The organism is Roseibium aestuarii (assembly GCF_008477545.1).
Lineage (GTDB): Bacteria > Pseudomonadota > Alphaproteobacteria > Rhizobiales > Stappiaceae > Roseibium > Roseibium aestuarii.
The window spans coordinates 1-55,216 of sequence record NZ_VORA01000009.1; the positions used below are offsets into that span (position 1 = coordinate 1).

The 55,216-nt window shown below is 64.1% G+C and carries 55 protein-coding genes (1 of these 55 cut by a window edge); 34 read left to right on the forward strand and 21 right to left on the reverse strand.

Annotated elements, in window-relative coordinates:
• Positions 1-145 precede the first annotated feature (145 nt).
• The 3 genes from FR728_RS18530 to FR728_RS19390 form a co-directional block, all read right to left on the reverse strand.
• The gene (locus tag FR728_RS18530) at positions 146-646 is read right to left on the reverse strand and encodes a YHS domain-containing (seleno)protein (RefSeq protein WP_149894259.1); all 501 of its coding nucleotides are present in this window, start codon (positions 644-646) and stop codon (positions 146-148) included.
• 146 nt (positions 647-792) lie between these two features.
• Positions 793-1,410, reverse strand: coding sequence for a TetR/AcrR family transcriptional regulator (locus FR728_RS18535; RefSeq protein WP_188318960.1), 618 nt, complete (start codon positions 1,408-1,410; stop codon positions 793-795).
• Positions 1,407-1,826, reverse strand: a complete 420-nt coding sequence (locus FR728_RS19390) for a darcynin family protein (RefSeq protein WP_188318961.1) — start codon at positions 1,824-1,826, stop codon at positions 1,407-1,409. The genes FR728_RS18535 and FR728_RS19390 overlap by 4 nt, the downstream gene beginning before the upstream one ends.
• Before the next feature lie 198 nt (positions 1,827-2,024).
• Here FR728_RS19390 and gatC point away from each other — a divergent pair, with 198 nt between their 5' ends.
• The 8 genes from gatC to mdoH all read left to right on the forward strand — a co-directional run bounded on the left by gatC (position 2,025) and on the right by mdoH (position 10,562).
• On the forward strand, positions 2,025-2,312 hold the full coding sequence (gene gatC, locus FR728_RS18540) for an Asp-tRNA(Asn)/Glu-tRNA(Gln) amidotransferase subunit GatC (protein WP_149894261.1): 288 nt from the start codon (positions 2,025-2,027) through the stop codon (positions 2,310-2,312).
• Between the two features lie 3 nt (positions 2,313-2,315).
• Positions 2,316-2,828 (forward strand): hypothetical protein, encoded by a 513-nt coding sequence (locus FR728_RS18545; RefSeq protein WP_149894262.1) that lies wholly within the window; start codon positions 2,316-2,318, stop codon positions 2,826-2,828.
• Positions 2,825-3,292 (forward strand): GNAT family N-acetyltransferase, encoded by a 468-nt coding sequence (locus tag FR728_RS18550; RefSeq protein WP_149894263.1) that lies wholly within the window; start codon positions 2,825-2,827, stop codon positions 3,290-3,292. The genes FR728_RS18545 and FR728_RS18550 overlap by 4 nt, the downstream gene beginning before the upstream one ends.
• Before the next feature lie 24 nt (positions 3,293-3,316).
• The gene (gene gatA, locus FR728_RS18555) at positions 3,317-4,801 is read left to right on the forward strand and encodes an Asp-tRNA(Asn)/Glu-tRNA(Gln) amidotransferase subunit GatA (RefSeq protein ID WP_149894264.1); all 1,485 of its coding nucleotides are present in this window, start codon (positions 3,317-3,319) and stop codon (positions 4,799-4,801) included.
• A gap of 239 nt (positions 4,802-5,040) precedes the next feature.
• Complete coding sequence (locus FR728_RS18560) at positions 5,041-6,162, forward strand: NAD(P)/FAD-dependent oxidoreductase (RefSeq protein ID WP_149894265.1); 1,122 nt, start codon at positions 5,041-5,043, stop codon at positions 6,160-6,162.
• Between the two features lie 495 nt (positions 6,163-6,657).
• Positions 6,658-8,250, forward strand: coding sequence for an OpgD/OpgG family glucan biosynthesis protein (locus FR728_RS18565; RefSeq protein ID WP_149894266.1), 1,593 nt, complete (start codon positions 6,658-6,660; stop codon positions 8,248-8,250).
• Positions 8,250-8,492 (forward strand): hypothetical protein, encoded by a 243-nt coding sequence (locus FR728_RS18570; RefSeq protein ID WP_149894267.1) that lies wholly within the window; start codon positions 8,250-8,252, stop codon positions 8,490-8,492. The genes FR728_RS18565 and FR728_RS18570 overlap by 1 nt, the downstream gene beginning before the upstream one ends.
• A gap of 123 nt (positions 8,493-8,615) precedes the next feature.
• Positions 8,616-10,562, forward strand: a complete 1,947-nt coding sequence (gene mdoH, locus FR728_RS18575) for a glucans biosynthesis glucosyltransferase MdoH (RefSeq protein ID WP_149894268.1) — start codon at positions 8,616-8,618, stop codon at positions 10,560-10,562.
• Between the two features lie 28 nt (positions 10,563-10,590).
• Here mdoH and FR728_RS18580 read toward each other — a convergent pair whose 3' ends face one another.
• Complete coding sequence (locus FR728_RS18580) at positions 10,591-10,824, reverse strand: hypothetical protein (RefSeq protein ID WP_149894269.1); 234 nt, start codon at positions 10,822-10,824, stop codon at positions 10,591-10,593.
• Between the two features lie 160 nt (positions 10,825-10,984).
• Here FR728_RS18580 and FR728_RS18585 point away from each other — a divergent pair, with 160 nt between their 5' ends.
• Positions 10,985-11,296 (forward strand): phosphatidylglycerophosphatase, encoded by a 312-nt coding sequence (locus FR728_RS18585; RefSeq protein ID WP_149894270.1) that lies wholly within the window; start codon positions 10,985-10,987, stop codon positions 11,294-11,296.
• Positions 11,297-11,475: 179 nt separating this feature from the next.
• Here the strand turns inward: FR728_RS18585 and FR728_RS18590 are convergent, their stop codons facing one another.
• Complete coding sequence (locus tag FR728_RS18590; protein WP_208998927.1) at positions 11,476-11,709, reverse strand: DUF6455 family protein; 234 nt, start codon at positions 11,707-11,709, stop codon at positions 11,476-11,478.
• Between the two features lie 247 nt (positions 11,710-11,956).
• On the opposite strand from FR728_RS18590, the gene fliK reads away from it, so the two are divergent.
• The 3 genes from fliK (at position 11,957) to gatB (ending at position 16,618) form a co-directional block, all read left to right on the forward strand.
• Positions 11,957-14,608, forward strand: a complete 2,652-nt coding sequence (gene fliK / locus FR728_RS18595) for a flagellar hook-length control protein FliK (protein WP_149894272.1) — start codon at positions 11,957-11,959, stop codon at positions 14,606-14,608.
• 37 nt (positions 14,609-14,645) lie between these two features.
• Positions 14,646-14,936 carry an EscU/YscU/HrcU family type III secretion system export apparatus switch protein gene (locus tag FR728_RS18600; RefSeq protein WP_149894273.1) on the forward strand — a complete coding sequence of 97 codons (291 nt, stop codon included), beginning with the start codon at positions 14,646-14,648 and terminating at the stop codon, positions 14,934-14,936.
• 200 nt (positions 14,937-15,136) lie between these two features.
• On the forward strand, positions 15,137-16,618 hold the full coding sequence (gene gatB, locus FR728_RS18605) for an Asp-tRNA(Asn)/Glu-tRNA(Gln) amidotransferase subunit GatB (protein WP_149894274.1): 1,482 nt from the start codon (positions 15,137-15,139) through the stop codon (positions 16,616-16,618).
• A gap of 163 nt (positions 16,619-16,781) precedes the next feature.
• On the opposite strand, the gene FR728_RS18610 is transcribed toward gatB, so the two are convergent.
• Positions 16,782-17,117 (reverse strand): MazG-like family protein, encoded by a 336-nt coding sequence (locus FR728_RS18610; RefSeq protein ID WP_149894275.1) that lies wholly within the window; start codon positions 17,115-17,117, stop codon positions 16,782-16,784.
• A 95-nt stretch (positions 17,118-17,212) separates the two neighbouring features.
• On the opposite strand from FR728_RS18610, the gene FR728_RS18615 reads away from it, so the two are divergent.
• Positions 17,213-18,853, forward strand: a complete 1,641-nt coding sequence (locus tag FR728_RS18615) for a glycosyltransferase family 39 protein (protein WP_208998928.1) — start codon at positions 17,213-17,215, stop codon at positions 18,851-18,853.
• Between the two features lie 45 nt (positions 18,854-18,898).
• Here the strand turns inward: FR728_RS18615 and FR728_RS18620 are convergent, their stop codons facing one another.
• A complete protein-coding gene (locus FR728_RS18620) occupies positions 18,899-20,803 on the reverse strand; it encodes an ATP-binding protein (protein ID WP_149894277.1) in 1,905 nt (634 codons plus the stop codon).
• Between the two features lie 336 nt (positions 20,804-21,139).
• Here FR728_RS18620 and FR728_RS18625 point away from each other — a divergent pair, with 336 nt between their 5' ends.
• Positions 21,140-21,616, forward strand: coding sequence for a GNAT family N-acetyltransferase (locus tag FR728_RS18625; protein WP_149894278.1), 477 nt, complete (start codon positions 21,140-21,142; stop codon positions 21,614-21,616).
• Positions 21,617-21,734: 118 nt separating this feature from the next.
• Here the strand turns inward: FR728_RS18625 and FR728_RS18630 are convergent, their stop codons facing one another.
• Positions 21,735-22,160: a DUF2147 domain-containing protein gene (locus tag FR728_RS18630; RefSeq protein ID WP_149894279.1), complete on the reverse strand. Its 426-nt coding sequence runs from the start codon at positions 22,158-22,160 to the stop codon at positions 21,735-21,737.
• A 482-nt stretch (positions 22,161-22,642) separates the two neighbouring features.
• On the opposite strand from FR728_RS18630, the gene FR728_RS18635 reads away from it, so the two are divergent.
• Positions 22,643-22,912, forward strand: coding sequence for a hypothetical protein (locus tag FR728_RS18635; RefSeq protein ID WP_188318963.1), 270 nt, complete (start codon positions 22,643-22,645; stop codon positions 22,910-22,912).
• 60 nt (positions 22,913-22,972) lie between these two features.
• Here FR728_RS18635 and FR728_RS18640 read toward each other — a convergent pair whose 3' ends face one another.
• A complete protein-coding gene (locus FR728_RS18640) occupies positions 22,973-24,625 on the reverse strand; it encodes a sulfatase-like hydrolase/transferase (RefSeq protein ID WP_188318964.1) in 1,653 nt (550 codons plus the stop codon).
• A 68-nt stretch (positions 24,626-24,693) separates the two neighbouring features.
• A complete protein-coding gene (locus FR728_RS18645) occupies positions 24,694-25,512 on the reverse strand; it encodes a CDP-alcohol phosphatidyltransferase family protein (RefSeq protein WP_149894281.1) in 819 nt (272 codons plus the stop codon).
• Between the two features lie 232 nt (positions 25,513-25,744).
• Between FR728_RS18645 and FR728_RS18650 the strand changes: the two genes are divergently transcribed.
• From FR728_RS18650 to FR728_RS18665, 4 genes are read left to right on the forward strand one after another with little or no spacing between them, the layout of a single operon-like run.
• Positions 25,745-26,764 (forward strand): zinc-dependent alcohol dehydrogenase, encoded by a 1,020-nt coding sequence (locus FR728_RS18650; protein WP_244304754.1) that lies wholly within the window; start codon positions 25,745-25,747, stop codon positions 26,762-26,764.
• Positions 26,765-26,794: 30 nt separating this feature from the next.
• On the forward strand, positions 26,795-27,193 hold the full coding sequence (locus FR728_RS18655) for a 6-pyruvoyl trahydropterin synthase family protein (protein ID WP_149894282.1): 399 nt from the start codon (positions 26,795-26,797) through the stop codon (positions 27,191-27,193).
• Positions 27,190-28,320, forward strand: a complete 1,131-nt coding sequence (locus FR728_RS18660; protein WP_149894283.1) for a glycosyltransferase family 4 protein — start codon at positions 27,190-27,192, stop codon at positions 28,318-28,320. Before FR728_RS18655 ends, FR728_RS18660 begins: the two co-directional genes overlap by 4 nt.
• Positions 28,317-29,138 (forward strand): class I SAM-dependent methyltransferase, encoded by an 822-nt coding sequence (locus FR728_RS18665; protein WP_149894284.1) that lies wholly within the window; start codon positions 28,317-28,319, stop codon positions 29,136-29,138. Before FR728_RS18660 ends, FR728_RS18665 begins: the two co-directional genes overlap by 4 nt.
• Here FR728_RS18665 and FR728_RS18670 read toward each other — a convergent pair.
• From FR728_RS18670 to mtnK, 5 genes are all read right to left on the reverse strand, one after another.
• Complete coding sequence (locus FR728_RS18670; protein WP_149894285.1) at positions 29,135-29,701, reverse strand: cytochrome b; 567 nt, start codon at positions 29,699-29,701, stop codon at positions 29,135-29,137. The genes FR728_RS18665 and FR728_RS18670 overlap by 4 nt on opposite strands.
• 109 nt (positions 29,702-29,810) lie before the next feature.
• On the reverse strand, positions 29,811-30,476 hold the full coding sequence (locus tag FR728_RS18675; protein ID WP_149894286.1) for a class II aldolase/adducin family protein: 666 nt from the start codon (positions 30,474-30,476) through the stop codon (positions 29,811-29,813).
• Positions 30,470-31,474 carry a sugar-binding transcriptional regulator gene (locus FR728_RS18680; protein WP_149894287.1) on the reverse strand — a complete coding sequence of 335 codons (1,005 nt, stop codon included), beginning with the start codon at positions 31,472-31,474 and terminating at the stop codon, positions 30,470-30,472. The genes FR728_RS18675 and FR728_RS18680 overlap by 7 nt, the downstream gene beginning before the upstream one ends.
• A complete protein-coding gene (mtnA, locus tag FR728_RS18685) occupies positions 31,471-32,580 on the reverse strand; it encodes an S-methyl-5-thioribose-1-phosphate isomerase (protein ID WP_149894288.1) in 1,110 nt (369 codons plus the stop codon). The genes FR728_RS18680 and mtnA overlap by 4 nt, the downstream gene beginning before the upstream one ends.
• Positions 32,577-33,851, reverse strand: a complete 1,275-nt coding sequence (gene mtnK / locus FR728_RS18690; protein WP_149894289.1) for an S-methyl-5-thioribose kinase — start codon at positions 33,849-33,851, stop codon at positions 32,577-32,579. Before mtnK ends, mtnA begins: the two co-directional genes overlap by 4 nt.
• Before the next feature lie 122 nt (positions 33,852-33,973).
• Here mtnK and FR728_RS18695 point away from each other — a divergent pair, with 122 nt between their 5' ends.
• The 5 genes from FR728_RS18695 to FR728_RS18715 all read left to right on the forward strand — a co-directional run bounded on the left by FR728_RS18695 (position 33,974) and on the right by FR728_RS18715 (position 41,308).
• Entirely contained in the window at positions 33,974-35,551 is a 1,578-nt protein-coding gene (locus FR728_RS18695) for a sugar ABC transporter ATP-binding protein (protein ID WP_149894290.1), read from the forward strand.
• Positions 35,552-35,562: 11 nt separating this feature from the next.
• A complete protein-coding gene (locus tag FR728_RS18700; protein WP_149894291.1) occupies positions 35,563-36,576 on the forward strand; it encodes an ABC transporter permease in 1,014 nt (337 codons plus the stop codon).
• 56 nt (positions 36,577-36,632) lie between these two features.
• Positions 36,633-37,658, forward strand: coding sequence for a substrate-binding domain-containing protein (locus FR728_RS18705; protein WP_244304766.1), 1,026 nt, complete (start codon positions 36,633-36,635; stop codon positions 37,656-37,658).
• Between the two features lie 464 nt (positions 37,659-38,122).
• Positions 38,123-38,932, forward strand: coding sequence for a tyrosine-type recombinase/integrase (locus FR728_RS18710; protein ID WP_244304756.1), 810 nt, complete (start codon positions 38,123-38,125; stop codon positions 38,930-38,932).
• A 1,833-nt stretch (positions 38,933-40,765) separates the two neighbouring features.
• Positions 40,766-41,308, forward strand: a complete 543-nt coding sequence (locus FR728_RS18715; RefSeq protein WP_149894294.1) for a hypothetical protein — start codon at positions 40,766-40,768, stop codon at positions 41,306-41,308.
• Between the two features lie 1,316 nt (positions 41,309-42,624).
• On the opposite strand, the gene FR728_RS19730 is transcribed toward FR728_RS18715, so the two are convergent.
• The 3 genes from FR728_RS19730 to FR728_RS18725 form a co-directional block, all read right to left on the reverse strand.
• The gene (locus tag FR728_RS19730) at positions 42,625-42,756 is read right to left on the reverse strand and encodes a hypothetical protein (protein WP_280115359.1); all 132 of its coding nucleotides are present in this window, start codon (positions 42,754-42,756) and stop codon (positions 42,625-42,627) included.
• Positions 42,757-43,199: 443 nt separating this feature from the next.
• Positions 43,200-43,541, reverse strand: coding sequence for a YnfA family protein (locus FR728_RS18720; protein WP_244304760.1), 342 nt, complete (start codon positions 43,539-43,541; stop codon positions 43,200-43,202).
• Entirely contained in the window at positions 43,538-43,978 is a 441-nt protein-coding gene (locus FR728_RS18725; RefSeq protein ID WP_045681275.1) for a MerR family transcriptional regulator, read from the reverse strand. The genes FR728_RS18720 and FR728_RS18725 overlap by 4 nt, the downstream gene beginning before the upstream one ends.
• 92 nt (positions 43,979-44,070) lie before the next feature.
• On the opposite strand from FR728_RS18725, the gene FR728_RS18730 reads away from it, so the two are divergent.
• A complete protein-coding gene (locus FR728_RS18730; protein WP_208997431.1) occupies positions 44,071-46,302 on the forward strand; it encodes a heavy metal translocating P-type ATPase in 2,232 nt (743 codons plus the stop codon).
• 316 nt (positions 46,303-46,618) lie between these two features.
• Positions 46,619-46,798: an ion channel gene (locus FR728_RS18735; RefSeq protein ID WP_208998929.1), complete on the forward strand. Its 180-nt coding sequence runs from the start codon at positions 46,619-46,621 to the stop codon at positions 46,796-46,798.
• 53 nt (positions 46,799-46,851) lie between these two features.
• Here FR728_RS18735 and FR728_RS18740 read toward each other — a convergent pair whose 3' ends face one another.
• Positions 46,852-47,313 (reverse strand): c-type cytochrome, encoded by a 462-nt coding sequence (locus FR728_RS18740; RefSeq protein WP_082724933.1) that lies wholly within the window; start codon positions 47,311-47,313, stop codon positions 46,852-46,854.
• Between the two features lie 81 nt (positions 47,314-47,394).
• Here FR728_RS18740 and FR728_RS18745 point away from each other — a divergent pair, with 81 nt between their 5' ends.
• From FR728_RS18745 to FR728_RS18775, 8 genes are all read left to right on the forward strand, one after another.
• Positions 47,395-47,793 carry a hypothetical protein gene (locus FR728_RS18745; RefSeq protein ID WP_045681279.1) on the forward strand — a complete coding sequence of 133 codons (399 nt, stop codon included), beginning with the start codon at positions 47,395-47,397 and terminating at the stop codon, positions 47,791-47,793.
• Positions 47,794-47,865: 72 nt separating this feature from the next.
• Positions 47,866-49,419, forward strand: a complete 1,554-nt coding sequence (locus FR728_RS18750; protein ID WP_149894296.1) for a multicopper oxidase family protein — start codon at positions 47,866-47,868, stop codon at positions 49,417-49,419.
• 120 nt (positions 49,420-49,539) lie between these two features.
• Entirely contained in the window at positions 49,540-49,668 is a 129-nt protein-coding gene (locus FR728_RS19735) for a hypothetical protein (RefSeq protein ID WP_264224588.1), read from the forward strand.
• A 16-nt stretch (positions 49,669-49,684) separates the two neighbouring features.
• A complete protein-coding gene (locus tag FR728_RS18755; protein WP_045681285.1) occupies positions 49,685-50,071 on the forward strand; it encodes a DUF302 domain-containing protein in 387 nt (128 codons plus the stop codon).
• 1 nt (position 50,072) lies between these two features.
• Complete coding sequence (locus FR728_RS18760; protein WP_149894297.1) at positions 50,073-50,747, forward strand: TVP38/TMEM64 family protein; 675 nt, start codon at positions 50,073-50,075, stop codon at positions 50,745-50,747.
• A complete protein-coding gene (locus FR728_RS18765) occupies positions 50,744-52,054 on the forward strand; it encodes an APC family permease (RefSeq protein ID WP_045681289.1) in 1,311 nt (436 codons plus the stop codon). The genes FR728_RS18760 and FR728_RS18765 overlap by 4 nt, the downstream gene beginning before the upstream one ends.
• A 67-nt stretch (positions 52,055-52,121) precedes the next feature.
• Positions 52,122-54,455: a heavy metal translocating P-type ATPase gene (locus tag FR728_RS18770; protein WP_062563565.1), complete on the forward strand. Its 2,334-nt coding sequence runs from the start codon at positions 52,122-52,124 to the stop codon at positions 54,453-54,455.
• Positions 54,456-54,494: 39 nt separating this feature from the next.
• Complete coding sequence (locus tag FR728_RS18775; protein WP_045685040.1) at positions 54,495-54,974, forward strand: DUF411 domain-containing protein; 480 nt, start codon at positions 54,495-54,497, stop codon at positions 54,972-54,974.
• Between the two features lie 26 nt (positions 54,975-55,000).
• Here the strand turns inward: FR728_RS18775 and FR728_RS19475 are convergent, their stop codons facing one another.
• Entirely contained in the window at positions 55,001-55,138 is a 138-nt protein-coding gene (locus tag FR728_RS19475; RefSeq protein ID WP_208998930.1) for a hypothetical protein, read from the reverse strand.
• A 28-nt stretch (positions 55,139-55,166) separates the two neighbouring features.
• Positions 55,167-55,216 carry the 3' portion of a hypothetical protein gene (locus FR728_RS18785; protein WP_203561091.1) on the reverse strand. 205 nt of this gene lie beyond the right edge of the window, so 50 of the gene's 255 nt are visible here — the last part of the coding sequence; its start codon lies off the right edge, out of view — the gene reads right to left on this strand; it ends in the stop codon at positions 55,167-55,169.

A 55,216-nucleotide genomic window follows, 5' to 3' on the forward strand; every position in this document is an offset into this window, starting at 1 on the left:
GTCATCCTCAACGCAAGGATCAGGGACGACCTCGCTAAACAGAGTTGATGACGGCGGTGAGGTTCAAGACAACACAAGACAAAAAAGGCGCGCCGGATATCCGGCGCGCCTTGCGTGTGTTCGGGGGCTGGGGAGCCGTCGTGCCTCAGCGGACGATGGGGTCCTTCAGGTCTTCCGGCTTCTTGTCGCGGATGATGTCCCAGTTGAGATCCGCGTTGCGGATGTGACCCGGGACGTCCTCGTTGAAGCGCTCCTGAACCTTCAGGGAGTTGTTCAGGTAGAGCTTGCCGTCGACGATCTTCCAGGCTTCCGGGACCACCGGAACCTTGAAGCCCATGGCGGCGCCGAAGGCGCAGTAACCACCGTATTGCGGCGCGTATTTGGCCGGGTTGGCGGTGAAGAGGTCCCGGTTCTCGGCAGACGCGAACTTCCAGGTCACGCCGTCATGCTGGGCGGTATAGGCATCCGAACCCGCCACCGGCTTGCCTTCGGTGAAATAGGCCACCGGATCGGTGCCGCCGATTGCAGCGCCGTGGCTCACATAGGTGGTGATCTCGTCGGCGAGAGCAACGTTCGGGGACAGGGTGACGGGCAGGGCCGTCAGACCCAGCAGGGCGGCGGCGAGAACGGGCTTGAGAAACGACATGATGCAATCCTCTCGTGAGTTGGGCGGGCGCCGGAGACCAGATGGCTGGCGCCGCGCTGCGGAATGAGGGCAGCATCTCTCCGGCCCGGCAGTTTTGCCAATCAAGCCTCTTCACAGGCACGGCACGGCTGCGCGAGGGGCGCTGCTCAGGAGCGATGGGCCGGGTCGCGGGGGGCGGTCAGACCGAGGACGAGCTGGATGGCTGCGTCGATGTCCCTTTCGGTGACGGTGAGACCACGCATGTGCAGGCGGAAGTAGATGTGACCCAGAAGCAGGTCGATGCGGGTTTCCATCTCCGCCTCGAAGGGGGTGGCGATGAAGATCTGGCGCAACAGCAGGCGCCGGGCATCTTCCGCCTCGTCAAGCACGGGTTTGAGCTCCGGAGACTGGCGCAGGGGGACGAGCGCCCGGATGGCCGCGCCAAGGGCCGTTTCCTGGAGTGCGCGCACCGTGTTGCTCAGGCAGACCTTCAGATCCTGCGCCACACTGCCGCGCTGGGGCGGGGCGGGATTGGCCTGTGCCAGGGCATCGCGCAGGGCGTCGGCCACCAGATGGGCCTTGTCGGGCCAGCGCCGGTAGATCGCCTGCTTGCTGGTTCTGGCCCGCTCAGCGATGGCGGCAATCGTCGTTTTCTCGTAACCCTTTGCGGCAATTTCCTGCAAGGTTGAATCAAGCAGGGCGCGTGTGACCCTTGCCGCCTGAGGGCGGCCGGAGGAACCACCGCCGGACCGTTCCGCTGCCGGGATCATGGCGTCATTCTTCATGCGGATGCCACCGCCTCCTCGTAATCCTGGAAGCCGTTCTCGATGCCCAGGGTTACGCGCCTGATGCGCGCATAGGGGTGTGAGAAGATCTCGGTGTCGCGCAGTTCCTCCCACAGGTGGTGATAGGCACGCATCTCGTTGAAATGGCAGATGGCAAAGTCGCTGTGATCGCCCGACAGGGCATCCGCGTCGAACCATGAGAAGCGGACAGCTGGATGGCGGAGGAGGATCGCGCCGATCCGCTCCGCGTGAGCCCTGCGCTCCGGTCGGGTCAGAGACAGCCAAGCGGGTTCGAAGGTCAGATAGACGATCGCCACCATGGGGAAGGGGCGGGGCCGAGGAGGCGACCCGGCCGGCTGCTGGGGCAAGTCCCGTGTTATTGCCTTGGTCATGATCTGCGAGTTGGGCTCCGGCATGGTCTGCTCCCCTTTGATGGATCGCGTTGGAATGCGGTTCTGATCAAGATACGGTTCTCAATGGTACCGTAATATCGCAAATCGCATGGGGCGGGGCAAGCTCGCCTCTTGTCTCTGGCCCGAAAATCGCGAAAACAGGGGGCAGCTCCCGGCGTTCCGCGCCGGGTCGAAGCAAGATCACGAAAGATTGGAAGTGACATGTCCGTCGATACGGCAACCGTGAAGCGCGTGGCCCGTCTGGCCCGCATCAAGGTGGATGATGCGCAGGCCGAGCGCATGACCTCCGAACTCAATGGCATCCTGGGCTTTGTCGAGCAGCTCGACGAAGTCGACATCTCCGGCGTCGAGCCGCTGACCTCCGTTGTGGAACAGACCATGCGCAAGCGTCCGGACGGGGTGACCGACGGCAACAAGGCCGACGACATTACTGCCAACGCGCCGATGTCCGAAGACAACTTCTTCATGGTGCCGAAGGTCGTCGAGTAAGCAATGCGTCTGGTTTCCGCCCTTGCCCTTGCGCTGCTGACCGACCTCGCCCGCCCGGCGATGGCCGGGGAGGCCGCCGTGCCGGAGTTCTTCCGGGACGGTCAGCGCTATGTGGCGCGTGCGGACCAATGCGCCGAGCCGGCCAGCTCCGACCGGGAAGACCTGCGCAGCATCACCGCGCTGGGCATCTCCGCCTATGAATATGGCTGCGGCTTTCTCGCCTTTCTGCCGTCGAAGGATGCGCTGAGTGGCGAGATCCACGGCTGGGTGGCTCAGGCCTCCTGCGGGGATGACAGCGGCATCGAACGGCCCGACAGCTTCTATCTGGCGCTGCAGCCGGACGGGAAGCGCCTTCAGGTCCAGTCGCAGAATGAATATGCGACCGGCGAAGCCCTTCTGCTTCTGGAACTGCGGCATCCGGAACTCTCCGCGATGTCTTCAGGCGAAGGACAGGACCCTTATGAGGCCGCGTCCTTCATCAGCGGCGAGTATGTCGCCTGCGAGGGGGCGCAATGACCAGGGTGAACGGCCTGACGATCGCTGTCGAAACGCCGCTGTCCGATGACATGCGGCAGATGGTGAGCGAGCTCAATGCGCTGCTGCTGTCCATGACGTCGGAAGACGCCTGTCATCACCTCAGCGTCGAGGAGATGGCCGATGCCCGGACCACGGTGTTCGTGGCGCGGGTGGATGGCAGGATCGCCGCTTGCGGTGCGCTCCATCGGCATGAGCGCGGCGTCGGTGAGGTCAAGCGCATGTACACCCGTTCGGGCTTTCAGGGGCGGGGCCTCGGCCGCGCCATTCTCGACAAGATCATCACCGCGGCCAAGGCCGACGGTCTGCGCCAGCTGGTGCTGGAGACCGGCGTCATCTACGTGGCGGCACGACAGCTTTACGAGCGCGCGGGCTTTGAAGTCTGCGGGCCCGTTCTCGATTATCCGGACCATCCGGAATCCGTTTTCTACTCCCGGTCCCTTTGAGACCGAGCCAGAGAGATCGAAACCATGACCGACCTGACGAAACTGACCATCGCGGATGCCCGCGAAAAGCTGAAGGCGAAGGAATTCACCTCCGTCGAGCTGACCGAGGCCTTCATCGCCAACATCGAAGCGGCCAACCCGGCCATCAACGCCTATGTGGCTGTCACCGCCGACAAGGCGCGCGACATGGCCAAGGCGTCTGACGCGAAGCTCGCCAAGGGCGAGGGCGGGGCGCTGGAAGGCATTCCGCTGGGCATCAAGGACCTGTTCGCCACCGAGGGCGTCCACACCCAGGCCTGCTCCCACATTCTCGACGGCTTCAAGCCGAAATACGAGAGCACCGTCACGTCCAACCTGTGGGCAGACGGGGCGGTCATGCTGGGCAAGCTCAACATGGACGAGTTCGCCATGGGCTCCTCCAACGAGACCTCTTATTACGGCAACGTGATCAACCCCTGGCGCAAGGCCGGGTCGAATGAGGACCTGGTGCCGGGCGGCTCGTCCGGCGGCTCGGCCGCAGCGGTTGCCGCACGCCTTTGCATGGGCGCGACGGCCACCGACACCGGCGGCTCCATCCGTCAGCCGGCCGCACTCACCGGCACCGTCGGCATCAAGCCGACCTACGGCCGCTGCTCGCGCTGGGGCGTGGTGGCCTTCGCCTCGTCGCTGGACCAGGCCGGCCCGATTGCCCACACGGTGCGCGACAGCGCCATCCTGCTGAAGTCGATGGCCTCGGTCGATCCGAAGGACACGACTTCCGTCGACATCGCCGTGCCGGATTATGAAGCGGCCATCGGCAAGTCGGTGAAAGGCCTGAAGATCGGCATTCCGGCGGAATACCGCGTGGAGGGCATGTCGGAGGAAATCGACGCCCTGTGGCAGAAGGGGATCCAGTGGCTGAAGGATGCCGGCGCCGAGATCGTCGACATCTCCCTGCCCAACACGAAATATGCCCTGCCGGCCTATTATATCGTCGCTCCGGCTGAAGCCTCGTCCAACCTTGCCCGCTATGACGGCGTGCGCTACGGCCTGCGCGTTCCGGGCAACGACATCGTCGACATGTACGAGAACACCCGTGCAGCCGGCTTTGGCGAAGAGGTGAAGCGCCGCATCCTGATCGGCACCTATGTGCTCTCCGCCGGCTATTACGACGCCTATTACCTCAAGGCCCAGAAGGTGCGCTCGCTCATCAAGCGCGACTTCGACCTGGCCTGGGCCAATGGCGTGGATGCGATCCTGACGCCGGCGACCCCGTCGGCAGCCTTTGCCATCGGCGACAAGGAAATGCATGCGGATCCGGTGAAGATGTACCTGCAGGACGTGTTCACGGTGACGGTCAATATGGCCGGTCTGCCGGGCCTGTCCGTTCCGGCGGGTCTCAGCTCGGAAGGTCTGCCGCTGGGTCTCCAGCTTATCGGCAAGCCCTTCGACGAAAGCACCCTGTTCCAGCTGGGTTCCGTGATCGAAGAGGCCGCAGGCTCCTTCGAGCCGACCCAGTGGTGGGGCTGATTTCCATCTGATCAGGGCCGCGGCACGTGCTGCGGCCCTTTTTTCCGACCGCTTGCCCCTGCCTTTCGATCGTCATCTCGATTTGACCTCTCAGGTCAAGCCCGGGCTCTGGTCTTCACAGGCGATTCTGAGGGGAATACCGGATTGCTTCCGGTTACTGGATCCCTGCCTTCGCAGGGATGACGAGAGGCGGCGGCGGGCATCTTCGCAGTTACCGTTGCAGGTTCAGGGTTTCCTCCATGCATGACATTCAGACCATCGTGATCGGCGCCGGCGCCGTGGGGCTTGCCATTGGCCGGGAGCTTGCGCTCAAGGGGCGCGAGGTGATGGTTCTGGAGCGGCACGACCTGATCGGATCGGAAACCTCGGCCCGCAATTCGGAAGTGATCCATGCCGGGATCTACTATCCCAGGGGCTCGCTGAAGGCTCGGACCTGTGTGGAAGGCAAGCAGATGCTCTACGACTTCTGCGCTGCCAACAGGGTCGGGGTCGAGCGGATCGGCAAGCTGATCGTCGCGACCAGCGCGGATCAGGTCGGCGAGCTGGAGGTCATCCGCGCCAAGGCGCGCGCCAACGGGGTTGAGGATCTGGTGCTGCTGTCCGCTGCCGAAGCACAAGCGCTCGAACCTGCGCTGGCGTGCGAGGCGGCCCTCCTGTCGCCGTCGACCGGGATCGTCGACAGCCACGGCTTCATGCTGGCCTTGCAGGGCGAGCTGGAGGCCCATGGCGGGCAAGTGGTTCTCAACACGCCTGTGGAGGCAGTCGAGGCGTTGGGGGGCGGGGGCTTCCGGCTGACGACGGGCGGGGCGGAAGGCATGGAGATCACCTGCGCGGAGCTGGTGATCGCGGCCGGTCATGGGGCGCCGGGGCTTGCTGCGGGGCTGGTGGCCAGTCTGCCGGATCTTGCGCCGCCGAAGGCCCATTTCGCCAAGGGCAGCTATTTCAAGCTCACGGGGCGGGCGCCTTTCGCCCGTCTGATCTATCCGATGCCTGAGCCGGGCGGACTCGGGGTGCATCTCACGCTGGATCTCCAGCATCAGGCCCGTTTCGGCCCGGATGTGGAGTGGGTGGACGCCCGAACTCTCGAGGAGATCGACATGCGGGTCGATCCGGCGCGCGGCGATGGGTTCTACGGGGCCATCCGCCGCTACTGGCCGGATCTGGCGGACGGGGCGCTGACGCCCGACTACGCGGGCGTGCGGCCGAAGATCTCCGGTTCGGGCGAGGCGGCCGCGGATTTTCGCATCGACGGCGCGCAGAGCCATGGTCGCGACGGGCTCGTCCTGCTCTATGGCATCGAATCCCCCGGCCTGACCGCCTCTCTGGCGCTGGCACGGATCGTTTCCGATCATTTCTGCTGAAAATCTGCCGCCCTTCGAGCCTTCAGGAATGGGGCAGGGCGGGTGACCTCTCGTCAACGCCTGTGACAGGCGGCTGTCCGGATCATGGCGAAACTCTGCTGCGCTGCGAAGACGGCGCGGCAAGGTCTGACGCGGCGTTGTGCAAGCCGTTGGGTCGCCGGCAGAAATCGGGACTCGTGCCGAAATGCGCGGCGTGAATGATGCTTGTGCAAAAAGTTTCGGGAAACCGCTTGCGCCATCATTTCGCCCCATCTTCTCCGTTTGACGGAAGCAACGGCTCTGCTAAAATGGTGCAATACGGTAAGTCGTCGGGAACCAAAGTGTTTCCTCCCACGTTCCCGATCCTGACAGGCCGTTAAACAACTTGTGTTCTTCGACATTGCAAACGTGGTTTGACCCCGGCGCCTGGCCTCAGGATCCTGTGGGTCGGTTGATGCGTGTGTCGTGTCGTACTTGGCTAGAAGAGCCCGCTTTCCAGGGACCTGACCGATAGTGATGAATCGCCGTACCTTTCTTCTCAGCTCTGCCTCTGCCCTGACTGTGGCGGGCTTTGGCAGCAGTGGCCTGGTGTCGGTTGCGCGCGCTGCTGGCGAGACCGCTCCGGTCGCCGCCGCGAGCGACCTTCCGCCCTTTACCTTCGACAGTCTCGTGCAAGGCATGCAGGCTCTGGCCGGCACGCCCTACAAGGAGCCGGCAAGCACCCTGCCGGAAGCCTGGGCGGCGCTTGACTATGACCAGCACCGCAACATCCGCTTCCGCACGGACCACGCCCTGTGGAGCGACACGCCGAGTGAATACCAGCTGCAGGCCTTCCCTCCGGGCTGGCTCTTCAAGCAGCCGGTCGAAATGTTCGAAGTGGTGGATGGCCATGCGCGTCCGGTGTCCTTCACCGGTGCCGACTTCAGCTATGGCGAAGGTCTCGAAGGCAAGGGCCTCGACAACCAGACCCTTCCGGGCATTGCCGGTTTCCGCCTGCACTATCCGCTGAACACGCCGGACTATCTGGACGAGTTGATCGTCTTCCTGGGCGCCAGCTATTTCCGCGCTCTGGGCAAGGGCAATTCCTATGGCCTGTCGGCCCGCGGTCTGGCGATCAACACCGCCGCCGGCGAGGCGGAGGAATTCCCGCGCTTCTCCCGCTTCTACCTGCGCCGTCCGCAGGAAGGCGAGCAGGAGATGCTGCTGTGGGCCGAGCTCGACAGCCCGAGCGTCACCGGGGCCTTCCAGTTCCGCATCCTGCCGGATGTGAACACCCAGGTCGAAGTGGATGCCCGCCTGTTTCTGCGCAAGGACGTGACCCGTCTGGGTGTCGCGCCGCTCACCTCCATGTATCTCTTCGGGGAGAACGACCGCACCGGCTTCGACGACTACCGTCCGGAAGTGCATGACAGCGATGGTCTCCTGATCCTGCGCGAGGATGGAGAGCGTTTGTGGCGCCCCTTGCGCAATCCGAAGTCCCTCGGCCTGTCCTTCCTGCAGGAGAAGAACCTGCAGGGCTTCGGCCTGATGCAGCGCGACCGCCGGTTCTCCGAGTATCAGGACACCGAGGCCGTCTATCACAAGCGGCCGTCGCTCTGGATCGAGCCGATGAGCGAATGGGGCGAGGGCAGCGTCATGCTGGCCGAGATCCCCTCCGAGCTCGAGGTGCATGACAATATCGTGGCCTTCTGGGTTCCCGCCCAGAAAGCTGCGGCCGGATCCTCCTTCCGCTTCGCCTATCGCATGATCTGGGGCATGGACCCGGATCCGGGCACGGAAAAGGCTCTGGTAACCGCGACCCGTACCGGGCATGGCGGCGCCGCCGGCGTCGAAGGCCAGGACGAGAGCGTGCGCAAGTTTGTCGTCGAGTTCTCCGGCGACATGCTGGCCAAGGTCGGGGCGGACGAACCGGTGGAACCGGTGCTGACCCTGACCAACGGAACCGTAACAACCGATCATTTGCAGAAACTCGAGAGGGGGGATTGGCGTTACATCTTTGACGTGAAGCGCACCGACCTGGAACAGCCGGTCGAAATGCATCTCGTCCTGAAGATGAAAGACACCCCTCTGACCGAACGTTGGATGTATCAATGGACCACGAACGCCTGATGCCACTTTCCTCTGTACCGGCGATCAGCGACCTGTCGAACGAGCCGACCGTAACCTTCGGTCTGCCCGATCATCCCATGGACATGCCGGACCACGATCTGTCCCCGCTGCCACTGGCAGCCAGCGCCCCGGCCCAGTGGCTACGCGGCCTGATCGGCGCCGTGACCGGCGCCTATGGCGCGCGCCGCATGCAGCTGGACATCGTGCCGGTCGACCGGCCGCACGGACCGGCCGAAAGCTGAGCGCCTTGCGGGGCCTCCGCCGGTGATCCGGCGGGCGCCACCCACACCTGAAATTCCGGATGCGGGCGGAGCGATCTGCCCGCATTGTTGTATCCCCGATCTGCCGGACCTGAAGACGTCGCCATGCCCCTGCGTTTCCTGAAAGACCTGTTCCGCCGCGAAGCTGGCGCCCAAACCGGGGGCGGAGAGCCGGAGACCGGGCCGTCCCTGACGGGTGGCGGATCGGAAGCAGGCCCCGGCGTGGTGATCCGGCGGGCAGGGGCGCTGGTGCTGACCACCATCCTGACCGTGGCTGCCGCCTCTCTCTTCGGCACCATTGTCCAGTCCGACGGTTATGACTGGCTCGACGTGCCGCGGGTGGCGCTGATTGCCATTGCCGGATTCTGGCTGGCCTGGGGCACCTGCACCGCCGTGCTCGGCGTGCTGTTCGATCCCGAACCCCGCCGCCGCTCGGCCAATATCGTCGGCTGGCGCACCGCCATCCTCATGCCCGTCTATAACGAGAGCCCGGAGCCGGTGATGGCCCGGCTGGAGACGATGATGCGGGAGGTGGAGCCCCTGCGGGAGGGAACCACCGTCGAGATCTTCCTCCTGTCCGATTCCACCCGTGCGGATGCCATCGAGGCGGAGCAGAAGGCCTATGCCCGCCTGCAGCTGCGCGCCGGGCACCTGCTGCCGCTGCATTACCGGCACCGGGAAAAGAACATCGGCCGCAAGGCCGGCAACATCGCCGATTTCGTCCGCCGCTCGGGCGGGGGCTATGACTTTATGCTGGTGCTGGATGCCGACAGCCTCATGCGCGGCGACACGATCATCGAGATGATCCGCCGCATGAGCGCCGAGCCGCGTCTCGGCCTGCTGCAGAGCCTGCCCCAGACCATCGGCATGAAGACGCTCTTCGGCCGGCTGCTGCAATTCTCCTCCTTCCTCTATGGTCCGAGCTTCTCGCGCGGGGTGGCCGCACTCCAGGGCAATGCCGGTCCGTTCTGGGGGCACAATGCCCTGATCCGGGTGGAGGCCTTTGCCCGGTCCTGCGGCATGGCCCCGCTCAAGGGGGCCGCGCCCTTCGGCGGTCCGGTTCTCTCCCATGACACGGTGGAGGCGGCACTGCTTGCCCGCGACGGCTGGCAGGTGCGGCTCGACCCGGATCTGATCGGCTCCTACGAGGAAGCGCCCGCGAACCTGATCGACTATGCCAAGCGCGACCGGCGCTGGTGCCAGGGCAACCTGCAGCATTCCAAGGTGCTCTTTGCGCCGCGGCTGAAGCTGTGGAGCCGGGCGATGATCGTGCAGGGCATCTTCTCCTATCTGGGCTCTCCTGTATGGCTGCTCTTCCTGCTGTCCACCCTGGCCGCGCCGATGTTTGCCATGCCGCCGGTCTATTTCGATGCGCGGGTGCCGTTCCCGGTCTTCCCCCATCCGGAAACGTCGAAGGCGCTGGCGCTGCTCTTCGGGGTGGTCTTGCTGCTGATCATGCCCAAGGCGAGCCTGCTGATCCGGGTGATCCTGCGCGGCGAGGCAAGGCTTTTCGGCAGGCGGCTGCGCGCCACCGTCAGTGCGATCCTCGAACTGTTCCTCACCTCGCTCTTTGCGCCTGTGCACATGATGTTCCAGACCCGCTCCGTCCTGCAGGTTCTCTTCGGCGCCGATGGCGGCTGGCCCGCGAGTGCCCGCGACGACGGGCAGGTGAGCTTTGCCGCAAGCCTGAAGGCAAGCTGGTGGATGTCCGTCGGCGGGCTCTGCGCGCTCGGCTACAGCTATCAGACCTTGCCGGATCTCTTCCCCTGGCTGGCCCCCGTGGGCGTGCCCCTGGCGATTGCGCCGCTGCTGGTGTGGATGTCGGGGTCGCTGGTGCTGGGCAATGGCCTGCGTCGGGCCGGGCTCTTCCTCACCCTGGTCGACACCCAGCATGACCGGGCCGTGGACCGGTTCGAGACCCTGCGGGCCACGGTCTGGGATGGATCGGGAGCGGAGGCGAACGAAGCCGACCGTCAGGCCGCCGACATGGCGCGGGCGAGCGTACCCTCCGTGCCGCAGACCCGCAGCGAGGGAACGCCGGACGAGGCGTGAGCCACGGATCGGGCCTGAGCGCGCAGAACTAGCTGCGTTCTGCGGGCCAGTAACCGTTGCGGGGGTGGCGGGAGACGGCAAAGGTTTCCACGTCGCGGGAGCCGCAACGGGCGCAGGCCATTCCCTGCGCGATGGTCCGGATGTCGGTGTCGAGCTCGAAGCGCGCCTGATTGAGATATCGAAAGCGGCCGCAATAGTTGCAAATCAGGCCCAGACGCCGATCCTCCGAGAAAAGGTCCCGGATCGTCGTTGGCGTTTCCATGCAATGGATCAAGAAAAGTCCTAAAAAATACGGAGGGAGCCTAGCACAACGAGCGGGGCTTGCGAGGGCCTTGCGATCGTTTCTGACAGACGCTGCGGCAAATGGTGCCTCAATGTGTTCCGGGCTCGCCTTTTGCCGCGGGCGCGGCTAGACAGAAGTCATGTTTGCCTTCTTTCAGAATGGCTCGGCGGTCTGGATCGATCTCCTGACCCTTGCCGGGCTCCTCAATCCCCTGAGCCTCCTGATCGGCGCCTGGATGGGCTGGCGGGCGGATCAGGCTGCCAAGCTGGCGATCGCGGGCTTTGCCGGCGCGGTGCTCTCACTGCTGCTGGAAACCGCCTGGTGGACCGTGGGTCTGCCCTTGCCGATCCCCCATCAGGCCGGGGCTCTGGCCATGTTCCCGTTCCGCTTTGCCGGCGCGTTTGTTGCCGCGCTCATCGCATATGGTCTGGCGCGACGCCGCAAGGCGTGAGGCTCTGCGACGGTTTGGCCCCGTGAACCGGCGAGGGGAAGGCAAAAAAAGGCCGCCCTGCGGCGGCCTTGAAGGTTCCCTTTGTGTCTGCGCCACCTCAGGTCTGACCCCGAGACTGTGATCGGATCGGCGCAAGATCCGATTCTGCTGCAAATCCGCTGTCCGGCCGGGTGGGCCGGTCAGTTTTCCTTCCAGGAGGCAAAGAGCCTCCGGTTCGGACAGATCTCCGGCGCCTGACCGGCGCCTTCGGGATGTGCGTCCAGCCAGTGGGCGCAGGCTTCCGCCTGATTGCATCCCATGCAGGTGCCAGCGGCCTGACGCAGATCATGCCCGAGACATTGTCCGTCGGGGGCGTGATCCATGGCGCCGATGGCTTCCAGCATCCGGCCCATCAGGGCCGCACGCTCGTTCATTCTGTCGATCCAGCGCATCAACATTTCTCCGCTCCGGTTGGTTTCACCCATCCTGAGCCCTCCTTGCATGCTTGTGCCGGGAATCGGGGCAGGTTGCGTTGAGGAAGATCAAACAAGCGGAATTTGGCCGGCCACTCTTCCGTCTTGCTTAAGGCTGGGTGAAAAAGCCTGACCTGCTCGATGCGAATCTTTGCTAGGAATGGACAACGGTGCGAGGCGCACCGGTGACAGACGCAAGGAGCTGGCCGTGGTTGGACCGGTTTCGGCGGTCCCGGCCTCCACATCCGGGACAGGCCCCGACAGTCAGATCAAGCTCACCCCCGGCACCCAGGTGACGGCAACGGTGACGGCTGTGCGCCCGGGCAATGTGCTGACCCTCACGGCAGGCCGCCAGAGCATCGAATTGCGCAGCTCCACGCCGCTTGAGGTGGGCACCACGGTGACCATCAAGGTGGGCGAGGCGGGCGCCGGCGGTCCTGAAGCGCGCAAGACACCCGAGATCCAGCTCATCCCCTCGCGCTCCGGCGAGACTTCCGGAGCCGATGGGGCGAGCAAGCCCGCAGCCCAGCCCAGCGGGCCACAGACGGGGACGCCGGCAGGTCCTTCAAGCGGCCCTGCCACAGGAGCCCCCGCTTCCGGGTCGACGCCTGCGAGTGCGGTCCCGGCTCCGACCCAGGCCCCAGTCCTGGCCCAAGGGGAGGGGCTGCGCTCCGGTCCGCTGCCCCTGCCGCTCGTCCATCCCTCCAGTCTGGGGGCGCCGGAAGATCTGGCGCGCCAGCTGGCGCAGGCGCTGGAAACCCGTCCGGGCATGGGCACAGGCACGGGCGCGGCCGCCGCCCAGTCCCTTCCGCAGGGACCTGCGTCCGGGCAAGGGCAAGTCGTCTCTGGTGCCACGGGCGCCGTACAGGCGGGGGCTCAGACGGTCCCCCAGATGGGTGCTCCGGCGGGCTCTCAGGCGGGCACTCAGATGGCTCCTCCAGGCACCACGTCGGCGACTGCCGCAGCACCTCCGGTCGTGGGCGCAGCGGGACCCGCAGTTCCACAACCGCTTCCGGCGGGCACAACCACAGCATCTGGCAGCGGTCCCGCCTCCGGCACGGGCATGACGCGTGGCGACACGACCGCCACAGGCTCTGCCGGGCCGGCCAGCGGCGCTGCTGCGCCTCCGCCGTCTGGAACGCCCGTGCCGACACCCTCCGCCATGACGCCAGCTGCGCAGGGCACGGCGGTTCCGTCCGGATCCAGTACCGGCGGACCGCAAGGCGCGGCATCCCCCTCGGCTTCGCCCGCAGCGGGGCAGACGCCGACGGTTCCCGCACCGACCGTTGCAATCCCGGGCTCTCCGGCCCTTGGCGCTGAGGCCCCGGTTGGTCAGACCCCGGGGGGGCAGGTTTTGACGGGTCCGACGCCGTCAGGATCGGTCGCTCCTCAGCCTCTGCCTTCCGGAGCCTCTCCTTTGGGGACACTTCCCGCCGGGACACAGGGGGCCACTCCTGCGGGTCTGTCGATGGGCGGCGCGGGCGCGGGGCCTTCCGGCCCCTCGCAGGCATCGGCCGGAGGCGGGCCATCGGCGGGTGCGATTGCGGGCGCGGCACCCGCGCCCTCGGGTGCTGCAGGATCCGGCCTGCCGGTCGCGGCTCCCGCTGGCGCGCCCGATCAAGGGGCTGCTGTCGGCACTACGGGTGTCCTTGCGCCGGGTGCTGCCGCGGCTCGACCTGCGGCGGTCGATCTTCCCGTGTCGCCGCAGCTTGCGGCCCATGCGCTGATCGTGACCCCGGCGCTTGCCCGGCAACAGGGCTCGCTGACCGGTGTCTTTACCCAGGCTGCGGCCCTTCTGGAGGCCTCCCGTCCTGCGGCTTCCGTCCCGGTGGCTCCGGGGACCGGAGCAGGCGAGGGGGGCGAGGCCCTGCCTGCGGGCGCCGTGCCCGCTGTTCCGGGAGCCGCCTCAACAGCGGCGGCGCTGCCGGTGCCCGAAGGCGTGCGGCAGGTGCTTCAGCAGTTGCTTGGCCTGAGACTTGCCGGCGGGGCGGCAGGCGATGGCGCGCCGAGCGCGCTCGACCTGAAGGCCGCCGTAGAGCGGTCAGGACTTGGCACCGTGTCGCCGCGCAGCGGCTCTGCCTCTTCTTCTTCCGGGGGAGCGGCATCCGCCTCTGGCGCTTCTGGCGCTGCGGGGCAGACCGTCAAGGGTCTGCTCGGGCAACTCAAGCTGCTTCTCTCCGACATGGGGCTGGAGGCGGGTTTGCCCCGCCCGCTGACGCAACCGGCCTTGCCCGCCCTTGCCGCTGCGCCGAAGGGGCAGGCGGAGCAACCGCTGCAGCAGCTTCTGGCGCATCTGATGGGCACCGGCGACGGGGACGCGGAGACGCAGGCGGCGGCGCGAACCGCGCTCGGCCGGGCGGCACTGGCCGGTCTGGCACGGGAAACCGACAGTGCGCTGGCGCGCATTCGCTTGACCCAGATGGCCACCCGGGGCCTGCTGTCGGAGGAGGGCAACGCGCCCCAGACCCATCACGCCAGCCATCGCCCGCCCATGGATCTGGTGGTGGATCTGCCGCTGGCGCTCGGCAACCAGACGGCTGTCCTGCAGATGCAGGTGGGGCGGGATCGCAATCCGGATGGCAGCGAGGAGGGCGAGGAGGGGGCCTGGCGCCTGCGCTTTGCCGTCGATACGGTGGAGACCGGACCGGTGGAGGCCTCCGTCTCCTTGCGCGGACAGGGCACGTTCATCTCCCTCTGGCTGGACCGGGCGGAGACCTATCAGAGCCTGAGCGAGGATCGCGCCCTGCTGGAGGCCGCTCTGGCGGATGCGGGGCTCGACCTGCAGGAGCTGCGCTTGCTGCGCGGGCTTCCCGTGGCCTCGCAGAGGCGGGCAGGGGCACAGGTGGACACGCGCGGATGAGGGGGACAATCTTGAGAAGATGCCCGAGGGGGCGGCCATGAGCGAGAAACCCCGCAAGACCGGCGACAAGCTCGCGATTGCGCTGAACTATGACAATCAGCATGCGCCGGTGGTCACCGCCAAGGGGCGTGGCCATGTGGCTGAGCGGATCGAGGAACTGGCGCGGGAAGCCGGGGTGCCGATCGAGGAGGATCCGGTGATGGCCCAGGCGCTGTCCCAGATCGAGATCGACGAGGAGATCCCCATGGAACTCTATCAGGCGGTCGCCGTGCTGATCGGTTTCATCCTGCGCACGGGGCGGGCGAAGAACCCGCCTGAGGCGGAGTGAGACGTCGGCGCATGGCCGCGCGCAGGTGTCGCCACAATTGTGCGCAAGGGCGCTGCTGCGGCCATGAAACGCTTGCGAGACGGGCAATTCCCGACTAGGCAGAGGCTTGAGACATTCTCCCGGCCGGACCGTCCCCGCCCAGTCCTCCCCCGACAGGGCCCGGTGATGTCCGGTCCACCCAAGAACAGGATTGTGAACGCATGAGCATTGTCGAGGCGCGTACGCCGGATCCGAAGAAGTTCCTGAAAGGGGCGACCGGCGACTGGGAAATCGTGATCGGCATGGAAGTCCATGCCCAGGTGACGTCCGAAGCCAAGCTCTTCTCCGGCGCGTCGACCGAATTCGGCAAGGCTCCGAATGCCAACGTGTCGCTGGTGGATGCGGCCATGCCGGGCATGCTCCCCGTGATCAACGAGGAATGCGTGCGTCAGGCCATCCGCACCGGGCTCGGCCTGAAGGCGCAGATCAACCTGAAGTCCGTCTTCGACCGGAAGAACTATTTCTACCCGGATCTGCCGCAGGGCTACCAGATCTCCCAGTTCAAGCAGCCGATCGTCGGCGAAGGCAAGATCATCCTCGACATGCCGGACGAGCAGGTGGAAGTGGGCGTGGAACGCCTGCACCTGGAACAGGATGCGGGCAAGTCCATGCATGACCAGCACCCGAGCATGTCCTTCGTGGACCTGAACCGCTCGGGCGTGGCGCTGATGGAAATCGTCTCCAAGCCGGACCTGCGGTCCGCGGACGAGGCGAAGGCCTATCTCACCAAGCTGCGCATCATCCTGCGCTATCTGGGCACCTGCGACGGCAACATGGACCAGGGGTCCATGCGCGCCGACGTGAACGTCTCCGTGCGCCGTCCGGGCGAGGGCTTCGGCACCCGTTGCGAGATCAAGAACGTCAACTCCATCCGCTTCGTCGGTCAAGCGATCGAATATGAAGCGCGGCGCCAGATGGCGATCCTGGAAGACGGCGGCAAGATCGATCAGGAAACCCGTCTGTTCGATGCGGTGAAGGGCGAGACCCGGTCCATGCGCTCCAAGGAAGAAGCGCATGACTATCGCTATTTCCCGGATCCGGACCTGCTGCCGCTGGAGTTCTCCCAAGCCTATGTGGACGAGCTGGCGGCCGACCTGCCGGAGCTGCCGGACGACAAGAAGGCCCGCTTCATTGCCGACTACGGTCTGAGCGCCTATGACGCGGACATTCTGGTGGCCGAGCAGGCCTCTGCCGCCTTCTTCGAGCAGGTCGCCAAGGGCCGCGACGCGAAGCTCGCCGCCAACTGGGTGATCAACGAGCTCTTCGGCCGCCTGAACAAGGAAGGTCATGAGGTTGCCACCAGCCCGGTCAGCGCCGACCAGCTGGGCGGCATCATCGACCTGATCAAGGCCGGCACGATTTCCGGCAAGATCGCCAAGGATCTCTTCGAGATCGTCTGGAGCGAGGGCGGTGATCCGGCGGCCATCGTGGAAGAGCGCGGCATGAAGCAGGTGACCGACCTCGGCGCCATCGAAGCCGTTGTCGACCAGATCATTGCCGCCAACCCGGACAAGGTTGCCCAGGCCAAGGAAAAGCCGACCCTGCTCGGCTGGTTCGTCGGTCAGGTGATGAAGGAATCCAAGGGCAAGGCCAACCCGCAGGCGGTGAACGACCTTCTGAAGCAGAAGATCGGCATCGAATAAGGGCTCGCTCTTTTTCGCTGAACTTGCCAAGACGCCCCGCGGTGATCCCTGCGGGGCGTTTTCGTTTGTGGCTCATGCGGGCGCCTCTTGGCGCTCTCCGTTCCCGTCCCGTGCTCTCGCTGCGACACTGGAGGCGCGAGTGGGACAGCGCTGGAGGCGCGCTTCAGTCCTTCGAAAGCCGGGTTTCCAGGCCGTATTTCGCCGAGGTCTTGTCGAACTTGGCCCGAACCGCCGCGCCGAGATCCACACCCAGGTGCCCGGCCAGCAGATCGAGGGCGATGATCACGTCGGCCATTTCGTCGGCGATGTCGTCAAGGGACGCGGTGGAGCCGCGAATGCCGCGTTCGGCGCGGAGATATTTCTTCACCGCTTCGGAGAGTTCGCCACATTCGCCGGCCACTTCCAGGGCGCGGAAGGCGAGATCCGCCCGGTCATCTCCGGGCCATTCGCCCTGCCGGGTGCGATTGGCCTGTCGCAGCTTGTCGAATGTGAGGGGCACGAGCGGTCTCCATGTGCGGGTACGGGCTGGGTTTTGCGCCGGGCATCGGCTATATGCGGAAGCGTTTCCTCGTCTTCAGATCAAAGTTTCCGGCCGTGTACAAGCCCCCGTCCGCTCCTCGCTCCGCTCCTGCAGCTGCGCCGTTCTTCGCCACGCCGTTCGGCGTGTGGTGTGTCGTTGCCGGCTGGGGCCTTGCCCATGTGCTGCTGCGCTCCCTGCTCTCGCCGGTGCTGGGCACCGACGACATGTACGAGAACGTGCTCGTGCAGGTGCTGCAGCCGGGCTACATCCTGCGCCAGCCCCCGCTCTACGAGTGGCTGCTGTGGAGCGTGCAGCAGGTCACCGGCCCGACCATCTGGTCCTTCCTGTTGCTGAAATACGGGCTGACGTCCCTCAGTGCGCTGTTCCTGTTTTTGCTGGCGCGCCGGGCGATCGAGGATCCCAGGCTCGCGGCGCTCTGCATCTTTTCCTATTCCCTGTTCTATCAGTTCGGCTGGAACCTGCATGAGGGCGTGACCCACACCGTGGTGCTGGTCACGGCCTGTTCGGCGACCGCCTGGGCCTTCCTGCGGGTGCTGGAGCGGGGAGATCTGCGCGATCATGTGGCGCTCGGCCTGGCGTTTGGCGCAGGCCTTCTCTCGAAGCATTCCTACCCGCTGTTTCCGCTGGCGCTGCTGCTGGCGTGCGTCAGCCTGCCGTCCTGGCGGGCGCGGCTTTCGCCCTTGCGTCTTCTGCTCGCCCTTGCGGTCGGGCTGGCCGTCTATTCTCCCTATCTCTTCTGGGTGACCCGGGAAGGGTTCAGCCTGTTGGGCACGGCGACGCGCACCATGGGCGTGAGCGGCGAGCCGGATCCGCATCTGTGGCGCGCGCTCACGGGTCTGGGGCGGCTGGGCTTCGGGCTGATCGGCTTCTCGGTGCCGCTGGTGCCGCTTGTTGTCCTGATCTTTTTTGCCCGCTACCGGGCGTTGTTCTCGCGCGGGCAGGACGGGCGGATCAAGGCGCCCCTGTCTCCCGTGACCACGCTCCTGCTGCGGGCGGTCATCGCGGTCATCGTGCTGACGGCGGTGCTGATCCTGGTGAGCGGGGCGACCTATGTGAAGGAGCGGCACATGCACCCGCTGCTCCTGCTGATGCCGATTGTCCTCTTCGCCGATCTGGCCCGGTTCGACTGGAGCGGTCGTTTCGTTCCCCGCTGCCGGCAGATGGCGCTCGCCATTGTCGCCGTGGCGCTGGTCGGGTGCCTGGCGCGCGTTCCGGGCCTTGTGGCGCCCGATCGCACCTTCTGTGGCGGCAAGTGCCGGCACATGAAGCCTTACGAAGACCTGCGCGCGCCGCTGTCCGCGCTCGGGGCGGATGGGGCCATGATGATCGGGGCGGATGACTATACCGCCGGCAATCTCCGGGTTCTGTTTCCGCAGTCGAAGGTCAGGGTGCTCGACTGGCTGTCGTCGTCAAGCCTTGCCGGTTCGGCGCGCAGCGTGAGGCGGGCGCCCGATCAGCAGTGCCTGCTGGTCTGGGAGGAGGGCGAGACCGAGCCCGACCGGACGGCGGAAGATGTCTTCCAGTCGACCTATGCGGTGGAGCCGGGCGTTGATGGCGCCACGGATGAGGCGCGCGAGATGGCTCAGGCGGTCTATCTTAAGGGCAGCTGGCCGCATCTTTGGAAGGAAGAGGGCTGGCGCCACAGCTGGTGGGGCGTGCGGGCGCTTTCGCCCGCGAGCGGGATCTGCAACTGACGCATGCGCCATTCGGTGCCGGCTTGAGTCTCGTCCCTGAGCGGGTCAGTCGACCCGCTCGCCCAGAGCGTTGCGCAGGGCGCGCGAGAGGGAGGTCATGTCGCAGGGCTTCTGCAGGAAGGCGCCATCGACCTGACGGCGCTCGTCATTCACGAAGCCCGTGTAACCGGACATGTAGATGATGCCGAGATCGGGCTGAACCTCGCGCGCGGCAATGGCCAGTTCGAAACCATTCATGCCACCGGGCATCATGATGTCGGTGATCAGCAGATCGATGTCCCGCCGCTTCGCCATCTCCGCCAGCGCCACCTCGCCGTTGAGGGCAGGCACCGGGTTGAAGTCGAGAATGCGCAGGAATTCCACGACCGACTGCAGCAGATCCGGCTCGTCCTCGACCACGAGAATGGTGGTGCCGCGCCCGCGCACCGTGTCGGCCGGGGCGGCCTGGGGCATGTCGCCCAGATGCGGCCGGTTGCGGATGATCGCGGGCAGGCTGAGACGGACTGTCGTACCGATGCCCCGGTCGGAATAGAGCTTCACGTGACCGTCGGCCTGCTTGGCAAAGCCATAGACCGTGGACAGCCCCAGACCGGTTCCGGAGGTGGTGGAGCGGGTGGTGAAGAAGGGGTCGAAGGCCCGGGCCATCACAGCCTCGGACATGCCAGGACCGTCGTCGGTCACGGTGAATTCGATCATCGGGCTGGACTGGTCCAGGGGGGCACAGCGCCGGCAGGCCACGGTGACCTCGCCGCCTTTGCCGGTTTCGATGATCGCATCACGGGAGTTGATGATGAGGTTCAGCAGGGCATTTTCCAGCTGGGCCGCATCGCAATGGACATAGATGTTGTCGTCGGTCGGCAGGCAGCGGAAGGCCACCTGACGTCCGACCGTGCTCTGGGCAAGGTCGGAGAGGTTGTCGAGCAGGGTGCCAACATGCACGTCGCTCTCGGTCACCGGCTGGCGGCGGGCGAAGGCGAGCAGGCGATTGGCAAGCAGCGCGCCGCGCTTGGCGGAGCTCTCGATGATGCCGAGAAGCTTCAGGGACTGGGGGTCCTGCGTCAGCTTCTGCGCCACCTGGGCGGTGGGCAGGATCGACGCCAGAACGTTGTTGAAGTCATGGGCGATGCCGCCGGTGAGCTGGCCGAGGGCGTCGAGCCGCTCGGCGCGTTCGCGCTGCTGGCGGTTGGTTTCGTCCTCGGTCACGTCCTTCAGGGTGAACATGACCCGGTTGCCGGTGGTGCCGTGCAGCGGAATGCTGGACATGCGCACATATTTGAGCGGCTTCCGCTCGCCCGGATAGAGCGCGAGGATGCGGTTGTCATAGAAGATGCCGACCTGCGCCTCCTGCAGCGGATCGCCGACGAAGCTCAGGCTCTCGCGCTCGGCAAAGGTCAGCTCCAGCTCGAAGGGCATGGGCAGGCGCGGCGGCTTGTAGTCGAGCAGCTTCTGCGCCGCATCGTTGAAGACATGCAGCTGGTTGTCCGCATCGATCACGAGGGCGGCGGTGGAGACGTTGGCAAGCATCGCCTCCATCATGATGCCCAGATCGCGCGCCCGGCGCTCGTTTTCGATCAGGTCGGAGATGTCGATGAAGCTGCCGATCACCTGGGTGCAGCGTCCTTCCTCATCCCGGGTGAAGGCCATGTCGAGGGACTGGCACCAGATCCAGGACCCGTTCCTGTGGCGGAACCGGTAGCGCAGGCTATGCGAGTTGCCTGACCGGTCGGCGATGACCTTGTCCCGATGGTCGAAGACGGCCTGACGATCTTCCGGGTGGAACAGTTCGGCGAATTCCGAAGGACGCATGACGTTGATGTCGTCTGCCCGGTACCCGGTGATCTGGGTGTAGCGGTCATTGACATACACGTTGGTCTGAAGCTCCAGGTCGTAGACGTAGATACCGTCGATCGACATTCTGGAGACTTTTCGCAGGAACTCTGTATCCGGCATCCCAAATTCCAACCAGTGGTTTCTACGTACACATTAACTGCGTGCCGCGAGAAAACGCCATCCCGGACTTTCGATTGCCCGCCTCCTTGCACCTCTTTTGTGCCACGAGATGTATGCATTCTTTCTTTGGCCCGTTACAGGCTGGGGTCGGGGTGGTGAAAACAGCGGCTTGCGAGGGGGCAGGAATCCTGTCACCCACCATTGCCCTCGTCAATTCCGACAGTAGCCCCAAGGGGCGAGGGAGAATCGGTCCCTGCCGAGGCGGGCGGAACGCCTTTTCATGGCTTGGGGGCATCGCGAGGGATGCGGAATGGAGCAACCATCAGGAGCGGCGACATGAGCGATGCGAGAATGGGTGACCGGGTGCGGATGGAGGCTGCGCGTCCCGAACATCTGCCGGAAATCCTTGCCCTGATGGCGGCCGGAGCGGTGGGCGCAAGGGTGGGCCGGGACACGACGCGAACCGAGGATTATACCGAGGCCTTTGCGGCAATGCTCGCCGCGCCGGAGCTGGAAGTGTGGGTGGCACTCGAGCCCGATGGCCGGGTGGCTGGCAGTTTCCAGATCCACTTCCTGCGCGGTCTGGGCTTCGGCGGCGGGATCCGGGCGGAGGTGGAGAGCGTGCACACCCGGGCAGATCTCCGGGGACAGGGCATCGGGTCCGTGATGATGGCCCATGCAGAGCTGCGGGCGCGGGCGCGCCACGCCTGTCTGATCCAGCTGACCTCGAACCGCCTGCGGGTCGATGCCCATCGCTTCTATGACCGGCTGGGCTTTGACCAGAGCCACCTGGGCTTCAAGAAGATGCTCTAGCCGCTTTTGCGCTTGCGGGAGCGCGGGCGAAGAGTTGCGGCTGTGCCGTGCCAGGGGGGCAGGGCCATCCGGTGTTGCATCGGGGCGCCGGATGGCCGAAGCCGTGGTGGAGACGGGCTTACTTCACCCGCTTCCAGGTTTCGCCCTTGCAGATCAGGCCGCCGAGCACGCAGCCCTCGAGCTTCAGCTTGTCGTCGGAGGGCATGGCCATCACGCCGGTGTAGGTCTTGCCGTCTTCGGCGTTGTAGACCTTGCCCTTCCAGCTGTCCTTGCCGCTCGCCTTCATGCCGGAGACGATCTGCAGGCCGACCAGCGGATTGCCGCGCTTGGCCGGGTCCGGGTTGTTCACATCGTTGCGGGCTTCCTTCACCCAGATCAGGTTGCCGCAGAGGGCCGGACCGCAGGGGGCGATGCGGATCTTGGACGAGCCGCTCGGGCGCACCCATTCGCCGGTCGGGTCGGCAGCCTGGGCGCTGCCTGCGCCGAGAACCAGGGCCGACAGGGCAAGGGCCGCACCAGCGGCGCGAAGAAGTTTCACGGACATTCCAGTTTCCTCCCAAATGCTTTCCCTTAAGGGAAACCAGAGCCTAGCGCTGCTTCGGGTCGGCGAAAAGCCGTGCCCTTAGGGAAGGTCCGAGATTTTTTTGCAGCGCGAGGAGATCAGACAGCCCGTCCCGGTTTCGCGCTCAGGTAGATGCGGCTTGCTGACACACCATCGCAGCAAGGAGCGAAGGATCTGCGGGCATGGTTAGGAAAGAGTTTCCGCCATCGGAACAATTCGAGGGATGGGTGCCTGAGAAGTCAGTGAAATTCTCTGCGTCATCGTGAACGGTGTCTTAAATTCATCTTACCTTAGTTTCTTGTTCGTTCTCCGTTAATTTAAAAATTTAACGAGGCTTTTAACGGGTCATCGCAAGATCAAGCCAGAGACGCGGCAAGTTTACTCCTGATATTTTTCCCAAGGTCAGCGTTTCATTTCCGAAGTCTGTCGACTGGAAAGTCGGCCGGAAAGAAGGACAAGAGAACATGGCTCGTTTTGAAATTCACTCGGCCGACATGGGCCTCATGGGCGAAAGCCCGAGCACGGCGGACATCCTGTTCCAGATGGGGCTCGACAGTGCCTCCGGCCGTCACGGCGTCACCGACCTGGTCAGCGCCCACAAGTGGTTCAACATTGCCGCCATGAAGGGCAACCGGGAAGCCGCGCAGTATCGCAAGGACCTGTCCGCGGAAATGAGCCGCGAGGACATTGCCGAAGCACAGCGCGCGGCGCGTGAATGGCTCTCGATGCATTGATCGGGTACTGATCGGGCAATCTGCGCCTTGTGACAGGCAGGATCTGCGGCCAAAGGCGGCTTAGGGTCTTGTGTCCCCCAGAAGCAGGTCGCGCAGGTCTTCCATGGGCCGTGAGGTTGAGGTTGCTGACGATGCGCCCGTGCTGTTGCCCAGGAGAAGCCCCGGTGTCAGACCCCTGGCGAGGATGTGGTCGATCAGCTGCGGATCGCGGCTGATCAGGTGAACCGGCACATCGCGCGAGGCGTCCAGCCCGGTGATGATGGCGGCCGGTTGATGGTCGCCGAGAACGATGTAGAGCGTGTCGCCCGCGTCGCGGCGGATGAAGTCGAAGACCGTCTCCAGGGAATAATCGATCGTGCGCACGTAATGGTCGCGCACCTTCTGCGGATCCGACCAGACCTGGCGCGGCGTTTCGCTGCCGAGCGTCTGCGGCGTGAAGATGGTTCCGTCGCCCACATCCTCCCAATTGACCAGATGCGGCACCGGCGTCCAGGGGGCGTGGGAGGAGATCAGCGCAATCTCGGCCATGACCGGACGGGCTGCGCTTCGGGCCGGGGCGAGCACCAGCCGGTCGAAGGCGTCAAGCGTGTATTGATCCGGCATGGTGATCCAGTTGAACGGCGCCCCGCGATAGGCCAGATCGGCCGCCGCAAGCACCCGGTCGTAGCCGAAATAGGCGGCCTCCGGCCAGTCCATGGTGATCGCCGGCATGATGGCGGAGGTTTCCCAGCCCGCCTCGCGGAAGAGCCGGTTGAGGCTGGCATGGTCCGAGCGCATCAGCAGATCGTAGCGGGCCTGACTGTCCACCTTGAGCCCTGAGAGAAAGGTCGCGTGGGCGAGCCAGCTCATGCCGCCGGCGGTGGGGGAGCGGGCATAGGTGCTCGCCATGACATGACCTGATCCTCGAAGGGCCGCTTCTGCCGCTGTCAGCCTTGTGGTGATCCGGGGCGCATAGGCTTCATCCTCCACGGCGCTGCGGCCATAGCTTTCCACGAAGACCAGCACCACGTCCTTACCTGTCAGCAGGGGCAAGGGGCGCTGGGCGGGGGCCTCTCCGGGGACGATCGAGAGCCCGGCGGCAAAGACCCGCAGGTCTGCGACCGAGCGCAGGGTTTCGCCCACCCGTTTCGACAGGACCCGGGTGAGGGAGGCGGCCTTGATCCGGGCGAGAGATCCGTCATCGGCGGGCGCGCGCGGCAATGCCGCCCTTTCGGCCAGATGGAAGGCGAGAGCCACAAGCACCCATCCGGCAAGGATGAAAGCCCCGCGTCGTGGAGCAGCGGCATTCGGGTGACCCAAGGGCCGGGTCAAGCGGGTGAGGCCGGTGGCGAGCAGCGCCAGAAGTCCGGCAAAGGCCAGCGCAAGGGCGAGCAGGGCGAGACCAGCCGCCACCTTGCCGAAGGCGCCGGACAGAAAGTGCCAGCCATTCCAGATCAGGTGGGAATCCAGATAGGGGTTCACCCGCCGCTGCAGGGCGGACAGGGTCATGAGATCGGCCACCTTGAGCACCGTCACTGCCACGGCCAGTCCGGCAAGCGCGATGGCGAGTGGCCGGGCTGCGCGGTTGGGCAGAACCATGATGGCGGCAAGCAGCAGTGGCAGCTCCAGGGGCAGGCGCAGCCAGTAGGCGCTCAGCAGATCGGCCGGGTGATCGGGCAGCAGGAAGGCGAGGGTAACCGCCAGAAGAGAGAGCGTAGCCAGCAGGCGTCCCATCCAACGCCCCGTCCAACGTCCCGTCCCCTGGCGCAGGCCGTGCGCGCCTTGAGCCGGCGGGTGGCCGCTCATGAGGCCTGCCGTCCGAGACGCCAGAGGGTCGCAATGTCCACGGCGAAGGACCAGGCGAGCAGCAGCAGCGCAGATCCCGCAATCATCGTAGCGGAGGCGACGGGAAGGCTCGGCACCAGGGCGAGGCAGAGGGCTGCGATCTGCCAGACGCAGACCGCCTTGCGCCGCCAGGAGGGGGGCAGAGGCCCGTCAAGCCAGGGCCAGACGTAGCTGCCGGCGACGAAGAGATAGCGCATGGCGCCAATCAGCAGCGCCCAGGGCCCGGCCTTATCGAGGGCCACGACCGCAAGGCTCAGACCCAGAATGAGAAAGGCATCGAGTTCCATGTCATAGCGGGCCCCGAAGCGCGATGACAGGTGGGAGCGGCGGGCGAGAAAGCCGTCGAGCCCGTCGAGGACGAGGGCAAGGAGCGCCAGGGCGAGGAGCGGCCAGAGGCGCGGATCCGCGGCGGAGAGATCGTTGCCCAGGACCAGGGCGGCGGCTGCAAAGACGCCAAGCCCGGCGCGCAGGCTGGTGGTCACATTGGCCGGCCCGAAGCGGGGGAAGGGGTGATGCCGCAGGCCGCGCAGGACCAGCGCGAAGATGAGGGCAAGCAGGACAAGAGCGACGCTTCCCGCACCCGGCCCGAGGTTCAGGGCGCGCGCCGCGATCCAGTAGGTGACAGCGCAGGCGGGAAAGATCAGCGCCAGCGCGAGGAGCGCGCTGCGCTTGAGGCCGGGCGAGGTGCCGGCCGGCGCTGGCGCGATTGCCACGCCGCCTGCCGGTGACGGGTGACCGGCGCTACCTTCCGGCGATGGGCTGTCCTTTGGGGGCATGTCTTTCCGTCTTTTGTTGTCTGACGACTTGCCGATGTCCGGTCCTGTGGATCCTGGACTGCCGTGCTTCGTCCGGGCAGCGGCAGGATCCTGCCGGAACGCTTGCTCTCCTAGATGACACGACGCCGTCAAATGACAAGGGGTGCATGGTGGCGTTTCTCACCTTGCGGGATCTTGCCGACTGTTCCACATGTGAAGGACGACAGTTGAGCCCATCAGGAGGAGGACAGCGGTGGACGAGCGTGTGAGCGCAGACCGGCAGGCGCGTGGCGCGGAAAGCCGCGCCCGGGCGCTGTGGGTCACCGGGCCCGCGGCCTGCGCCCTGCGTGAGGAGCCGCTTGCCCGGCCCGGCCCGCAGGAGGTGCTGGTGGAAAGCCTCTTCGGGGCGATCAGCCGGGGCACGGAGCGGCTGGTGTTCGACGGTGCCGTGCCGCCCGGCGAACACGAGCGTATGCGCGGTCCGCACATGGGTGGCAGCTTTCCCTTTCCGGTCAAATATGGCTATGCGGTCTGCGGGCGGGTGACCGGCGGTGCGCCGGATCTGCTTGGCAAGACCGTATTCTGTCTTCACCCGCATCAGGACAGGTTCGTTGTCTCCCGCGACGCTGTGACCGTGCTGCCCGAAGGGGTGCCTGCGGAGCGTGCCCCGCTGGCCGCCAACATGGAAACCGCGCTCAACATCCTGTGGGATTCTGAGATCCTGGCGGGCGACCGGGTCGCGGTCTTCGGGGCCGGTGTCGTCGGCGGGCTCGTGGCGCTTCTGGCCGCGCAGATCCCCGGAGTGGAGCTGTGGCTGGTCGATCCGCTGGAAAGCCGGCAATCGCTGGCCATCAGCCTCGGTGCCCGGTTCGTGAGCCCGCAGGCGCTTGGCGGGGAGGCCCCCTTCGACGTGATCGTCAATGCCTCGGCCAGCGGCGAGGCGCTGGCTCAGGGGCTCGCGGTTGCAGGGCCCGGCGCCCGTCTGGTCGAGGCAAGCTGGTATGGCGACCGGCAGGTGAGCCTGCCCCTCGGCGGCGCCTTTCATGCGGGCCGGCTTGCCCTCGTGAGCTCGCAGGTCGGGCAGATCCCCGTGCGCCAGTCGCCGCGCTGGACCTATCGGCGGCGTCTGACCAAGGCGCTGGAGCTGCTGCGCGATGACAGGGTCGAGACCCTTTTTACCGGCATGACGGCGTTTTCCGCCCTCGGCCCCTCTTATGAAACCATCCTGCGGGATCCGGCGACCCTGTGTCACCGCATCCGCTATGACCAATGACCAGTGACCCTTCGGGGGAGGAGAGCGAACGTGTTTGCCGTGGAAGTCAGGGATCACATCATGATTGCGCACAGCCTGCCGCGCCCGGTCTTCGGACCCGCGCAGGGGATGCATGGGGCCACCTTCGTCGTGGATGCGGCGTTCTTTACCCGCGATCTGGACGAGGACGCCCTGGCGGTGGATATCGGCGCGGCCACGACCCTGCTGGCCGAGGTGCTGAAGCCGCTGAACTATCAGAACCTGGATGAGCTGGAGGTGTTCCGGGGCAAGATCTCGACCACCGAGGCGATTGCGCGGTACGTATTTGATCAGCTGGCAGCGGGGATCGCGGCCGGGCGTCTGGGCCCGGGCAGCAACCGGGTCTGCCGCCTGAAGGTGACCCTGCATGAGAGCCATGCGGCGCGCGGATGGTATGAGGCCGACCTGTGATCACCTCCGTCGCCTTCGCCTGGCCGGGAGACCTGCAAACCCGCACCGGGGGCTACGGCTATGACCGGCGCCTGATCGCGGGGCTGGAGGATCTCGGCATCGAGGTCGAAGGGGTGCCGCTGGGGCCGGGCTTCCCCGATCCCGCGCCGGAAGATCTGGCGAGGGCAGAGGCGCGCCTGTCGCAGCTTTCCGACGGCACGGTGGTGCTCATCGACGGGCTTGCCTTCGGGGTTCTGGACGCCTGGGCGCAACGGGAGGCAAACCGCCTGCGCATCGTGGCGCTGGTGCATCATCCGCTGGCGCTCGAAACCGGACTGGATCCGGCGCGGGTCGCTGCGCTCCGGCAGAGCGAGACGGCGGCACTTTCGGCCGCGCGCGCCGTCATTGTCACCTCTCCGGGCACGGCGCGGGGGCTGGTGGAAGGCTATGGCGTGCCGCAGGCCCTCATCACCGTGGCGGTTCCTGGCACCGATCCGGGCACCGGTCCGGGCCCCGATCCGGGTGAACCGAGGCTGGCCGCTCCGGGCGATCCGCTGCTTCTCACCATCGGCACCCTGACCCCGCGCAAGGGGCATGACGTGCTGCTCAAGGCCCTGAAGCGGATCGAGGATCTCGCCTGGCGCTCGGTGATCGTCGGCAGCCGCACGCTTCACCCGCAGACGACGGACGCGCTGGAAGCCCAGATCGGGCGGCTGGGATTGCAGGGTCGGGTGGAGCTGGTGGGCGAGATGGAGGATCCGGCACAGCTTTTGCGGCAGGCTCATCTCTTCGTGCTGGCCAGCCGTTATGAGGGCTACGGCATGGTCTTTGCCGAGGCGCTGGCCCACGGGCTGCCGGTGGTGGCGTGTCAGGCGGGCGCGGTGCCGGATGTGGTGCCCCCGGAAGCGGGCATGCTGGTGCCGGTCGATGATGATGCGGAGCTTGGCCGCGCCCTGCGCCGGTTGCTCGAAGACACCGCCGCCCACCGCCGCCTCACCACGGGTGCGCGGGTGGCGGGTGCGCTGCTCCCCCGTTGGGACGAGACCGCGCGGCTGGTCGCCGATTGTCTGCACCAGGTGGCGATTGGATCGGACACCGCCTATGATGGGGCGCTGAGCGTGGACCCGGACGCCAGGGAGCGGGCATGAGCGGCTTTTCGGAAAGCTGGCTGGAGCTGCGCGAGCCGGTGGATCACCGGTCCCGCGATCTCGGGCTCATCCGGGCGCTGGGCGCTCATCTCGAGGCGCTGGATGGGGATGCGCGGGTTCTGCTGGATCTCGGGTGCGGCACCGGGTCGACCTGTCGCGGCCTGTCTCCATTCCTGCCCGATGGGGTGGAATGGCGGCTGTTCGACAAGGACCCCGCACTTCTGGAGGCTGCACGGCGGCGGCTCGGGCCAGAGGGCCCCAGGGGCGCTCGGCATCAGTTTCTGCTAGGCGATGCCGGAGGGGAAACGCCCCTGCCGCTTGACGGGGTGGCTGTCGTCACCTCGTCCGCCTTTTTCGATCTCTGCTCGGCGGGTTTCTGCGCCCGTCTGGTGCGCGAGCTGGGACAGGCCGGCGCGGGGCTCTATGCCAATCTCACCTATGACGGACAGATGAGCTGGAGCATTCCCCACGAGCTGGACACGGCAGTGGTGCGGGATTTCAACCTGCATCAGCGCCGGGACAAGGGCTTCGGTCCGGCGCTCGGGCCGCAGGCCGCCCCCTTCCTGAGCGAGTGCCTCAAGGCTGTCGGCTACCGGGTCGAGAGCGCCTCCAGCCCCTGGCGCATGGGGCCGCAGGACAAGGCCCTGCAGATCGAGTTCCTGGAAGGGATGCGTCGTCCGCTGGAAGAGATCGGAACCCTGCCGCGCACCCATGTGAGCGCGTGGATCGGCTTCCGCCTCGGGGTGCTGGACCTGGCCGAGAGCACCTGCGAGGTCGGCCACACGGACCTTCTCGCGCTGGGCGGCGCCAGCGCCTAGAGCATGCGCAGAAGCGTGATGTCCCGCCGGATCACATGGTGCATCACCACGGCGGAGAGATGCAGGGCGAGAAGCGCCAGCATGGTCCAGGCGCTGGCCACGTGGATGGCGGAGAGGAGCCAGGCCACATCCGGGTTCTTGCCCAGGGGGCTCCACACCGGGAGGATGCCGAACCAGGAGAAGGGGAAACCGTGCGCATTGGTGGCGAGGAAGCCGGAGAGCGGACTGGTCACCAGGGTCACGTAGAGCAGCAGATGCACGGCGCGTGCGGCCATGCGCTCGAGTGGTGTGCCGAATTCGACCGGCTGCGGGGTCAGAAGCCGCGCGCCGATGCGCAGCAGCATCAGCCAGAGCACCAGAAAGCCAAGGCTCTCGTGCACCATGTAGAAGTCGAGGGAGACTTCCTTGCGCACGAAGCCGATCATCAGTCCGAGCGGCCAGGTGAGAAACACCAGGCCCGCCACCAGCCAGTGCAACACCCGCGAGGGTGCCGCGTATCCGGGGATTTCGGGCCGCGCGGGGGCAGGGGCATTCTGCCCCGCCTGATCGTCATTTCGGTTCATCTGCCACTCTCCCCTCCGGCAGGATTCCCTGCGGCCCTATGTCCGCTCACGCTAAGGCACCGCAGCGGGAATGCAAGCCCGTCCGAGGGGGCATGGGGCTCTTGGGGCTTCAGGCGGATTTCATGCCATAGGACTTCACGGAGCCCATGACCTCATCGATTTCCGCATCGCTCAGGATGTGCGGTGTGCCGATGGTCCGGGCGATGATGTAGGCCTTGGCCAGAACCTCCAGCTCCTCCAGACGCCACAGGCCTTTCTCCAGGGTCTCGCCGACCACCACGGCCCCGTGATTGGCCATCAGGCAGCCGCTGTAGCCTTCCATGGTGGCTGTCACGTCATGGGCAAGGCTGTTGCTTCCGAAGAGCGAGTAATTCGCGAGCGGAATGCGGTTGCCGCCGAAGATCGCGATCATGTAGTGGCAGGCCGGGATTTCCTCCCGGTTGATGGCGAGCGCCGTGCAATTGACCGGATGGGCGTGGACCACCGCATGCATGTCCGGCTTGGCCCGGAGCAGGGCCAGGTGGAACTGCCATTCGGTGGAGGGCTTGCAGGGGCCATCCCATGCTCCATCACCATCCAGCGGCATGGAGGCCAGCATGTCCGGGGTCATGCGCTCATAGGGGATGCCGGAGGGCGTGATCACCATGCGGTCGCCGGCCCGGACGGAAATGTTGCCCGAGGTGCCCTGATTGATGCCGCGCCGATTCATCTCGATGCAAGTGTCGATGATCGCCTGGCGCAGTTCGGTGGTGTCGGAATAGGGGGCTTTCAGCATGGATCCAATGCGAGTTTGAGAATGTTCATGGCCGTATCGGAGCAGGTCGCGACATGGGTGGCGTAGCCGCCGCGAATGGCTGCCAGCATGGGTCTTGCCCGTTCCGGGCCTGAGCCGACCAGCAGGCCCATGTCCTTGCCGCGCATCTGGTCGAGGGTCACGCCGATCATGCGGCTTTCGATTTCCCGGTCGAGCCCGCGTCCTTCGCCGTCGATCAGGCGGCCGCAGATCACGCCCACCGCTCCCTGGCGGGCAAAGGTGTCGATATCGGCCCGGTCGAGAAGACCGGTATGGACGACGTGACTGTCCTCGCCGCAGGTGCCGCAGGCGAAGATGGTCTTGTTGCAGGTGGCCACTGCCTCGAGCTGCTCCCGGATCACAGGCTCCTGCTTCAGCCGGTCGACGAGCTCGCGGTCCGAGAGAACCAGCGGCACGTGAAGATTGATGCAGTGGGCACCGTAGCGCCGGGCGAGGGTGGCCGAACTGGTTTCCGCCGCAAAGCCCATGGCCGCAGGTCGTGACCCGACCAGCTGGACGACCGTCAGCTCGTTGAGGGTGAGGCGGGGGGCGGCCTCGGCGACCCGGTAGATGGTTTCTCCCCAGGCGACGCCGAGCCGGTCACCCGGCTCGAGCAGGCTCGGCAGCCAGTCCGCCACGACGCGCGTCACCCGGTCGAGGGAGCGTTCGGGGCCATCCGATGAGGAGGGCACCACGATCGCATCCTTCAGTCCGAAAGTCTCGACCAGTCTGCGCGCCAGTTCCTGGTTGCGGAAGATGGTGTGGTCGAGGGTGATGCGCACATAGTCGCGGCGGCGGGCTTCAGAGAGGTAATTGACCACGGTGGCACGGGAGAAACCCAGACGTTCGGCAATCTCGTTCTGGTTCATCCCTTCCTGGTAATAGCACCAGGCGACCTCGATGATGCCTTCGTCCTGCGAGCGGGCGCGTGGGAGCGATCGTCCTTCGGTCGGTCCGGGTTTCTTCTGGCCAGTTGTCATGCGCGTTCGGCAATCCGAGCTTGTTCCGGGAACAGGCCGTCTAGACCTTCCGGCGTTGCAGCGCAAACGCCACGTTCGGTGATGAGCCCCGTCACCAGGTGGTTCGGCGTCACGTCGAAGGCCGGATTTCCGCCCGGCGTTCCCCGTGGCGTGACCTGCACCTGAACGATCTCGCCGGCGTCGTTGACACCCTGAATGTGGGTGACTTCGCGCGCGCTGCGCTCCTCGATCGGGATCTCCGACACGCCGTCCGTGACCGTCCAGTCGATGGTGGGCGAGGGCAGGGCGACATAGAAGGGCACATTGTTCGCCCTTGCGGCCAGGGCCTTCAGATAGGTGCCGATCTTGTTGCAGACGTCACCGCGCCGGGTCGTGCGGTCGGTGCCGACGATGACCATGTCGACCAGGCCATGCTGCATCAGGTGGCCGCCCGCATTGTCGGTGATGTAGGTGTGGGGAACGCCGTGACTGCCGAGCTCCCAGGAGGTCAGGGCGCCCTGGTTGCGCGGGCGGGTCTCGTCCACCCACACGTGGATCGGGATCCCGGCGTCATGGGCCTGATAGATGGGGCTGGTGGCCGTGCCCCAGTCGACGGTCGCCAGCCATCCGGCGTTGCAATGGGTCAGGAGGCGAACAGGCTCGCCGTTTGTCTTGCCATCTGCGATCTTGCGAATGATCTCCAGCCCGTTCAGGCCGATGCTGCGGTTGATCTCGACGTCCTCGTCGGCAATTTCGTGCGCCAGCCTGAGCGCGGCCTCGGCGCGCTGGTCCTCAGGCAGGGCGAGAAGATGCGTACGGCACCGGTTCAGCGCCCAACGCAGGTTGATGGCGGTCGGACGGGTCTTGTCGAGGAAGGCCCAGGCCTTGTCGAGATGGGCGGTGGAGGGATCAAGTCTGGCGGCAAGCGCCATTCCATAGGCGGCGGTTGCCCCGATCAGCGGCGCGCCACGCACCCGCATCTCCACGATCGCTTCAGCGTAGTCCTCAAGGGTGTCGACCTGCTGAACCCGGAAGTCATGGGGCAGCCAGCGCTGGTCGATGATCTGGAGTGCCGCCTTTTCCGCGTCCCACCAAAGTGAGCGGTAATGGGTGCCGTTGACCTTCATAGGACGTCCTTTGCATTGAATTGGCGTGCGAGTTCCAGCAGGGCGCGGGGGGAGCGGATGGCATCGGCCCGCAGGATGAGCTCGGAGCCCATCGCAAGGTTGCGGGCTTCCATTGGGGCCCGCACAGCGCTGTCTGTGAGTGTCTCGAAATCGGCGTTATGGGCGAGGGAGAGCGTGCGGCGGTGCATCTCGATGCCGCAGAAGGCCATCGCGTCCTGGCGGATCTCGTTGAGCAGATCGCGGCAGAAGTCTTCCGACGACTGGCCCTGATCCTCGAAGAGGCTCGCTGGATAGAGCATGCCCGTGCGTTCGGTGGTCCAGAGGAACAGGAACTCCGCGTCGAAGGCTTTGAGCGTTTCCTCGATCACCGAGAGGATCCATTCCTGATAGGCGCCCAGATCCTGCGGCGTCCGGTGACCGGGCTGGCTGAAATAGGCCATCAGGAAATTGGCGGTCAGCATGCCGATGTCGAAGCCGAAGGGGCCGTATTGCACAAACTCGGGATCGATCACGCGGCTTTCGGTTGCTGTGGACATGATGGAGCCGCTGTGCAGATCGCCGTGCACCATGGTCTCGGTGTTGGAGGCAAATTTCATCAGCATGCGCTGGACGCGCGCCTTCAGCACTGCGTTTGCACGCAGATCCGCCACCACGGGCTTCAGTTCCGCCGTGTGGTGGTTCATCTTCGCGTCGTAATAGGGGTCGGTGAAGACCAGCGCTTCCGTGATGGCCGGAATGTCCACGTTGCCGGCAAAGAGCCCCACGTCCTTCTTCTTCTCGGCGCTCTTCATGGAGAGTTCCGAGCCCCGGAAGGCGGTGCGGGCGCAGAAACGACCGAGAAATTCCCCCAGGCCCTCGACCTTCTCGCCGTCGATCAGCTTGCGGCGAAGGATCTTGTGGGGGCTCAGGAATTCCATGACGATCAGGGCCTGATCCTCATCGAAGTGGAACACCTGCGGCACCGCGCCCGGATCGCGCTCGGCCTCCCGGACCAGCGCGTGATACTCGTAAAAGGCGCGGTAGAGCGGCAGGGGCCAGCTGTCCCCCACCAGGCGGACATAGGGCAGGGCCTGCTTCACGATGACGGTTCCGTCGGGCCCCTCCACGATGAACACCAGATTGAGGTTGCCGTCGCCGACCTCCACGACCTTCCAGTCCTGCGGATCCTGGCCGACCCGGTCCGCGATTGCGGGAACCTTCGACAACTGCGGCGCGAGGGTCTCCGCCGTCAGGGGCACGTAGGGTGTTTTTTGCGCGTTTGGCTGGTCCATTTGCGTCTTCTTTCCTCCCGTTCTGGGGCGACTAGAATGCAGAAGTCTTCAAAAGTCAAGTTGGTTGACAAATGACTAAATGACGTGCTGTAACTTGTCCCTACGAGAGAGGAGCTCGTTTCATGGTGGGAGGTAAGGTGGCTAAGATCACCTGTAAGATCAGTGGGTTGGAGAAATCTTTCGGGCGGAACCACGTTCTGCGCGGGATCGATCTGACACTGCATGAGGGAGAGGTGACCGCGTTGATGGGGGCCAATGGCGCCGGCAAGTCGACGCTGGTCAAGGTTCTCTGCGGCTATCATCACGCCGATGCCGGCGAGATCGAACTGGCGGGCGCGCCCTTTGCGCCGATGGACGCATCGGACGCCATTGCCAAGGGCGTGGTGACGGTTCACCAGTCCATCGACGATGGTGTCATTCCGGATCTGGATGTCGCGACAAATCTTACCCTGGACCGGCTGACAGAGCCGGGCGCCAACCTGTTCGTCAACGACCGGAGCCTGCGCCGGCGGGCGGAGGAGGTTGCCGCCAGCATGGGCCTTGCGATGGACGTGCGGGCGCGGGTTGCGGATCTCGACGTGGCCGACCGCCAGATGATCGCGATTGCCCGTGCCATGGCCAGGTCTCCCAAGCTGCTCATCCTTGATGAACCGACGTCTTCGCTCTCCGCATCTGAGGCAGAGCGGCTGTTCGCCCTGATTGACCGGTTGCGGGCGGATGGTGTCGCCATTCTCTACATCTCGCATCGCATGTCGGATCTCCGGCGCGTCGCGGACAGGATCGTGTCCATGCGCGACGGGGCAATCTCCGGCATCTTCGAAGGCGAGGAGCTCGACTACGTTGGCGCCGTCAACGCCATGCTCGGTCATCAGATGACGGAGGTCGACATCGAGCCCGTGTCCGGGGGGGCTCCCATTCTCGAGGCCCGCGACCTCAGGCTCTTCGAGGGCAGTCCGCCCATCAGCTTCACGGCACGGGAAGGGGAGGTCATCGCCTTCACCGGGCTGCTGGGCAGCGGCACGACGGAACTGGCCGAGATCCTCTTCGGTCTTTCGGCAGCGGCGGGCGGCGAGCTGACGCTTGACGGGCGCGCCTATCGCCCGGCGAGTGCGGCACAGGCGGTGGCGCAAGGTGTCTTCATGTCGCCGAAGGATCGTGGGTCCAACGCTGTGATCGCAGATTTCGACATTGCCAACAACATGACCTTGCCGTTCCTGCGGGCCTTCAGCACCTTTTCATTCCTGAGCGAAAGCGGTCAGCGGCGCGCCGCGCGCGACATGATCGCCCGGATCGGGGTGAAATGCGAAAGCGACCGGGACGGGATCGACACCCTTTCCGGCGGTAACCAGCAGAAGGTCATGATCGGCCGCTGGCTGTTGAAGGCGTCTCGGGTGCTGCTTCTGGACGAACCGTTCCAGGGAGTGGACATCGGCGCCCGGCGGGACATCGGCCACTACATCCGGGAGACGTCTGCGGGGCGCACCACGCTTGTCTTCGTCGCAGAGATCGACGAGGCGCTCGAGATCGCGGACCGCATCATCGTCCTCAACGAAGCTGCAATCGCCAGCGAACACCTGAACAAGAACATCGATCTGAACAGACTTGTCGCGGATGTCTCCGGGCGGGTCCGCGAGCCACATGGTTCCGGGACGGATGCCGTCTGCGGACCTGTGACCGCAGCGCAGTCCAAGGCAGGGTGAAGACCACTCAAATGAACAAGAACGCTCTCGAATACGCCATTCGCTATGGTTTCATCGTGCTGCTGGCCGGCCTCGCGCTGTTCTTCAGCCTCTATGCCAGCGGCTTTGCCAGCCCCCGGTCCGCTGTCTTCATCTTCCAGTCCGTGGCCATCACCGGCATTCTGGCGCTCGGGGTCACCTGCACGCTCGTGGTGGGGGGCTTCGATCTGTCGATCGGATCGGTGGCCACGTCTTCGCTCATGTTGTCGGCCTATTCCATGGTGGTGCTGGAACAGTCGGCCTTCGTGGCGGTGGCGCTCTGTCTGGTCATGGGGGCCGTCGTCGGGCTCATCAACGGGTTCCTGATCGTGAAGATGCGTGTGCCGGACCTTCTGGCAACGCTGGGTATGATGTTCCTTCTGATCGGGCTGCAGCGCATCCCCACCCAGGGCAACTCGGTTGCCACCGGCATGAGCCTGGCCGATGGGACCGTGGCCGAGGGGACCTTCTCCGCGGCCTTCCTGTGGCTCGGGCGGCATCGCTTCGACCTCTTCCTCGACCGGCTTCTGCCCGTTCCGGTGGTGCTGTTCCTGGTGATCGCCGGGCTCATCTGGCTGTTCCTCGGCTTCACCCGTCATGGCCGGCTGATGTATGCGATCGGCTCGAACGAGCGGGCGGCAAGTCTCGTGGGTACGAATGTGCAGCGCTACAAGGTGGTTGCCTACATGATCTCGGGTGTCCTGGCATCGATCGGCGGCATCCTTCTGGCGGCACGGCTGGGCCGCGGCGACATTGCGTCGGGCAACAATCTGCTCCTCGACAGCGTTGCGGCAGCCCTCATCGGTTTTGCAGTTCTCGGTGCGGCGCGACCCAATGCCTTTGGAACGGCGGCCGGTGCGCTCTTCGTCGGCATCCTCCTGCAGGGTCTGACGATGATGAACGCCCCCTATTACATGCAGGATTTCGTCAAGGGTGCCGTACTGGTGGCCGCCCTTGTCTTCACATTCTACCTGTCCTCGCGTCGCGGCGGCAGGAGAAATGCCTGACGCACAACGGCGTCACGGTTCTTCGGGAGGAAACAACAATGATCAGACGTGAATTCATGAAGCTGACGGCCGCAGCCGGCCTGACGCTGGCCGCGATCGGGGGGACCCAGGCCGCCGACATGCCCGCGCCCTTCGACAAGCCGGCCGAGGTGAAGATCGCGCTCGTGCGCTATCTCTCGACCGGGGACTTCTTCCAGTCCTATCTTTCCGGTGTGGAGAAGCAGGCCGCGGCGCTCGGGGTCGATCTGCGGGTGCTCGACAGCCGCCAGGACGCAGCCCTTCAGGCCGACATGGTCGATCAGGCGATTGCGCTGGGGGTGAACGGCATCATCATCCAGCATGGCCTGACGGAATCCATGAAGGCCGCTGCGCAGCGCGCCGTGGACGCGGGGATCAAGGTTGTGGCCTTCGATGTGGACGTGGAGAACGACGCCGTGCCGCAGATCGAGCAGAGCGACTATCTGCTCGGCAAGATGGCTCTTGATCAGGCCATCGAGGACAATGGCGCCAGTTTCACGGCCGGTTATGTCTATGTACCGGGCATTGCGCCGCTGGATCGCCGCGACGTGGCCTGGAAGGAGATCAAGGCGGCCAATCCGGGCATCCAGGAAGCGGCGATGTTCGGCACGCTGGACAATCCGATCGCCAACTCGGTTGCCAATCAGGCGCGTTCCGTGCTGCAGGCCAATCCCAACATCACCGTCATGTTCGCGCCCTTTGACGAGTTTGCGAAGGGCGTGAAGATCGCCGTCGATGAGGCGGGCCTCAATCAGGACATCGACATCTATTCCGCCGATGTGTCGACCGCCGACATTTCCGCCATGCGCGAACCGGATTCCGCCTGGGTCGCGACGGTGGCGACCAATCCGGCCGTCGTCGGCGAGGTCTGCGTAAGGACCCTTGCCCTGATGCTCGCCGGTGAAAAGACTGAGAAGCAGGTCGTCGTTCCGCCGACCCTGATTACTCAGGCCTTCCTGAACGAGAATGACGTGAAGAACATGGAAGAGCTGGGCGCAAAGATGCCCCAGTTCCAGCATGCGGATGTGTCCGTCGCCGAGTGGATCCCGCTGCCGGCCCGCTGACAGCAGGCCAAGTTCCCCCTTGTTGCGCGAGATGAGCCCGGACACGTCCGGGCTCGTTTGCGTTTGCAGGCGCAAGAAGAAATCAAGGTGCCATTGCAACCATTACCGCCTGGTGGGTTGCCACGCGACCCTTAGGTCGCCGGAGCACCACGCTGCACATCGGCAGGGGATCGTGGAAACTCCGTCAAATCACGGATGAGTTTGGCGCGCGGATCAGCGCGCACTGCCACGGCTCTTGCCGTCCGGATTTTGAAAGGGAATAGCGGAGAGAGAGTCCGCCATTATGTGCGTCTTCACCTGTCACTGCCTTTATAATTAACCTACTGTTTTTGATAGTGTAATTGGTTTCTGGCGTCTCGCTGGCCATCAATCAGTCCTGGTCGAAGTCAGCAAATCGCACGTGTCGTGTGGGGCTGCGTGTGGGGCTGGAGGTCCGGCCCCACACGGAAACGGGAGCGGAAATGATGCTGAGTGATGCGAAGGCCCGGAAGATCAAGCCGAGCGACAAGCCCCTGGCGGACGGCACGGTGACAGGCCTTTATCTCTTCCCGGCGGGAAGCGTCGGTGCTGGCAAGTGGATCCTGCGGTTCAAGTCGCCCGAGATGGGCAAGCGCCGGGACATGGGGCTCGGCAGCTATCCGGTGGTGTCGCTGAAGGACGCCAGGGAGCTTGCCCTTCAGGCCCGCAAACTCATCGAGGCGGGCAGGGATCCGCTGGCGGAGCGAGACAGGCAGCTGGTGGCCGACAGGGTCAGGCTGGCCATGCCTTCGTTTGAGGAGGCCGCGCGGCAGCTTCATGCGGATCTGGCTCCGGGGTTTCGCAATCAGAAACATGCGGCGCAATGGATCACGACGCTGGAGACCTATGTGTTCCCGGTCATCGGCAAGCTGCAGGTGTCTCACCTGACGGCGGCGGACTTCGCCCGCGTGCTCAAGCCCATCTGGCTCTCGAAGCAGGAGACGGCGTCAAGGGTCAAGCAGCGCTGCGATCAGGTGATGAAGTGGTGCGCGGCCAATGACCATGTGGTGGCAAGCCCGGCGAGCGTGGTCGCTCAGCTTCTGACGAAACAGTCGGGCAAGCGGGAGCGGGTGGAGCACCACCCGGCGGTGCCCTGGCGCGACGTGCCGCTGTTCGTCCGGGTTTCCGTGCGTCACTCAAGGCTCATCCCGGGGTCGCGGCAAAGTCTTGCCGGAATGAAATGTCGACATGCCTCACAATGCGCCCGGCATGCCGTCTCCAGGCATGAGGCGAAGACAGGATCATCGAGCTTGTGAGATAAGGATTAAAAAATTTATGAGCTTAATTTAATGGTCAAGCTTTTGAAAAAGCGAGGATATATCGCCTTGATTCAATTAAGGATTGTGTCTCCGGTTGTTTGTTGCATTTCCGGATATTGCTAGGGTTTCTTCATGTTTATGGGGAGATTCGCTAATGCCGGTTAGTCACGCATGAATGGAATGTTTCAGGAAGGCGTCGGGACTGATTTGTTGGCGCCCCTGCAGGCTATACTCTTTTTCGGATCGTGGTCTTGGCGCCCTGCCGCTCCTAGTCCGGAAACGCGCAAGAGGGAGCAGGATCGGCCATTCACGGGCTTCGCATGTGGCTCGCAATCTGGATGCTCTTCTCAAACCGCGGCGCCCCGTGTGGGGACCTGGTTGACCTCTGTTCCTGGGGCTGCTCTGACCCTGATGCAAAAGCCGCTCCGACGGGCCAAGGCGTTTCAGGTTGTCCGGAGCGGTTTGGAACAATGGGCAGCGTTTCTCAATGCCGGCCCCCTGTTCATTCCTGTCTCCACCGGGTCAAACCTGAAGTCTACAGATCGACTAGTCAGGGCTTCTGATGTGTCGTGCGTGGGAGTGGCGTATGCGGTTTGAGTGCGTAGCGCGAAAACAGGAAGAACTTTATGACTTTAATTTATTGGCATCAAAACCAGAGCGATGAAGATAATAAATTTCAAATCGTTTAAGTTTTTTGCTGATTATAGCGTCATTGGAGTAGATTTTGTGAGAAAAAAGCTAATAATACAATAATAATACTTTAGCTTGTTGTTTCGTTTTTATTGTTTATCATGATATACAATTTAATTTTTAGTGGATCTGAAATATGGGGGCGATTTTTCCAAATTTTAACTCCGACTTTTTCTTTTTATTTCTTTTATGGAGTATTTGCAAGAATTGCTAAGTCGGTTCTAAGTAGTATTCCCGCGAATAAACCGGTAAAGACGCTTGAAAAGGAGAGGATTATTTCGATCTACAAATTTTTACGTATTTGGGTTGATTAACATAGGTGACGGATGATGCTAGGGAATAGTTATTATTGTCATTGGTGATTTTGGTCGCCTTTGCTGCATCTCCTCCAGATATTGGTTTATGGATTTGAGCAAGCATTTTTTCAGAGAATCGGATGATTAAAACATCTTGATTGATCTCACTTGGTGGGGTGTTAGTGAAATGAAGCTGTGAATTTGTAATGAAATTGAACCTGAAAGAATATAACAAGCCAAGAGATTTGTCGGTGTTGCTGCCCGCTGGAGCCTCAATATTCCTACACATCTACTTCAACATTACCAGCGTCTGAATATTTTCTTTCGTCTCTTTTTGGTGGTGTTTGTATGCCATTGTTACTGGGAGAGTTAGATATTACTTATTTTATATAAATTCCTATTTTTGCGTGATGTTGCTGTCATTGACCTATGTTTGTTTAATTTTATACTATTACTTTGATTTTAGCCTGAGAGGGTATTTTTATACCGTTTATTTTTCCATTTTATTTTTTGTCTTCTGTTTTTTTTACATGGTCCGTAATCGGCGGATAACTGGACTTCCGAAGCAAAGGTTCGGTTTCTGGCGCATCGCCTTTCAGTTCTTTCTTACTCTGCCGGTAGTGCTCGTTTCGCCGATCCTGTTATTCTTGCTTTCTGAGTCCCATTTTGCGTCATTTGAGATGCCGGAAAAGCTATCTCGCCATGCAGCTAAGGCATACGCTTTGCTTGGCGACGGCAGTACGCCTGCAACTTTTATACTTCCCTGTTTCTTGCCGCATTTTTTGTTTTTGCCCGTTCTATACGTAGCATTCCGAAATGCTTTGCGTTCTTTTAAAGGCTGATTATGACAAACAAGACAATTAACGACCGGATCAACGATGGTCTCTTTGCTGTTGAATTGATGACCATCTCCTCGGAGGGGTATTCGGCTGTCAAGGCTTCGCTAAATTACGTGCGGGTTCAAAATATTCATAAGATGGCTGATCGCGTCTCTGCGGTGCAGGAAGCACTTCAGAAGGGGGAGTATGATTGGGTCCAAAGTACCATCGGACCGAGCACTATGAGTGCTAAGCTCGTTACTGTCGCGAGCACGGCATCCAAAGCGTCTGTTTTTATGAGCATTGCTGATGGTATTTATGACGTCGAAATCAAACATGCCTTGCATGGAGACTGGGAACTTACTGGATATCGAATCGCAGCGGTTGCTGCTGATTTTGGCATTGGTGGGGCCGTCGGTTCAGTTGGCTATGCCTTGGGTTCTGGTGTGGCCTTTGCCACTGGCGTAGCGGCAGCGCCACTTGCAATTGGCGGTGCTCTTGTTGCTGGCGCCGCATACACAATCTACAATTATACATACGAGGAATACGCCGTACGAGAGCTGGTTTAAAACGGCATTCTTGATGGGGCCAATTGGGTCAAGGAAAACGTTCCATTCAGAGGTGGTGCGCCACTTGATAGATTTCCAGCGGATGATCTCGGGATAAACGAATACGATCCGATCTTTGACGGTGTTGCTGCTGCCTTGAGCCGGGGGGCTTCCTCTGTCGAGATTGCTGCGCATATCGAAAGTGGTGGCGGGTTAACTCAAGACGGTACATTCACTCGGCCCGGCCATCCCTATTCGGGAAATTCGATTCCGCAAAGTGGCAGCCTTAGGGCGCATGAACTAGGCGAAGACCTCAACGGCCCCGAAACCGTCGTCGATTTCACACCAAGTTCTGGCCTTGATCGCACTCCTTCCTCGGGAAACTCTGGTCATCCCTACTCGAACGGAGCGGTGCCTGGAGGTGGTCGTTCAGACTTGGTAAGCGCCGCAGTCTCAGGAGCTGATCGCGATATTGGGACGGCCCAACAGCAGCGGACCGTTGATCCGAGTGCGTATGGTTATTTCGGTGACACGCAATCTGGATGCTCCGCTCAAGCATCGGGGCGGCGCCCACCGGCCAGAGGCGGAGAGCGTCGGCTCCTCCTCCTTGGGGCGCGGTTGGTCCCCATTCCTGCGATCGCGGTGGATCTCGCGCAAAGGCCGCTCCGGCGGGTCGAGGCGTTTCTGTCTATGCTGAGCGGTTTGGAACAATGGGCAGCCTCGCTCAATACCGGCTCCATGTTCATCCCTGTCGCCACCGTGGCCAACCTGAAATCGACGGATCGGCTGATGAAAGCCGCCGGGCGCAACGCGTGGGAGGGGCGTATGTAGTTTGGGGTGCCTGTCGTTGGATGGTAATAAATTTGGGCAAACAGAACTGGGAAAATTGGCATGTCAAAGAAAACCAATAATATCATAATTTTCTTATGGATTACTTCAATAGTATTTAAAATTTATATTGCATATAATGCTTATATTGAAAAGGATAAATTATTTATAATAATTTCCCAAATTCTTGTAGTAATTGTATTTATTTTGTTTATTTATGGCGTCTTTGCTAGGGCGTCCCGGCCAATTCTAAGTAGCATGCCCGAAAATACATCGGCAAAGACGCTGAAAAAGGAGCGAATTATTTCGATCTACAAATTTTTACGTATTTGGGTTGATTAACTTAGGTGACGGGTGATGCCTTCTAATTACAGCAGAGGTAAATTTACAAACCAAGATATATCCGCTCCGCAAGGTGGAGTGTATGGGCAGTTCGGTAGTCTTGGTGGCCGTGCCGGATACAATGTCGAATACTGGGGCATCGGCAGGGTTGTACTTTCTCTCAAGACTTATCCAGGATTGAGTTCGTTTCCGGCATTGGTTTTGGCCTGATGGGTCGGCTGCAAGCCGGTGAAGCTCAGATCAAATTCGGGTTTGGAAAACAGGTCGTCTTGCTCATGAGCCATCACATCAGCGCACATGAAAGCCTCCTTTCTCGCCCGGTCGTTCCGGGTCAGTTGGAGCCGAGCACTCATGCGCTTGTGATGGTCAGCGGGACTGTCTCCTGGTCACTGCGCTGATCTGCAAAGGGTGACTGTTGCGCGAGACGCAGTGCAACGAAAAAGATCAAAGGAAATGTGACCGGATCCTGAGCCTGTGGACGAGCGATCGTCATGTGGGGCTGGGTGTGGGGCTGGAAAACAGCGACCCGAAAAAACCTATTGCAATCAAAGGCTTGAAAATAAGAATGGCGGAGGGGATGGGTCTGACGTCCAACCTTCTCCAGTATAAGTCATTGATTTTATTTGATGCGCACAGCTGCTACGCTGGAAGAGCGGGAGTCCGTCCGCAAAGGTTGGCTCTATCGTGATGTCGGCAACGATGAGCGGCAGTCGGCTGCCTTGATCTTGGAGAGCACCCCCGATCATCCACCAGCCGCCCTCGGCGCCAACAGGATGACGGCCGCACCGGCGAGGCAGATTGCGGCACCTGTCAGGTCCCAAGTGTCCGGGCGCTGCTTCTCGATGAGCCACAGCCAGAGGAGCGAGGCTGCGATATAGACCCCGCCATAAGCTGCGTAGGCCCGCCCCGCAAAATCGGAGGGGGCAAGGGTCAGGAGCCAAGCGAAGACGGCCAGGCTCAGGAGGCCGGGGACCAGCCAGAGCGCGCTCGCGCCTTGCCGCATCCATGCCCAGACCGCAAAGCAGCCCGCAATCTCGGCCAGAGCGGCACCGATGTAGATGGCGAGGGTGCCGGGTGCTTTCACGATGCCGCCTCGCTCTCCGGATGCTGGTGATCGGTTGCGCATAGCGAATGGTCGCCCAGAACTTCAATGACCCGGCAATCGGCAATCCGACCGCCTGCACATTGCACGACCATGCGCTCAAGTTCGCCTTTCAGCGCAGTCAGGCGCGCAAGGCGGCTTTCAACCTCGGCCAGCTGCGCCCTGGCGATGACATCGGCGGCTGCGCAGGATTGATCGGGTCTGTCAGAGAGACTCAGAAGGTCTCGGATAGCGTCCAGCGGAAAACCGAGCTCCCGCGCATGGCGGATGAAGGCTAGCCGATCCAGTGCCGACTGCCCATAGAGCCGCTGGTTCCCGGCACTGCGATCTGGCTCCGGCAGGAGCCCGATCTGCTCGTAGTAGCGGATCGTCGGAACCTTCACGCCGGCCGCTTCGCCCAATTTTCCGATGGTGAGCATCAGATTTCCTCTTGAAGCTATAGCTACTAGAGACCTTAGGTTCCCGACTCAGCAAATACAATGTTGCCCGCTGGGCGGGTTGGAAGGGCGTGATGACGGCGAACGACAGTGCAACCTACGAATGGACGGTTTCCGGGATGGACTGTGCGTCGTGCGCCGGCAAGGTCCGGGGTGCGGTCGAACGCCTGCCTGGCGTGAGCGACGTCGATGTGGCGCTAATGACCGAGCGGCTTCGGCTGACTCTGGATGAAGGGCAGACCCCTCGCAACCAGATCGAAGCAATCGTCAAGCGGCTCGGCTACGGGATCGCGGCGAAAGGATCGAGCCCCGATCGGAAAGGCTTCGTGCTGCCGGACGATGAGCAAGCGTCCCGTGCGGACGGCTCGCGAGATGCCGCAGGACTCGAGCCCAACGCTGGATCGACAGGGCCCGAGAGCGGTCCCGGGCCCGGTTCGCGTTGGTATCAGACCGCGAAGGGCAGACTGGTGATCGGCACCGGTCTCCTCCTCGCGGCGGCATGGGCCGTGAAACTGCTCGCCTCCCAGGATGTGGCAACGTGGGCATTCATCCTCGCGACGCTCATTGGTGTCGCCCCTATCGCACGCCGCGCCGTCGCGTCCGCCAGAGCGGGGATGCCGTTCACGATCGAGATGCTGATGACAATCGCCGCCAGCGGCGCGCTCGTCATCGACGCCGCCGAGGAAGCGGCGCTCGTCGTCTTCCTCTTCGCCGTCGGGGAGGTTCTCGAAGGTGTTGCGGCGAACAAGGCCCGCGACGGGATCCGGGCGCTCGCTCGTCTGGTACCGAAGACCGCGATCCTGGAGATCGGCGGCCGGACTCGGGTGATACCAGCCGACCAGCTGCAGGTGGACCAGATCGTTCTGGTGCGCCCGGGAGACCGGGTCCCGGCAGATGGCGAAGTTATCGAGGGCACCTCGGGCGTCGATGAGAGCGCCGTCACGGGCGAGAGTGTGCCGAAGCTGAAGGAACCCGGTGCCTCCGTCTTTGCCGGCTCCATCAATTCCGAGGCGGCGCTGCGTGTTCGGGTCACCAAGTCGGCCGAGGACAACACCATTGCCCGTATCATCCGGCTGGTCGAGGAAGCGGAAAGCGCCCGGGCCCCGACCGAGCGCTTCATCGACCGTTTCAGCCGCATCTACATGCCGGCCGTCGTCGGAGTTGCGGTGCTGGTGGCCATCGTCCCGCCCCTCGCGTTCGGGCAAGGCTGGGATACGTGGATCTACCGGGCGCTCGCGCTTCTCCTGATCGGATGCCCCTGCGCGCTGGTGATCTCGGTACCGGCTTCCATCGCCTCTGCGCTTTCTTCAGGCGCGCGTCGCGGGCTGCTGATGAAAGGAGGCGCCGTGATCGAGGCCGCGGCGGCCACCACGCATGTCGCATTCGACAAGACCGGAACCCTGACCCACGGACGGCCGCGCGTCACGGACGTGGTGCCGATCTCGGGATCGGAGACAGAGGTGCTGGCGCTGGCTGCCGCCGTCGAAGCGGGGTCGAGCCATCCTCTGGCGGAGGCGATCCTGTCCCGCGCGGAAGCTGCGGGAGCGCCGTTCCTGGCCGCGACCGCCGCCAAAGCGCTTCCGGGCAAAGGGGCCGAAGCAGTCGTTGAGGGTGAAACCGCCTGGGTGGGCTCTCCACGGTTCGCCGGGGAGCGCGGTGTGTTGGACGACCACGCGCTCCGGGCGGTGGTCGGCATGGAAGATGAAGGCAAGACAGTCGTCGCGGTCTTCCGCCGGAGCCAGTTGGTCGGACTCGTAGCGCTCCGGGACGAACCCCGAGAGGATGCCGCCCGCGCGGTGCAGCAACTCAAGGCGCTTGGCATCGCGTCTGTGATGCTGACCGGCGACAACCGGCGCACGGCAGCAGCCATTTCCGCTGGGCTGGGCATTGACCATCGCGCCGAATTGATGCCCGAAGGCAAGGTCGCCGCGATCCGTGAGATGACCGCCAGAGACCGCGTGATGATGGTGGGCGACGGCATCAACGATGCCCCTGCGCTCGCCACCGCCCACATCGGAGTTGCCATGGGCTCCGGAACGGACGTCGCGCTTGAAACCGCCGACGCCGCGATCCTGCGCAATCGCGTGACTGATGTGGCCGGCAAGATTCGCCTTGCTCGCGCAGCCATGGCGAACATCAGGCAAAATGTGGCGATCGCGCTCGGCCTTAAGGCGGTGTTTCTGGTGACGACGATCCTCGGCATTACCGGGCTGTGGATCGCGATCCTTGCAGATACCGGCGCGACGGTGCTCGTCACACTGAACGCGCTGCGGCTTCTTGCGTTTGATCCGGAACGTGAGGCCTGAGATCAGATCATCGGCAGGGCGATGGTTCCGCTGCCATGCCGCAGGGCCGAGCGCTGAGAACATAAACCTCGGGGTACTGTTCCGCCGCGAGTGCTCAACATGCTGCAACTGGAATCGGGCTTCTGCTCGGTTTCGCGCTGGTGGCCGCCATCTGGTCGCGCACCACTACGGGGCTATTGGCCGTCCGGGGCGTGAAGCCGAACTCGAAAGAGAGACCGCAGGCGGCGATCATGGTGGCGTTCGTCGGGCTGCTCGCGCTCCACACGATTGAAATCCTGGCTTTCGCCGCAGTCTACAGGCGCTGCAGGGCTGGGGCGTGGGAGGCTTCGACGGCAGCTACGACCCATGCTGGAGCGGCCTGATCTACTTCTCCGGCGTCAACTTCGCCACGCTCGGGTACACGCAGATCGAGGCAACCGGGCCGATACGGATGGTCAACATGATGCAGTCGCTCGGCGGCTTCATGGTGCTGACCTGGTCGGCGACGTTCCTCTAACTCGGTCTGCGAACTGGCCTGGCGCGAGTAGCAGCCGACGACCATGGGGAATGTCAGTTTGCCTCCGACACCCTCTCTTGGTATCGGCGCTCGCGCTCTGGCCATGTGCTCTTGATGTAGTCGAGAACGGCGCGGATGTCCGCGTCGCTCAGCACGTCTGCGAAGCCGGGCATGTCGCTCTCGTATCCGCCGCCGACCACGGCGGCGGTGCCTTCCCTAACGATGCGGAACAGGACATCGTCAGGATGGTGCCAGGTGTGGCCGCTGGCGTCGTGGGGTGGCGCCGGCAACCGGCCGGACGGAAGCGGCGAGCGCCAGCCCGGCTGGCCCTCCAGTTCCGCGCCGTGGCAGGCGGCGCACTGATCCGCATAGATCTGGCGTCCTTGCGCGATGATGTCCGCCGACGCCACGGCGGTGGATGCGGTACCGGCATAACGCCAGCCAGCAAAGACCGCGAGGATCACACCTCCGACGACCAGACCGATCACGACAGTATTTCGGAGAGCTTTTTTCAAGACGTCTATCGCCGATCACTGCGGAATAACATTCGCGTTTGGTCGAGACCACGTTGTGCCAGCGGCGAGGCGCCTGCGACAATGGACATTCTCGTGAGCAATGCCTATCTTTGCAGCATGCTCGAACGTGTCGTCACCATGCTTGCCATACTCGCGATCACCGTGGTGACGACGGTGACCTCCGCGCATGCGACACGCATGAGCATGAATTCCGGTGTGGATCACGCGATGCATGTCGCCGACATGATGCACTCTCCGGTCATTTCGGGCTTCGACTGTGACGCTGGAGAGCACTGTGGATCGGCCGATGCCGAGATGTGCGAGTTCGTATGCGCAGGCCTCTCTGCCTTCCTGACGTCGGCAGGCGAGGAAGCCGGGCACGCCTACGGCGCCGCCAGTCATGACGTCCCGTCCGCGGCAATCCACGTCAGCCGTGCGCCGGGACTGAACGAACGACCTCCCAAGCTCCGTCTCCTCTGAGCGCGCCCGGGCAGACGCCCGAGGCGCCCCATCGGTATTGATGAACGGGACGGAAGTCCCGAGGAGACGACCATGAACATGCTTTCTCGACGCGGCTTTCTTGCCGCAAGTGCGGCCGCCATTGGCGCTGCACACTTGCCCCGCATCGCCTTCGCGCAAGGGGTGGCGCCGATCAGCCTCTCCGCTGCGACGCGCACGCTCGACATCGACGGTCGCGCTGCCACGGTCTTCGGGCTTGCCGGCCCCGGCGGTCAGGGACTGATCCTCGACCCCGGCCAGAGGTTCCGGGTCGATCTGACCAACGACCTGGACGTCGGTACCATCATCCACTGGCACGGACAGATCCCGCCCAACGCGCAGGACGGTGTGCCGGACATGCCGATGCCCCTCCTCGCACCGGGTGAAACCCGATCCTACGACTTCGAGGCACGGCCCGGCACGCACTGGATGCACAGCCATGTGCCCACCCAGGAGATGCAGCTGCTCGCCGCGCCGCTGATCGTGCGCTCGGCCGAGGACGTTGCTGCCGACCGGCAAGACGTCGTGATGTTCCTTCATGACTTCTCCTTCAAGGCCCCCGAGGAGGTTCTGGCCGAGATCGGCGCAGGTCATGGCGGCGGGCACGGCGCGGGCCATGGTGCCGGTGCATTGCCCGATCAGGGCGCTCCCATGGGAGGCATGGGGGCGATGCAGGGCATGGATCACGGGGCCATGGGCCATGGCGCCACGGGCGGCATGCCGATGGGCAACATGCCCCGAATGGGCGGGATGATGGGTATGGGCGGCCAGATGGGCGGCATGGCCATGGACCTGAACGACTATGACTGGGACGCCTATCTCGCCAATGACCGGACCCTGTCGGACCCGGAGGTGGTCCAGGTCGAGCGCGGTGGCCGTATCCGGCTTCGGGTCATCAACGCCGCTGCGGCGACGGTATTCTGGATCGAGACCGGCGGTGCCGAGGCGCGGCTGGTCGCGGTAGATGGGCACGCGGTCGAACCTCTCGCCGGCACGCGGTTCGGTCTGGCAATGGGCCAGCGTCTGGACATCGAGATCGACCTGCCGCACGAAGGCGGCGCCTGGCCGATCCTCGCCCTGCGCGAAGGCGCGCGCGAGCGCACCGGCCTGATCCTCGCCACGCAGGGTGCCGAAGTGCGGCGTCTCGATGCAATGGCGGATGCCGAAGCGCCCGCGTTCGACACCGATCTGGCGCAGGAGGCGCGCCTCATCGCGCTGGACGCTCTGCCGGATCGACCCGTGGACCGCAGCCAGATGCTGATGCTGGGCGGTTCGATGCAGCCGTACGTCTGGACGATAAACGGGGCAGTCTGGGGCCAGCACCAGCCGATCACCGCACGCAGCGGTGAGCGGGTCGTGCTGTCGTTCCACAACATGTCGATGATGGCGCACCCGATGCATCTGCACGGCCATGTGTTCCAGGTCGTCGGGCTGAACGGGTGTCGGGTCGCCGGTGCACTACGCGACACGGTTCACGTGCCACCGATGTCGATGGTCGATGTCGCCCTCGATGTCGGTGAGGCCGCCCGATGGATGCTGCATTGCCACCACATGCCGCACCTTACGACGGGGATGATGACCGAATTCGCGGTCACGGCGTCCGTCTGATCCCAGCGGGTCGTCCGGACATGGCGCCCCGCCCGGCACCGATCCTGGTCTGTCCTGCCCCATGTTGTCGTGAGGGCCGGCCAAAAGACGCACCCTGCGGGTAAAAATCAGGAGGATGAGATGATGAACTGGAACGACATGGGCCCCGGAATGGGTTTCGGAATGGGGTTTGGCTGGCTCTTCGGCCTGCTGATCCTCGTGCTGCTGGTTTTGGCCATAGCAGCGCTGATCAAGTATCTTCGGAAATAGAAAAAAGGAGTTGGCAATGACCTACACGATCAATCGAATGTTCCCCGACGCCGGTATCGACGACGTCGACGCTCGCGCGCGGAAGGCCCTCACCGACCACGGCTTCGGCATCCTGACCGAGATCGACGTCAAGGCGACGATGAAGAAGAAGCTAGATGTCGAGATGCCCGCCTACCGCATCCTCGGCGCCTGCAACCCCAAGATGGCGCATCAGGCCATCGGGATCGAACCGCGCGTCGGTGCGATGCTGCCATGCAACGTCATCCTGCGCGAGGTCGACGGTGGCGTGGAAGTCAGCGCCATCGATCCTGTGGCGTCGATGCAGGCGATTGAGAACGCCGAACTGACGGCCGTGGCGGGCGAGGTGCGCGACCTCCTGGCGAAGGCCGTCGCGGCGGTCTGAGATGAGCCTGCGCGTCACCATTCTCGCGGGCCTTGCGATCCTCGGCATCGGACTGCTCGCTGTCTGGCAGTTCGCGCCTTCGGTGTTCGCCGAGGCGCGCAGCCTCCTGGAGCCCGAGCGTCTGGAAACGCTGGTGGCGCGTGCGGGTCTCTGGGGGCCGGTCCTGATCGTCACGCTTATGACCATCGCGGTCGTGGCCAGCCCAATCCCGAGTGCACCCATCGCACTGGCGGCCGGAGCGGCCTACGGACATCTCTGGGGGACCGTGCAGGTCGTCATCGGCGCCGAGCTCGGGGCGCTGATCGCCTTCGGTCTCGCAGGGGTTCTGGGGCATGACGTCCTGCGGCGGGTGTTCGGGGACCGCGTCGATGCCGGGCTGCTCGGCTCGCAGAACGCGTTGACGGCGACGGTTCTTGCCAGCCGCCTGATGCCCTTCGTGTCCTTCGACATGATCAGCTACGCGGCCGGACTGAGCCGATTGCACGCCTGGCGTTTCGCCTTGGCAACACTGGCGGGGATCATTCCGGCAAGCTTCCTGCTGGCCCATTTCGGCGGCGAGGCGGTGAGCGGAGATCTGGGCCGGGCGACATGGGCAGTACTTGGCCTCGGCCTCTTGACGGGCCTGCCACTGCTTTGGGTAGCCATGCGGCAAAAGCCTGAAAAGGGAAATCCATGACCGGAAGCGAGTACCAGAAGAACAGCATCACCCTTTCCGGTGCGGTAGCCATGGGCACCGGCGTGATGATCGGCGCGGGCATCTTCGCGCTGACCGGCCAGATCGCCGAACTCGCCGGGCCTCTCTTCCCGCTCTCGTTCGTGGTCGGCGCCATCGTGACCGCCTTCAGCGCCTACACCTATATCAAGATGTCGAACGCATACCCGTCTGCGGGCGGCATCGGGATGATCCTGAAGAAAGCCTACGGACCGACGACGGTCGCGGCGGGCGCAGCTCTCCTGATGGCGCTGTCGATGGTCATCAACGAAAGCCTCGTCGCTCGCACCTTCGGAACCTACACCCTGCGAGCCTTCGGCGGCGATCCGGACAGCATTCTCGTGCCGGTCCTCGGCGTGGGGCTGATCGTCTTCGCCTATCTCGTGAACGTCTCTGGCAACCGGTCGGTCGGGCTGCTGTCCATTATCATGGCCATTCTCAAGGTGGGCGGCATTGCGCTGTTCGGGGCGGCCGGTCTGTGGGCCAGCGGCATTTCGTTCGAAGCGTCGGGCGGAGATTTTCGTGCGGGTGGGTTCGTGGCGTCGGTCGCGCTGTCCATTCTCGCCTTCAAGGGGTTCACGACCATCACCAACAGCGGCGCCGAGGTGACCAATCCGCATCGGAACGTGGGCCGGGCCATAGTCCTGTCCATCGCCATCTGCGTCGTCGTCTACCTGCTGGTCGCATTCGCGGTCGGCTCCAGCCTGCCGCTCGATCGCATCGTGGCGGCGAAGGACTACGCGCTGGCTGAAGCGGCCCAACCAGCCCTCGGGCAAACCGGCTTCTACCTGACGGTGGCGCTTGCGCTGGTGGCAACTGCCTCGGGCCTGATCGCCAGCGTGTTTGCCGTCTCGCGGATGCTGGCGATGCTGACGGACATGAAGATGATCCCGCACAGCCATTTCGGGATGCCAGGCACGATCAAGGACCACACACTCGTCTACACCGTCGTGATCGCAGGCTTCCTGACGGTCTTCTTCGACCTCAGCCGCATCGCCTCGCTCGGGGCCTTCTTCTATCTGGTGATGGACATGATCATCCATTTCGGCGTGTTCCGGCATCTGCGCGAAGAAATCGGCGCTCGGGGCTGGGTGTTGCTGACGGCAATCGCACTTGATGCCGTGGTGCTGGCCGCCTTCGCCGCGATGAAATGGCAGTCCGACCCCTTGATCGTCGTCCTGGGTGCGATCGGCATGGCGCTGGTGTTCCTGTTCGTCGGAATCTTCCTCGCACGGAATCCCGCCCTGGAAGGCGCTCACGACCACCATTGAAAAGAGCTTGAGCTTCCAACGGCTGGAAGCGGCAAGCTGAAACAAGAGATCGAAAGGCTGGCAGACTATGGAGCACGATCACCATCACGCGGCGCCCGACATTCCGGCGGGGGCGAATACCGCAAAGGACCCGGTCTGCGGGATGACGGTCGCGGTCAAGCCGGACGGGCGTCACGCCGAGTTCCAGGGAGAGACCTTTCATTTCTGTTCGGAGAAATGCCAGTCGAAGTTCAAGGCGGATCCGTGGTTCTACGCCTCGGGCCGGGCCGCCGGACAGAAGAAGGCTGCTCCGGCCAACGTCCAGTACACCTGTCCGATGCATCCCGAGATCGTCCGCGATGCGCCGGGGTCCTGCCCGATCTGCGGCATGGCGCTGGAACCGATGGTGCCGTCGGATGAGCCCAGCGAGGAGCTGACCGACTTCACGCGTCGGATGTGGATTTCGGCGGCGGCGGCGGTGCCGCTCATCATCCTGACGATGGGTGAACTGGTCGCGCTGCCAGTGCGCGACTGGATCGGGCATCAGACCGCAAGTTATCTCGAGTTCGTGCTGGCAACGCCGATCATCCTCTGGGCCGCCTTGCCTTTCTTCCGGCGCGGCTGGGACTCCATTGTGAACCGCAGCCCAAACATGTGGACGCTGATCAGCATCGGCGTGGCGGCGGCCTACCTTTACTCGCTCGTCGCGACGTTCCTGCCGGGGGTGTTTCCGGAACAGTACCGGATGGGCCACGGCGTCGGCACCTATTTCGAGGCGGCGGTGGTGATCGTCGCGTTGGTCTTCGTGGGCCAGGTGCTGGAACTCCGAGCGCGAGAACGCACCGGGGATGCGATCCGCGCGCTTCTGGATCTGGCGCCGAAGACCGCGCGGCGCATCCTGCCGGACGGCACTGAATACGATGCGCCGCTGGAGAACATCATGGAGGGCGACCGGCTGCGGGTCCGTCCCGGCGACGCCATTCCGGTCGACGGCACGGTGATCGAGGGCCGCTCGTCGCTGGACGAAAGCATGCTGACCGGCGAGTCAATGCCGGTGGAAAAGGGGCCGGGGGATGAGGTGACGGGCGCCACGATCAACAAGAACGGCTCTCTGGTCATGGAGGCAGGCAAGGTCGGGTCCGATACCGTGCTGGCGCAGATCGTGGCGATGGTGTCGAACGCGCGGCGGTCCCGCGCGCCGATCCAGGGGCTGGCCGACCGGGTGTCGGCGATATTCGTGCCGACGGTGGTGGTCATCGCCATCGTCGCCTTCGTGGTCTGGCTGATCTTCGGCCCGGAGCCCGCGCTGGTCTTCGCAATCGCCTCGGCCGTGTCGGTCCTCATCATCGCCTGCCCCTGCGCGCTGGGGCTGGCGACACCGATCTCCATCACCACGGCGGCGGGGCGCGGCGCACAGGCGGGCGTGCTGATCAAGGACGCCGAGGCGCTGGAGCGAATGGCAGGCGTCGATACGCTCATCGTCGACAAGACCGGCACGCTGACCATGGGCAAGCCGAAGCTGACCGATACGGTTGCGCTCGGGGACGTCACCGAGACCGACCTGTTGTCGCTGGCCGCAGCGCTGGAGCGTGGCTCGGAACACCCGCTGGCTGAGGCGATTGTCGAGGGAGCCGAGGCGCAGGGTGCGCCGCGTCAGGAGGCCACGGACTTCGACGCCGTCACTGGCAAGGGCGTACAGGGCCGGGTCGGTGGGCGCGCGGTGGCGCTAGGCAACGCGGCGATGATGCGGGAGATGGGGCTCGACACCGCGCAGGCCGAGTCAAAGGCCGACACCCTGCGCGCCGAGGGCAAGACGGCGATGTTCGTCGCGCTTGACGGCGCGCTCGTCGGCATCGTGGCGGTCGCCGACCCGATCAAGGAGAGTACCGCGCAGGCCATTCGGGAACTTCATGCCCAAGGGCTAAGGGTGATCATGGCGACGGGCGACAACGAACGCACGGCGCAGGCGGTGGCGGGCAAGCTCGGCATCGACGAGGTGCGCGCAGGCATCCTGCCCGAGGCCAAGAAGGACCTGATCGACCAGTTGCGCCGCGACGGCCACAAGATCGCCATGGCGGGCGACGGGGTGAACGACGCCCCCGCGCTCGCCGCCGCCGATGTCGGCATCGCCATGGGCACCGGGGCCGATGTTGCGATGGAAAGCGCAGGCATCACCCTGCTGGGCGGCGACCTGATGGGCATCGTGCGGGCGCGCAAGCTCGCCCGCGCCACCCTGCGGAACATCAAGCAGAACCTGTTCTTCGCCTTCGCCTACAACGCGCTTGGCGTCCCCATCGCCGCCGGGCTGCTTTACCCTGTCACCGGACTTCTGCTCTCGCCGATGATCGCGGCGGCGGCGATGAGCCTGTCGTCGGTCTCGGTGATCACCAACGCCCTGCGGCTCAGGCGGGTCGACCTCTGATCTGCCAGCCCACACATCCAACCTCGAAAGGAACATCAGATGACCCAAGACATGTTTTCCCGCCGCAAGCTCCTGATCGGTACAGCTGCGCTGGCGGCTGCGTCGCCCTTGAGGGCTCTGGCGCAAGGCGCCGGTCCGGCGATCCACGTGATGAAGGACCCCAACTGCGGCTGCTGCTCGGCCTGGATCGAGATCCTCGAGAACGACGGCTTCGCCGTCACGACCGAGGCGAGCGCCGGGACGCTTCTGATGCGCTACAAGCTGGACAACGGCATCCCGCAGGAGATGGTCTCCTGCCATACGGGTCGTGTGGATGGTTACATTATCGAGGGTCACGTCCCTGTTGCCGACATTCGCCGTCTCCTGCTGGAACGCCCCGACGCGGTCGGCCTCGCAGTGCCAGGCATGCCCTACGGCTCGCCCGGGATGGGACCGGAAAGCCAGCGCGAGGCCTACGACGTGTTTCTGATCCGGCGCGACGGATCGAACGAGGTCTTTACCAGCTACGCTGCTGCCTGACCTTGAGGCTCCAATTCGGCTCTTGATCAGGGGCGAGAACACATACGGACCTGATCCCGGATCACGGCGTAGTCGCTCAGCATCTCGGCGATGGCCGACCCGTGCGGCAGCCGCGCGAGCTCCTCGGCTGCGCGCGCCTGGAACTCGCGGCTGTACTCTACCACGGGCGGGCAGACGGTCGCGATGCCGGGCTCAGAACCGACCGTTGCGCAGCCGCTCAGCAAGCTCGTCGCGAGACCTAG

Excerpts from the sequence above, each read along its gene's own strand:
- FR728_RS18715 (WP_149894294.1), top strand. The coding sequence starts at position 40,766 with ATGACAAACAAGACAATTAACGACCGGATCAACGATGGTCTCTTTGCT.
- FR728_RS19730 (WP_280115359.1), bottom strand. The coding sequence starts at position 42,756 with ATGTGCGCTGATGTGATGGCTCATGAGCAAGACGACCTGTTTTCCAAA.
- mtnA (WP_149894288.1), bottom strand. The coding sequence starts at position 32,580 with ATGAAGGTCAACGGCACCCATTACCGCTCACTTTGGTGGGACGCGGAA.
- FR728_RS18730 (WP_208997431.1), top strand. The coding sequence starts at position 44,071 with ATGACGGCGAACGACAGTGCAACCTACGAATGGACGGTTTCCGGGATG.
- FR728_RS18760 (WP_149894297.1), top strand. The coding sequence starts at position 50,073 with ATGAGCCTGCGCGTCACCATTCTCGCGGGCCTTGCGATCCTCGGCATC.
- FR728_RS18600 (WP_149894273.1), top strand. The coding sequence starts at position 14,646 with ATGAGCGAGAAACCCCGCAAGACCGGCGACAAGCTCGCGATTGCGCTG.
- FR728_RS18530 (WP_149894259.1), bottom strand. The coding sequence starts at position 646 with ATGTCGTTTCTCAAGCCCGTTCTCGCCGCCGCCCTGCTGGGTCTGACG.
- FR728_RS18765 (WP_045681289.1), top strand. The coding sequence starts at position 50,744 with ATGACCGGAAGCGAGTACCAGAAGAACAGCATCACCCTTTCCGGTGCG.
- FR728_RS18580 (WP_149894269.1), bottom strand. The coding sequence starts at position 10,824 with ATGGAAACGCCAACGACGATCCGGGACCTTTTCTCGGAGGATCGGCGT.
- FR728_RS18565 (WP_149894266.1), top strand. The coding sequence starts at position 6,658 with ATGAATCGCCGTACCTTTCTTCTCAGCTCTGCCTCTGCCCTGACTGTG.
- FR728_RS18705 (WP_244304766.1), top strand. The coding sequence starts at position 36,633 with ATGAAGCTGACGGCCGCAGCCGGCCTGACGCTGGCCGCGATCGGGGGG.
- FR728_RS18775 (WP_045685040.1), top strand. The coding sequence starts at position 54,495 with ATGACCCAAGACATGTTTTCCCGCCGCAAGCTCCTGATCGGTACAGCT.
- gatB (WP_149894274.1), top strand. The coding sequence starts at position 15,137 with ATGAGCATTGTCGAGGCGCGTACGCCGGATCCGAAGAAGTTCCTGAAA.
- FR728_RS18745 (WP_045681279.1), top strand. The coding sequence starts at position 47,395 with ATGGACATTCTCGTGAGCAATGCCTATCTTTGCAGCATGCTCGAACGT.
- FR728_RS19735 (WP_264224588.1), top strand. The coding sequence starts at position 49,540 with ATGATGAACTGGAACGACATGGGCCCCGGAATGGGTTTCGGAATGGGG.
- FR728_RS18560 (WP_149894265.1), top strand. The coding sequence starts at position 5,041 with ATGCATGACATTCAGACCATCGTGATCGGCGCCGGCGCCGTGGGGCTT.
- gatA (WP_149894264.1), top strand. The coding sequence starts at position 3,317 with ATGACCGACCTGACGAAACTGACCATCGCGGATGCCCGCGAAAAGCTG.
- FR728_RS18665 (WP_149894284.1), top strand. The coding sequence starts at position 28,317 with ATGAGCGGCTTTTCGGAAAGCTGGCTGGAGCTGCGCGAGCCGGTGGAT.
- FR728_RS18640 (WP_188318964.1), bottom strand. The coding sequence starts at position 24,625 with ATGGGACGCCTGCTGGCTACGCTCTCTCTTCTGGCGGTTACCCTCGCC.
- mdoH (WP_149894268.1), top strand. The coding sequence starts at position 8,616 with ATGCCCCTGCGTTTCCTGAAAGACCTGTTCCGCCGCGAAGCTGGCGCC.
- FR728_RS18620 (WP_149894277.1), bottom strand. The coding sequence starts at position 20,803 with ATGCCGGATACAGAGTTCCTGCGAAAAGTCTCCAGAATGTCGATCGAC.
- FR728_RS18635 (WP_188318963.1), top strand. The coding sequence starts at position 22,643 with ATGGCTCGTTTTGAAATTCACTCGGCCGACATGGGCCTCATGGGCGAA.
- FR728_RS18750 (WP_149894296.1), top strand. The coding sequence starts at position 47,866 with ATGAACATGCTTTCTCGACGCGGCTTTCTTGCCGCAAGTGCGGCCGCC.
- FR728_RS18755 (WP_045681285.1), top strand. The coding sequence starts at position 49,685 with ATGACCTACACGATCAATCGAATGTTCCCCGACGCCGGTATCGACGAC.
- FR728_RS18725 (WP_045681275.1), bottom strand. The coding sequence starts at position 43,978 with ATGCTCACCATCGGAAAATTGGGCGAAGCGGCCGGCGTGAAGGTTCCG.
- mtnK (WP_149894289.1), bottom strand. The coding sequence starts at position 33,851 with ATGGACCAGCCAAACGCGCAAAAAACACCCTACGTGCCCCTGACGGCG.
- FR728_RS18570 (WP_149894267.1), top strand. The coding sequence starts at position 8,250 with ATGCCACTTTCCTCTGTACCGGCGATCAGCGACCTGTCGAACGAGCCG.
- FR728_RS18700 (WP_149894291.1), top strand. The coding sequence starts at position 35,563 with ATGAACAAGAACGCTCTCGAATACGCCATTCGCTATGGTTTCATCGTG.
- FR728_RS18625 (WP_149894278.1), top strand. The coding sequence starts at position 21,140 with ATGAGCGATGCGAGAATGGGTGACCGGGTGCGGATGGAGGCTGCGCGT.
- FR728_RS18535 (WP_188318960.1), bottom strand. The coding sequence starts at position 1,410 with ATGAAGAATGACGCCATGATCCCGGCAGCGGAACGGTCCGGCGGTGGT.
- FR728_RS18630 (WP_149894279.1), bottom strand. The coding sequence starts at position 22,160 with ATGTCCGTGAAACTTCTTCGCGCCGCTGGTGCGGCCCTTGCCCTGTCG.
- FR728_RS18670 (WP_149894285.1), bottom strand. The coding sequence starts at position 29,701 with ATGAACCGAAATGACGATCAGGCGGGGCAGAATGCCCCTGCCCCCGCG.
- FR728_RS18675 (WP_149894286.1), bottom strand. The coding sequence starts at position 30,476 with ATGCTGAAAGCCCCCTATTCCGACACCACCGAACTGCGCCAGGCGATC.
- FR728_RS19390 (WP_188318961.1), bottom strand. The coding sequence starts at position 1,826 with ATGCCGGAGCCCAACTCGCAGATCATGACCAAGGCAATAACACGGGAC.
- FR728_RS18645 (WP_149894281.1), bottom strand. The coding sequence starts at position 25,512 with ATGCCCCCAAAGGACAGCCCATCGCCGGAAGGTAGCGCCGGTCACCCG.
- FR728_RS18590 (WP_208998927.1), bottom strand. The coding sequence starts at position 11,709 with ATGAACGAGCGTGCGGCCCTGATGGGCCGGATGCTGGAAGCCATCGGC.
- FR728_RS18585 (WP_149894270.1), top strand. The coding sequence starts at position 10,985 with ATGTTTGCCTTCTTTCAGAATGGCTCGGCGGTCTGGATCGATCTCCTG.
- FR728_RS18710 (WP_244304756.1), top strand. The coding sequence starts at position 38,123 with ATGCTGAGTGATGCGAAGGCCCGGAAGATCAAGCCGAGCGACAAGCCC.
- FR728_RS18550 (WP_149894263.1), top strand. The coding sequence starts at position 2,825 with ATGACCAGGGTGAACGGCCTGACGATCGCTGTCGAAACGCCGCTGTCC.
- gatC (WP_149894261.1), top strand. The coding sequence starts at position 2,025 with ATGTCCGTCGATACGGCAACCGTGAAGCGCGTGGCCCGTCTGGCCCGC.
- FR728_RS18770 (WP_062563565.1), top strand. The coding sequence starts at position 52,122 with ATGGAGCACGATCACCATCACGCGGCGCCCGACATTCCGGCGGGGGCG.
- FR728_RS18695 (WP_149894290.1), top strand. The coding sequence starts at position 33,974 with ATGGTGGGAGGTAAGGTGGCTAAGATCACCTGTAAGATCAGTGGGTTG.
- FR728_RS18545 (WP_149894262.1), top strand. The coding sequence starts at position 2,316 with ATGCGTCTGGTTTCCGCCCTTGCCCTTGCGCTGCTGACCGACCTCGCC.
- FR728_RS18680 (WP_149894287.1), bottom strand. The coding sequence starts at position 31,474 with ATGACAACTGGCCAGAAGAAACCCGGACCGACCGAAGGACGATCGCTC.